At 60.6% G+C, this 55132-nt stretch carries 61 protein-coding genes and 2 tRNA genes (2 of these 63 cut by a window edge); 44 read left to right on the top strand and 19 right to left on the bottom strand.

Annotated features, from left to right (window positions below):
* From QZH45_RS07165 to recX, 31 genes are all read left to right on the top strand, one after another.
* Positions 1 to 371, top strand: partial view of a phage tail protein I gene (locus QZH45_RS07165; RefSeq protein ID WP_024779053.1) — the 3' portion only. It extends 274 nt beyond the left edge of the window; 371 of the gene's 645 nt are visible here — the last part of the coding sequence; its start codon lies beyond the left edge, outside the window; its stop codon occupies positions 369 to 371.
* Positions 368 to 898, top strand: coding sequence for a tail fiber protein (locus QZH45_RS07170; protein WP_024779054.1), 531 nt, complete (start codon positions 368 to 370; stop codon positions 896 to 898). The genes QZH45_RS07165 and QZH45_RS07170 overlap by 4 nt, the downstream gene beginning before the upstream one ends.
* Before the next feature lie 25 nt (positions 899 to 923).
* Complete coding sequence (locus tag QZH45_RS07175; protein WP_053192741.1) at positions 924 to 1550, top strand: hypothetical protein; 627 nt, start codon at positions 924 to 926, stop codon at positions 1548 to 1550.
* A 2-nt stretch (positions 1551 to 1552) separates the two neighbouring features.
* Positions 1553 to 1810: a tail fiber assembly protein gene (locus QZH45_RS07180; RefSeq protein WP_024779056.1), complete on the top strand. Its 258-nt coding sequence runs from the start codon at positions 1553 to 1555 to the stop codon at positions 1808 to 1810.
* A gap of 87 nt (positions 1811 to 1897) precedes the next feature.
* Positions 1898 to 2125, top strand: a complete 228-nt coding sequence (locus tag QZH45_RS07185; RefSeq protein WP_024779057.1) for a hypothetical protein — start codon at positions 1898 to 1900, stop codon at positions 2123 to 2125.
* Between the two features lie 2 nt (positions 2126 to 2127).
* Complete coding sequence (locus QZH45_RS07190) at positions 2128 to 3294, top strand: hypothetical protein (RefSeq protein WP_053192743.1); 1167 nt, start codon at positions 2128 to 2130, stop codon at positions 3292 to 3294.
* Positions 3294 to 3800, top strand: coding sequence for a phage major tail tube protein (locus QZH45_RS07195; protein WP_024779059.1), 507 nt, complete (start codon positions 3294 to 3296; stop codon positions 3798 to 3800). Before QZH45_RS07190 ends, QZH45_RS07195 begins: the two co-directional genes overlap by 1 nt.
* Positions 3801 to 3941: 141 nt before the next feature.
* Positions 3942 to 4526: a phage tail assembly protein gene (locus QZH45_RS07200; protein WP_053192744.1), complete on the top strand. Its 585-nt coding sequence runs from the start codon at positions 3942 to 3944 to the stop codon at positions 4524 to 4526.
* A 128-nt stretch (positions 4527 to 4654) separates the two neighbouring features.
* Positions 4655 to 6733, top strand: a complete 2079-nt coding sequence (locus QZH45_RS07205) for a phage tail tape measure protein (RefSeq protein WP_053192747.1) — start codon at positions 4655 to 4657, stop codon at positions 6731 to 6733.
* The gene (locus tag QZH45_RS07210) at positions 6733 to 7116 is read left to right on the top strand and encodes a phage tail protein (protein WP_024779062.1); all 384 of its coding nucleotides are present in this window, start codon (positions 6733 to 6735) and stop codon (positions 7114 to 7116) included. The genes QZH45_RS07205 and QZH45_RS07210 overlap by 1 nt, the downstream gene beginning before the upstream one ends.
* Positions 7109 to 7321 carry a tail protein X gene (locus QZH45_RS07215; RefSeq protein ID WP_024779063.1) on the top strand — a complete coding sequence of 71 codons (213 nt, stop codon included), beginning with the start codon at positions 7109 to 7111 and terminating at the stop codon, positions 7319 to 7321. Before QZH45_RS07210 ends, QZH45_RS07215 begins: the two co-directional genes overlap by 8 nt.
* Positions 7322 to 7330: 9 nt before the next feature.
* A complete protein-coding gene (locus tag QZH45_RS07220; protein ID WP_024779064.1) occupies positions 7331 to 8347 on the top strand; it encodes a contractile injection system protein, VgrG/Pvc8 family in 1017 nt (338 codons plus the stop codon).
* Between the two features lie 451 nt (positions 8348 to 8798).
* Positions 8799 to 9383, top strand: a complete 585-nt coding sequence (locus QZH45_RS07225; RefSeq protein ID WP_024780164.1) for a phage tail terminator protein — start codon at positions 8799 to 8801, stop codon at positions 9381 to 9383.
* A complete protein-coding gene (locus QZH45_RS07230; protein ID WP_007907211.1) occupies positions 9380 to 9562 on the top strand; it encodes a DUF2635 domain-containing protein in 183 nt (60 codons plus the stop codon). The genes QZH45_RS07225 and QZH45_RS07230 overlap by 4 nt, the downstream gene beginning before the upstream one ends.
* Positions 9562 to 11058, top strand: a complete 1497-nt coding sequence (locus QZH45_RS07235; protein ID WP_024780163.1) for a phage tail sheath subtilisin-like domain-containing protein — start codon at positions 9562 to 9564, stop codon at positions 11056 to 11058. The genes QZH45_RS07230 and QZH45_RS07235 overlap by 1 nt, the downstream gene beginning before the upstream one ends.
* 66 nt (positions 11059 to 11124) lie before the next feature.
* Positions 11125 to 11472: a phage tail tube protein gene (locus QZH45_RS07240; RefSeq protein WP_024780162.1), complete on the top strand. Its 348-nt coding sequence runs from the start codon at positions 11125 to 11127 to the stop codon at positions 11470 to 11472.
* Positions 11469 to 11765: a phage tail assembly protein gene (locus QZH45_RS07245; RefSeq protein WP_024780161.1), complete on the top strand. Its 297-nt coding sequence runs from the start codon at positions 11469 to 11471 to the stop codon at positions 11763 to 11765. The genes QZH45_RS07240 and QZH45_RS07245 overlap by 4 nt, the downstream gene beginning before the upstream one ends.
* Before the next feature lie 130 nt (positions 11766 to 11895).
* Positions 11896 to 13392 carry a hypothetical protein gene (locus QZH45_RS07250; protein WP_055134891.1) on the top strand — a complete coding sequence of 499 codons (1497 nt, stop codon included), beginning with the start codon at positions 11896 to 11898 and terminating at the stop codon, positions 13390 to 13392.
* The gene (locus QZH45_RS07255; protein WP_024780159.1) at positions 13379 to 14617 is read left to right on the top strand and encodes a DNA circularization protein; all 1239 of its coding nucleotides are present in this window, start codon (positions 13379 to 13381) and stop codon (positions 14615 to 14617) included. Before QZH45_RS07250 ends, QZH45_RS07255 begins: the two co-directional genes overlap by 14 nt.
* Positions 14618 to 14620: 3 nt before the next feature.
* A complete protein-coding gene (locus QZH45_RS07260; RefSeq protein WP_069018479.1) occupies positions 14621 to 15661 on the top strand; it encodes a phage baseplate assembly protein in 1041 nt (346 codons plus the stop codon).
* A 178-nt stretch (positions 15662 to 15839) separates the two neighbouring features.
* The gene (locus tag QZH45_RS07265; protein ID WP_024780157.1) at positions 15840 to 16349 is read left to right on the top strand and encodes a phage baseplate assembly protein V; all 510 of its coding nucleotides are present in this window, start codon (positions 15840 to 15842) and stop codon (positions 16347 to 16349) included.
* Entirely contained in the window at positions 16349 to 16747 is a 399-nt protein-coding gene (locus QZH45_RS07270) for a phage GP46 family protein (protein WP_053192755.1), read from the top strand. Before QZH45_RS07265 ends, QZH45_RS07270 begins: the two co-directional genes overlap by 1 nt.
* A complete protein-coding gene (locus QZH45_RS07275) occupies positions 16737 to 17777 on the top strand; it encodes a baseplate J/gp47 family protein (protein ID WP_055134889.1) in 1041 nt (346 codons plus the stop codon). Before QZH45_RS07270 ends, QZH45_RS07275 begins: the two co-directional genes overlap by 11 nt.
* The gene (locus tag QZH45_RS07280) at positions 17765 to 18364 is read left to right on the top strand and encodes a YmfQ family protein (protein ID WP_055134888.1); all 600 of its coding nucleotides are present in this window, start codon (positions 17765 to 17767) and stop codon (positions 18362 to 18364) included. The genes QZH45_RS07275 and QZH45_RS07280 overlap by 13 nt, the downstream gene beginning before the upstream one ends.
* Before the next feature lie 10 nt (positions 18365 to 18374).
* The gene (locus QZH45_RS07285) at positions 18375 to 19352 is read left to right on the top strand and encodes a gp53-like domain-containing protein (protein ID WP_122319407.1); all 978 of its coding nucleotides are present in this window, start codon (positions 18375 to 18377) and stop codon (positions 19350 to 19352) included.
* 12 nt (positions 19353 to 19364) lie between these two features.
* The gene (locus QZH45_RS07290; RefSeq protein WP_024780153.1) at positions 19365 to 19886 is read left to right on the top strand and encodes a DUF4376 domain-containing protein; all 522 of its coding nucleotides are present in this window, start codon (positions 19365 to 19367) and stop codon (positions 19884 to 19886) included.
* Positions 19887 to 20177: 291 nt separating this feature from the next.
* A complete protein-coding gene (locus QZH45_RS07295; protein ID WP_024780152.1) occupies positions 20178 to 20603 on the top strand; it encodes a cell wall hydrolase in 426 nt (141 codons plus the stop codon).
* Positions 20600 to 21115 carry a lysis system i-spanin subunit Rz gene (locus tag QZH45_RS07300; protein ID WP_053192759.1) on the top strand — a complete coding sequence of 172 codons (516 nt, stop codon included), beginning with the start codon at positions 20600 to 20602 and terminating at the stop codon, positions 21113 to 21115. The genes QZH45_RS07295 and QZH45_RS07300 overlap by 4 nt, the downstream gene beginning before the upstream one ends.
* Positions 21116 to 21186: 71 nt before the next feature.
* A complete protein-coding gene (locus QZH45_RS07305; RefSeq protein ID WP_055134887.1) occupies positions 21187 to 21687 on the top strand; it encodes a CinA family protein in 501 nt (166 codons plus the stop codon).
* Between the two features lie 83 nt (positions 21688 to 21770).
* Positions 21771 to 22823: a recombinase RecA gene (gene recA, locus QZH45_RS07310; protein ID WP_024780149.1), complete on the top strand. Its 1053-nt coding sequence runs from the start codon at positions 21771 to 21773 to the stop codon at positions 22821 to 22823.
* Positions 22824 to 22831: 8 nt separating this feature from the next.
* On the top strand, positions 22832 to 23299 hold the full coding sequence (gene recX / locus QZH45_RS07315) for a recombination regulator RecX (protein WP_024780148.1): 468 nt from the start codon (positions 22832 to 22834) through the stop codon (positions 23297 to 23299).
* A 45-nt stretch (positions 23300 to 23344) separates the two neighbouring features.
* On the opposite strand, the gene QZH45_RS07320 is transcribed toward recX, so the two are convergent.
* Positions 23345 to 24463, bottom strand: a complete 1119-nt coding sequence (locus QZH45_RS07320; protein ID WP_024780147.1) for a TIGR00730 family Rossman fold protein — start codon at positions 24461 to 24463, stop codon at positions 23345 to 23347.
* Positions 24464 to 24698: 235 nt separating this feature from the next.
* On the opposite strand from QZH45_RS07320, the gene QZH45_RS07325 reads away from it, so the two are divergent.
* The gene (locus QZH45_RS07325; protein WP_024780146.1) at positions 24699 to 24899 is read left to right on the top strand and encodes a hypothetical protein; all 201 of its coding nucleotides are present in this window, start codon (positions 24699 to 24701) and stop codon (positions 24897 to 24899) included.
* Between the two features lie 43 nt (positions 24900 to 24942).
* Here QZH45_RS07325 and QZH45_RS07330 read toward each other — a convergent pair whose 3' ends face one another.
* Entirely contained in the window at positions 24943 to 25365 is a 423-nt protein-coding gene (locus QZH45_RS07330; protein ID WP_024780145.1) for a quorum-sensing-regulated virulence factor family protein, read from the bottom strand.
* A 185-nt stretch (positions 25366 to 25550) separates the two neighbouring features.
* On the opposite strand from QZH45_RS07330, the gene QZH45_RS07335 reads away from it, so the two are divergent.
* The 3 genes from QZH45_RS07335 to QZH45_RS07345 all read left to right on the top strand — a co-directional run bounded on the left by QZH45_RS07335 (position 25551) and on the right by QZH45_RS07345 (position 27558).
* Positions 25551 to 26297, top strand: a complete 747-nt coding sequence (locus tag QZH45_RS07335; protein WP_055134886.1) for a tRNA-uridine aminocarboxypropyltransferase — start codon at positions 25551 to 25553, stop codon at positions 26295 to 26297.
* A gap of 173 nt (positions 26298 to 26470) precedes the next feature.
* A complete protein-coding gene (gene erdR / locus QZH45_RS07340) occupies positions 26471 to 27124 on the top strand; it encodes a response regulator transcription factor ErdR (RefSeq protein ID WP_024780143.1) in 654 nt (217 codons plus the stop codon).
* Positions 27125 to 27195: 71 nt separating this feature from the next.
* The gene (locus QZH45_RS07345) at positions 27196 to 27558 is read left to right on the top strand and encodes a diacylglycerol kinase (RefSeq protein ID WP_024780142.1); all 363 of its coding nucleotides are present in this window, start codon (positions 27196 to 27198) and stop codon (positions 27556 to 27558) included.
* A 1-nt stretch (position 27559) separates the two neighbouring features.
* Here QZH45_RS07345 and QZH45_RS07350 read toward each other — a convergent pair whose 3' ends face one another.
* Positions 27560 to 28486, bottom strand: coding sequence for a LysR family transcriptional regulator (locus QZH45_RS07350; RefSeq protein ID WP_024780141.1), 927 nt, complete (start codon positions 28484 to 28486; stop codon positions 27560 to 27562).
* Between the two features lie 121 nt (positions 28487 to 28607).
* Here QZH45_RS07350 and fpr point away from each other — a divergent pair, with 121 nt between their 5' ends.
* Entirely contained in the window at positions 28608 to 29387 is a 780-nt protein-coding gene (fpr, locus tag QZH45_RS07355; protein WP_003198368.1) for a ferredoxin-NADP reductase, read from the top strand.
* 191 nt (positions 29388 to 29578) lie between these two features.
* Here the strand turns inward: fpr and tsaA are convergent, their stop codons facing one another.
* From tsaA to rimO, 5 genes are all read right to left on the bottom strand, one after another.
* Entirely contained in the window at positions 29579 to 30277 is a 699-nt protein-coding gene (gene tsaA / locus QZH45_RS07360) for a tRNA (N6-threonylcarbamoyladenosine(37)-N6)-methyltransferase TrmO (RefSeq protein ID WP_024780140.1), read from the bottom strand.
* A gap of 9 nt (positions 30278 to 30286) precedes the next feature.
* Positions 30287 to 30748 (bottom strand): DUF1456 family protein, encoded by a 462-nt coding sequence (locus tag QZH45_RS07365; protein ID WP_024780139.1) that lies wholly within the window; start codon positions 30746 to 30748, stop codon positions 30287 to 30289.
* 58 nt (positions 30749 to 30806) lie between these two features.
* Positions 30807 to 31517, bottom strand: a complete 711-nt coding sequence (locus QZH45_RS07370; protein WP_024780138.1) for an rRNA pseudouridine synthase — start codon at positions 31515 to 31517, stop codon at positions 30807 to 30809.
* A gap of 75 nt (positions 31518 to 31592) precedes the next feature.
* Positions 31593 to 32066, bottom strand: a complete 474-nt coding sequence (locus tag QZH45_RS07375) for a GNAT family N-acetyltransferase (RefSeq protein ID WP_055134885.1) — start codon at positions 32064 to 32066, stop codon at positions 31593 to 31595.
* A 260-nt stretch (positions 32067 to 32326) separates the two neighbouring features.
* The gene (gene rimO / locus QZH45_RS07380; protein ID WP_055134884.1) at positions 32327 to 33667 is read right to left on the bottom strand and encodes a 30S ribosomal protein S12 methylthiotransferase RimO; all 1341 of its coding nucleotides are present in this window, start codon (positions 33665 to 33667) and stop codon (positions 32327 to 32329) included.
* A gap of 336 nt (positions 33668 to 34003) precedes the next feature.
* Between rimO and QZH45_RS07385 the strand changes: the two genes are divergently transcribed.
* The 4 genes from QZH45_RS07385 (at position 34004) to QZH45_RS07400 (ending at position 39607) form a co-directional block, all read left to right on the top strand.
* Positions 34004 to 35845 (top strand): potassium transporter Kup, encoded by a 1842-nt coding sequence (locus tag QZH45_RS07385; protein ID WP_392396962.1) that lies wholly within the window; start codon positions 34004 to 34006, stop codon positions 35843 to 35845.
* Positions 35846 to 36107: 262 nt separating this feature from the next.
* Positions 36108 to 37103, top strand: coding sequence for an isocyanide synthase family protein (locus tag QZH45_RS07390; RefSeq protein ID WP_053192771.1), 996 nt, complete (start codon positions 36108 to 36110; stop codon positions 37101 to 37103).
* Positions 37100 to 37819, top strand: coding sequence for an HAD family hydrolase (locus tag QZH45_RS07395; RefSeq protein WP_055134883.1), 720 nt, complete (start codon positions 37100 to 37102; stop codon positions 37817 to 37819). Before QZH45_RS07390 ends, QZH45_RS07395 begins: the two co-directional genes overlap by 4 nt.
* Before the next feature lie 27 nt (positions 37820 to 37846).
* Entirely contained in the window at positions 37847 to 39607 is a 1761-nt protein-coding gene (locus QZH45_RS07400; protein ID WP_055134882.1) for an isocyanide synthase family protein, read from the top strand.
* A gap of 111 nt (positions 39608 to 39718) precedes the next feature.
* Here the strand turns inward: QZH45_RS07400 and QZH45_RS07405 are convergent, their stop codons facing one another.
* The 4 genes from QZH45_RS07405 to QZH45_RS07420 all read right to left on the bottom strand — a co-directional run bounded on the left by QZH45_RS07405 (position 39719) and on the right by QZH45_RS07420 (position 44220).
* On the bottom strand, positions 39719 to 41008 hold the full coding sequence (locus tag QZH45_RS07405; RefSeq protein ID WP_055134881.1) for a virulence factor family protein: 1290 nt from the start codon (positions 41006 to 41008) through the stop codon (positions 39719 to 39721).
* The gene (mprF, locus tag QZH45_RS07410; RefSeq protein WP_024780130.1) at positions 41008 to 43647 is read right to left on the bottom strand and encodes a bifunctional lysylphosphatidylglycerol flippase/synthetase MprF; all 2640 of its coding nucleotides are present in this window, start codon (positions 43645 to 43647) and stop codon (positions 41008 to 41010) included. Before mprF ends, QZH45_RS07405 begins: the two co-directional genes overlap by 1 nt.
* A gap of 166 nt (positions 43648 to 43813) precedes the next feature.
* A tRNA-Met gene (locus tag QZH45_RS07415) sits at positions 43814 to 43890 on the bottom strand.
* 253 nt (positions 43891 to 44143) lie between these two features.
* Positions 44144 to 44220: transfer RNA gene (locus tag QZH45_RS07420), tRNA-Met, on the bottom strand.
* Between the two features lie 282 nt (positions 44221 to 44502).
* Here QZH45_RS07420 and dinB point away from each other — a divergent pair.
* The gene (gene dinB, locus QZH45_RS07425) at positions 44503 to 45564 is read left to right on the top strand and encodes a DNA polymerase IV (RefSeq protein ID WP_024780129.1); all 1062 of its coding nucleotides are present in this window, start codon (positions 44503 to 44505) and stop codon (positions 45562 to 45564) included.
* A gap of 108 nt (positions 45565 to 45672) precedes the next feature.
* Here dinB and QZH45_RS07430 read toward each other — a convergent pair whose 3' ends face one another.
* From QZH45_RS07430 to QZH45_RS07445, 4 genes are all read right to left on the bottom strand, one after another.
* On the bottom strand, positions 45673 to 46626 hold the full coding sequence (locus QZH45_RS07430) for a hypothetical protein (RefSeq protein WP_024780128.1): 954 nt from the start codon (positions 46624 to 46626) through the stop codon (positions 45673 to 45675).
* 17 nt (positions 46627 to 46643) lie between these two features.
* Positions 46644 to 48359, bottom strand: a complete 1716-nt coding sequence (locus QZH45_RS07435; protein ID WP_024780127.1) for a proline--tRNA ligase — start codon at positions 48357 to 48359, stop codon at positions 46644 to 46646.
* 129 nt (positions 48360 to 48488) lie between these two features.
* Complete coding sequence (locus tag QZH45_RS07440) at positions 48489 to 50048, bottom strand: AmpG family muropeptide MFS transporter (protein ID WP_024780126.1); 1560 nt, start codon at positions 50046 to 50048, stop codon at positions 48489 to 48491.
* A gap of 44 nt (positions 50049 to 50092) precedes the next feature.
* The gene (locus QZH45_RS07445) at positions 50093 to 50446 is read right to left on the bottom strand and encodes an MGMT family protein (RefSeq protein WP_024780125.1); all 354 of its coding nucleotides are present in this window, start codon (positions 50444 to 50446) and stop codon (positions 50093 to 50095) included.
* A gap of 162 nt (positions 50447 to 50608) precedes the next feature.
* Here QZH45_RS07445 and QZH45_RS07450 point away from each other — a divergent pair, with 162 nt between their 5' ends.
* On the top strand, positions 50609 to 51616 hold the full coding sequence (locus QZH45_RS07450; protein WP_024780124.1) for a DUF481 domain-containing protein: 1008 nt from the start codon (positions 50609 to 50611) through the stop codon (positions 51614 to 51616).
* A gap of 194 nt (positions 51617 to 51810) precedes the next feature.
* Here QZH45_RS07450 and QZH45_RS07455 read toward each other — a convergent pair whose 3' ends face one another.
* On the bottom strand, positions 51811 to 52020 hold the full coding sequence (locus QZH45_RS07455; protein WP_024780123.1) for a cold-shock protein: 210 nt from the start codon (positions 52018 to 52020) through the stop codon (positions 51811 to 51813).
* A 341-nt stretch (positions 52021 to 52361) separates the two neighbouring features.
* On the opposite strand from QZH45_RS07455, the gene dcd reads away from it, so the two are divergent.
* Positions 52362 to 52928, top strand: coding sequence for a dCTP deaminase (gene dcd, locus QZH45_RS07460; RefSeq protein ID WP_017126297.1), 567 nt, complete (start codon positions 52362 to 52364; stop codon positions 52926 to 52928).
* Positions 52929 to 53027: 99 nt separating this feature from the next.
* Complete coding sequence (locus QZH45_RS07465; protein WP_003184748.1) at positions 53028 to 53234, top strand: hypothetical protein; 207 nt, start codon at positions 53028 to 53030, stop codon at positions 53232 to 53234.
* 63 nt (positions 53235 to 53297) lie between these two features.
* Here the strand turns inward: QZH45_RS07465 and pdeM are convergent, their stop codons facing one another.
* Both pdeM and QZH45_RS07475 read right to left on the bottom strand, forming a co-directional pair.
* Positions 53298 to 53951, bottom strand: a complete 654-nt coding sequence (pdeM, locus tag QZH45_RS07470) for a ligase-associated DNA damage response endonuclease PdeM (protein ID WP_055135970.1) — start codon at positions 53949 to 53951, stop codon at positions 53298 to 53300.
* On the bottom strand, positions 53951 to 55132 hold the 3' end of the coding sequence (locus tag QZH45_RS07475) for a ligase-associated DNA damage response DEXH box helicase (protein ID WP_069018481.1). Its footprint extends 1305 nt past the window's final position; 1182 of the gene's 2487 nt are visible here — the last part of the coding sequence; its start codon lies off the right edge, out of view — the gene reads right to left on this strand; it ends in the stop codon at positions 53951 to 53953. Before QZH45_RS07475 ends, pdeM begins: the two co-directional genes overlap by 1 nt.

The following is a 55132-nucleotide window of genomic DNA, read 5'->3' on the forward strand; positions in this document are numbered from 1 at the left end:
TGAACCGTGCCGTCGAATCCCTGGGGTTCACGCCCCACGTCACCGCCTGGTACGAACAGCAACCCAATGCCCATCCCTACACCTTTGATGTGCAAGCCATCATCGGCCAAGGCTGGGCCAGCGGTGATCACAGTCGCTTGATACAGCGAATCAATGCCGCCAAGAGCGAGCGCGACCAAGCCACCATCACCGTCGTGCATCAAACGCGCGGCGGCCTGGGCGCGGCGGCAGCTTTGCACGGGCCGCTGAGCGACGGTGAACTGGTTTTATGCGGAGCACTGCCGGTACTTGAGTTCGGTGCGCGGCTTATCAGCATTGGAATTTCCCAACGCTACACCATTAACGATTACGACCTCAGGGCGCAGCCATGACAGAAGACATTACGCGCTTGGTTCGCTTCACTTCCGCCGGCTTGGCGGAAGTGTTGCAGGCAAAGAACCAAGGCTTGAAAGGTGAGATCACTCACATCGGTGCCGGCACTGCCCGCTACGATCCAACTGGAGCGGAAACTGCGCTTCGCAATGAGCGACAGCGCGTGGCAATCGTGGATTACGAAGACCTTGATCCAGGGCAACTGAGAATGGCTGCATTATTCGACGGGCCTGATGAATACGAGATCGGGGAGTTCGGCTTCTACCTCTCTACCGGCACGTTACTGGCGGTTTATTCAGTGGCCGGAAAGTTGCTGACTTACAAAGCGGCGGCGGCGCGAGTACTGCAAAAATTCACGCTGGATATCTCACCATTACCGGCGCAAAGCGTCACGGTGGTCGTCGGCTCCGAGAGCCTGAATATCTTGCTCAGCGAGGAGATCGCTGCGCTGGCGACGGCCAACATCGACAACATGGCGCGGCACGTCGGCCTGATCTTTCGGGTCATGGCGCTTGAAGCCAAATAAATCAACTGCACAAGGAATTTGAAACGTGAGTCTGGAAACCACTATCGCGTCGCTGGTGACAGCGGCCAATAACTTGACCACGGCGGTCAATGGAAAGATTGGCAGCATCAATACGACCATGGCCACGGCATTGGCACAGTTCAATGAGTGGCGCAGCCTTAAGGATGTAGAAGGGGATCCGGCTGCGCTGGGTACGATTCGTCGCAATGTGCTGCAGGGGCATGTTTATGGGACTGGAGGCCCCTACCCCAGCCTCGCACAGGGGGAGTTTACGACTACCGACCTGGGCTCCAGCACGAATGTATATATGCATTTCAAGGTGCCGTTGAACATCAACGTCAACTCTGAAATGTTCTGGTTCAACATCAAGGGGTATAGCTACGGTACTGCAAAAATTATCGACGAAACCCTGGTGGGATACTGCTATCAACCGACTCGGGTACTGCAAAACGCCTCGACCTTCGGAAACATGACGCCTGCCGTTTATGTCGATACGAACGGCAACATTGTCATGCGAATTTTGATTCCCAATATTTACTACACCACTGTACGGATTGACACGATGCGCGTGGGCAATGGCCGGCTGTTCAATCAGGGCGACTTGAAAACCAAGTTGTCATTGGCCGACACCGTCGTTTTCAGCAAGGAATGAATATGTCTGACCTATCCACCGGTAACACCCCTGAGCTTCCACTGGCCGTTCCCACGCGAGAAATTGAATGGGCCGCCATTCGTACACGCCGCGATCAACTTTTGCGGCAGACGGATTTCACCCAGTTGCCCGACTACCCGGCGACAGACGCACAGCGAGCCCAGGTCAAGGCCTACCGCCAAGCCTTGCGTGATATCCCCGAGCAGATCGAAGACCCATCCAAACTGGTCTGGCCCGTGCTGCCGGCCTTCGTCAAGTAAACCCAACCGCGACAGCGGTTTTTTTTCGTCCGCAAAAAGCCCCCGTGATCGGGGCTTTTGTGTTTTCGCGTCTGGAGGAACCCATAGATGCCCATTTGTAAGCCTTACACCGTGCTGGTGCCATTTCCTACCGGCGGCGGCCACTGGTCGAGCATCGGTCAGGAGCTCGAACTACTGGATGTCGAGGCCAATGCCTTGCGTAGTGCCGGTCGCCTAGAGCTGACCAGCGTCCTGGAGGCGCACAAACAGGCTGTCGACACGCAAGCCACCCCAACCCAACCGGCCAAAAAGGCCACTACCAAAAAGGCTGAATAACCATGGCTGAGGTTTTGAACTTCGAGCACAACGGCATTACCGTCAATGCCACCGAATCTCCCGAGGCCATGGGTGGCCTGGGGGACAACGTCATCGGGCTGGTCGGCACTGCGCCGAAGGCCGATCCGCTGATTCCGCGCAACGCACCGTTCCGCATCAACAGCTTCACCACCCAGGCATTGCTCGATCCGACCGGCACCGAAGCCGGTACGCTGTATCACGCGGTGTTCCAGATCCTCAAAGTGGTCAAGGTGCCAGTCTACGTGGTGATCGTCGAAGAGGGCGCCACCCCCGCCGATACGCAGAACAACGTCATCGGCGGCATCGAAGCGCAGACCGGTCGCAAGCTGGGCCTGGCGGCCTTGAGTGGCGTGGCCGAGGACTTGACCATCATTGGCGCGCCGGGCTTCACCGGCACCAAGGCGGTGGCTAGTGAGTTCGCCTCGTTCGGAAAGCGCATCAAGGCTCGCGTGGTACTCGACGGCAAGGATGCCGCGGTCGCCGATCAAGTGACCTACAGCCAGGAACTGGGCGGCGCCGACCTCGGTTTCGACCGTTGCCTGGTGGTGCACAACATGCCGGCGGTCTACTCCAAGGCCGCGAAGAAAAACGTCTTCCTGGCCCCGTCGAGCCTGGCCATCGCCGCGCTCGCCAAGGTCAAGCAATGGGAGAGCCCGGGCAACCAGGTGACCTACGCCGAGGACGTTTCGCGCACCGTGGAATACAACATCCTCGACACCTCCACCGAAGGCGACCTGCTCAACCGCTACGGCGTCAGCTACTACGCCCGGACCATCCTCGGTGGCTTCTCGCTGCTGGGCAACCGCTCCATCACCGGCAAGTTCATCAGCTACGTCGGCCTGGAAGATGCCATCAGCCGCAAGCTGGTCAAGGCTGGCCAAAAAGCCATGGCGAAGAACCTGACCAAGTCGTTCATGGACCAGGAGGTCAAGCGCATCAACGACTGGCTGCAAACCCTGGTGGCCGACGAAACCATCCCGGGCGGCAGCGTGTACCTGCATCCGGAACTCAACAGTGTAGAGAAGTACAAGAACGGCACCTGGTACGTGGTGATCGACTACGGCCGCTACGCGCCGAACGAACACATGATTTATCAACTCAACGCCCGCGATGAAATCATCGAGCAGTTCCTGGAGGACGTTCTCTAATGTTTACCAACCGCGTAAGACAGGCCATCGCGGCCACCCTGCAAGGCCTGCCGTTGTCGGCGACCGTGGAAGAGTTTACCCCGCCGAAGATCGAGTTCGACATGGAAGAGATGCGCGGCGGGCGTTTCATCACCGAGGAAATGGCCAAGGGCGGTAAGGCACTCAACGCCAAGCTCAGCCTGCAAGGTGTCGGTCCGGAAATCATGCTGGCGCTGGGCGTCAGTGTCGGTGACGACATTCTGCTGAACGTGCGTGAGGCCGGTCAGGATCAGGATGGCAACACCTGGTTCACCTACCACACCGTCGGCGGCAAGCTGAAATCCCTGGAAGAAACCGCGCTGAAGATGGGTGAGAAGCCCAAGACCAATCTTGAGCTGTCGTGCCGCACCTACAATCGCCTGGAAAACGGCGTTCCAGTGATCGACATCGACGTGCGTACCCAGAAGTTCGTGCTCAACGGCGTCGACATTCTCGGCGATGCGCGCCGTGCGGTGCTGTTGCCTTGAAGCTCAGTTGAACACAGTCCCTGTGGGAGCGAGCCTGCTCGCGATGGCGGCGGTACAGCCAGCATTGTCGCCAACTGAACCACCGCTATCGCGAGCAGGCTCGCTCCTACAAGGGGCACACATTCACCAAGGAATTGATTCATGTCCTGGACGCCTCCCCAACACATTCTGCTGTCACCCATCACTGGTGACGACGGATCGCAGATCGACCAGCTGCAACTCAAACCCCTGTTCTACGCCGCGCAGAAAGACGCCCTGGCCCGTGCCGGCGACGATGAGGACGACCAGTTCTTCGAGCTGGCCAAGTTAGCCACCGGCCTGTCGGTCAAGGAACTGGATCAGCTCAAGCGCCCGGACTACGTGAGCATCGCCCAGTACGTGCACGACATGTCGACCCGTCCGGCGGCGTATTTCCTCGCACAGGTCGCCGAGACGGACCACGCGGCGGCCGATCCCGACCAAGTGCAACTGCTGCAACCGCTCAACGTGGCGGGCCGCAGCGTGACCTCGTTGGCCCTGGAAATGCCGGTATTGCGAGCCACCAAGGCGATGAAGAAGCTGAAGACGGCCAAGGAGCGTGCGGAGTTCATCACCGCCCACTGCACCGGCCTGATGCTGCCCGACCTGGACCTGCTGACCGTGCCCGACTGGACACAACTGCAGGTGCGCATCGACGATTTTTTAAACAAACCGGCGGACTTCTTTCGGAGCGCGACATCGAAGTGATCCTCGATGTGGTGCCGCTCATTTATCCGATAAGTGAAGCGGAAATTCTGGAGTGGGACGCCGGCAAGGCATTGCGCCGTTACGACATCGCGATCACTCGCCTTGGCGTGAAACAGGAGTAGAGCGGGATGGCAGACAGTAAATATTCGCTGTCCTTTGCGGCGAGCACCGATATGCCGACACTCGGCGGTGTGTCTGAAGCGTCGGGGCTGAATCTGGCATTGAGCACGGCCAGTCTCGACATCCGGCTGCTGGTGTCGGAGCAAATGAAACTGCGGGAGACGCTGGCATCGCTGAACACCACGCTCTTGGCGCAACAGTCATTGCTCAAGGCGAATGCAGTGGTGCCAGCGACGAGTGCGGTGCCTAAGTCGAAGCTCAGGGCAGAGGTCGATCAACTGGCGCCTCCTGGTGTCCTCAAGCCTGCAATGGCGATGCAGACGGCCATGGTCGACCTGAACCAGAAGCTGCAGCTGTCACCGGAACAACTGCAGGTGATGTCCAACGAAAACCAGAAGATCGCCGCTGAAAAGCAAGCCGCATCCAGCGGGGCGACCGCTGTGCAACTGGCGCAGATCCAGCTGGCGGCGATCAACGCGGGGCTGCTCAAAGACGTCAAACCCGAAGACCGCCAGCAAGTGCTGACGGATTTCGCCCGCGACAGTGTGGTGATGGCGTCGGCCTACAGGATTGAGGTGCTGAACGCCGGCGCGCTCATGGCTGGCTTGCGCACTGGCTTGAACCTGGATCGAGGGAAAAGTCTCGAATTGGCTAACGCGGCCAACCGCCTTGGCGCCAGCGCCAGTTTGAAAGCCTCGGCGGCGGACATCGGTTCGGTTGCCCAGCGCGGTGGCGAGACCGCCATCGCGGCGGGCATGACACCTGAGCAGGTCGCCGCCATTGCGGCCGCGCTGTTGAGCGCCTCTGTCGGCAAGGACGAAGCGGGCGCCTCCCTGAAGACCCTGGGCGCCGCGTTGGGCAAGGGCGACAAGGTCACGCCGGAGCAGCGAACGGCCTGGACTCAACTGGACATCGAGCCGGGGGCGCTGGCCAGCAGGCTGCGCACGGATGCATCGGGCGCGATCAAGGATCTGCTGGCGGCGTTGCAGAGCAAACCTGCCGAGCAGCAGAGCTCATTGCTCAAGACGCTGTTCGACGGCGACGAGGGCATCGGCAAGTTGCTGAAGTCGCCCCAGGACCTGAAGACCGCGCTCACCGTGGCATCCGATAAGGGCGATGGAGACAAGGGATCGATGGCCCAAACCGCCGACGCGCTGGGAAACACCTCGCAAGCGCGCTGGAATGCACTGGATGCCAGCGTGACCCGTCTCGATACAGCGATTGGCAGCGCCATCACGCCCATTACCGATCTGGCGATGCTTGGCGTGGACGCGCTGGCGACGGGGTTGAGCGCTGCGGCCGAGTCGCTGCCGAAAGTCACCGCGGCGTTGGCCTTGTTTGGCGCGGCGCTCGCGTCACCGTTTCGCAGCGCCATTCTGGACAAAGTGACGTCGGGCGTTGCCTCCACCCGTGAGGCACTGCTGAAACCGGACGCAGCCATCCAGCCACCGGCAAGCGATGCGCCTGGAACTCAAGCCAAGGACGGCGGGCAGAAGCAACCGGACGCAGGAAAAGCCCGAACTTCCCGCCCTGATATGCGCAGCCGACTGGCAATCTCCGCAGCTCGAGCGAGAACCTTCACCGGCAGGCTGGGCGCGCCCCTGGCGCTGGCCAGTGCCGGCTACGACGGTATCAAAGCTCTTGAGGCCGGTGATTACAAGGCCGCTTCAGGCGCGGCTGGAGCCGGCCTTGGTGGGCTGGCAGGCGGTTATGCCGGTGCCGCCGCCGGCGCGATGCTGGGCAGTTTCGTTCCGGTGATCGGCACCGCGATCGGTGCATTGGTCGGCGGTGCGCTGGGTTCCTATTTCGGTAGCGAGGGCGGTGAATCCCTGGGCGAGGCTATCTACACCGGGGGTGATCGCCTCAAGTCGCCGGAACAGGTCAGCAAAGACCTCACCAGCAGCCAGACCAGTACCCAACAAAACACCATGACCGCCAACATCTACATCAATGGTCAGGACCAGGCCAGCGCCAGTCAGTTGGCCAATCTGGTGGTGCAGCAGATTACCGGCCAGTTCGGCCTGACAACCATGCCCAACTCACTGGCCATGCGCAGTGACGCGGCCCTGACCGACGGAGGTACGTGATGCGTCAGCAAATGGCACTCGGCAGTTTCATTTTCGGGCTGTCGAGAAACTTCGCGTACCACTCGCTGGTACGCACCTCGGATGGCGGCTGGAAGAGCATCGACATCCTTACCAGCAAACCCAAGTCCAGCCAGGTCGGCCAAGGCCTGCAAGGGCTGACGATCACGGGCAAGTCGATGTACGCGACCGCCATGGATCGGCTCGATGAGCTGCGTGCATTGCAGGCCTTGCGCGTGCCTGTGCCGTTGGTGGATGGCATCGGGCGCAACTGGGGGTTGTGGCAGATCAACAAGGTGTCGGAAACCCAGACTGAGGTCATCGATGACGGTACGGCGATGGTGGTCGGCTGGGTGATTGAATTGACGGAGTTCGCCAATGCGTAGGGTTCGAAGTATCGCCGGTGATTCGGTGAATCTGTTGCTGTACCGCGAGCTTGAGTGTTGTGACGATGCCTCCGAGCAAGCGCTCTGGCTGCTCAATCCCGGACTGGCCGAATGGGGCCCGGTACTGCCGGCGGGGGTGTGGGTTGCCTTGCCGGAGGTGGATCTGAAACCCGTTGCACCCGCACCGGTATCGGCTTGGGATTAAGGAGGCAACATGTCACTGGGTTTCACGCCAGCAGTAGAAATCTATGGTGCGAATGCGGCACTGCTCAATGAGCGATTGCTCAGTTGGACCCACGTCGACGCGGCGGGAATCGAGTCCGATCAGTTGACCCTCGTCATCAGCCTGGAAGGGCTTGAGGGGTTACCCAGCCTCGGCGGAAAAATCGGTCTGCGGGTGGGTTATCTGGAGTCCGGGCTGGTGGACAAGGGCGAGTTCGTCATTACCCGGCGCACGCCGACGCTGTTTCCCCTGCGCTTGACGTTGGTGGCCATGGCCGCGCCGTTCAGTGCGGCGGACCAGACCGGATTCAAACAGCGTCGGTCCGTCAGCCATGGCCCGACGACCCTGGGCGCACTGTTCCGTGAACTGACCGCCAGGCATGGTTTTTCGCCGCGTGTGGCGCCGGAGCTGTCGCTGATAAAAATTGGGCACATCGACCAGTCCAACGAAACCGATATGGGCTTCCTGACGCGCTTGGCCCATCGGCATGACGCCGTCGCCAAACCGATCAACGAATGGTATGTGCTGGCTCGGCGTGGTCAGGCGAAGTCGCTGTCGGGCAAGGTTTTGCCGCAGATCAAGCTGTCGGTGACGACGAACAATCGTCCTGGAGATCAGGCTTTTATCTCCGCCGTCCTCGATGAAACCGCCCGGGCGAAATACCAGGGCTGCAAGACCCGTTGGTGGGATGCGGCGGCTGGCAAAGTGCAGGTGGAGGAAAGTGGCATCGCGCCGTTCAAGATCCTTCGACAGCATTTCCAGAGCGCAGAAGACGCCCGCGCCGCCGGTGAAGGCGAAGTGCGCAGGCTGATGCGCGAAGCCCTCAAGGTTGCCATCGAATGCCCCGGCAACCCGGGGTTGTCCGCCGAAGGCATCGTCCTGCTGGACCCGACCTGGCCGGATTTCATGCGCGGCCGCTGGTCGATCGACAAGGTCACCGCCACGGGTGACCGGGAAAAAAGCTATCGCTGCAAGATCGACGCAACCTGCCTCGACGCCAAGGCCTGATTCTCACCCAGGATCGCCCTCAATCACGACATCCGGGAATGACGCGGGGTCTGTGGGAGCGAGCCTGCTCGCGATGAGGTCGGCACATCCAACATCCATTTCGACTGACCCACCGCCATCGCGAGCAGGCTCGCTCCCACCCTGGATCGTTGGCGATCACAGCATTCGGGAACACCACCGGACCTTTGTGGGAGCGGGCTTGCTCGCGATGAGGTCGGCACATCCAACATCTATCTCGACTGATCCACCGCTTTCGCGAGCAAGCCCGCTCCCACCCTGGATTGCTGGCGATCCCAGCATTCGGGAACACCACCGGACCTTTGTGGGAGCGAGCCTGCTCGCGAAGACGTCGGCACATCCAACATCTATCTCGACTGACCCGCCGCTTTCGCGGGCAAGCCCGCTCCCACAGGGCTTCTGACTTCATCTGCCTATCACCGGAGCACTCTCCATGAAGATCACGCCGATCCTCACGCAGTTGCGTGAGCAATGCCCAACGCTCGCCAGTCGAGTGGTCGCGGGCCTGGACCTCGTTGCGTTGCAAGCCGGCACGCCCCTGCAAACCCCATGTGCCTATGTTCTGTCGAGCACCGATGTGGCGAGCCGGAACACGGCACAGAACGTCACGCTGCAAACGGTGCGTGACCGTTTCGACGTTGTGCTGGTGCTCGATGCCAGTGACCCGACAAATGCGCTGGATCTGCTTCACGACCTGCGAGCCGAATTGTGGCGCGGATTGGTGGGGTTCAAGCCCGGCGCCACTTACTCCGGCATCGAATACGACGGCAGCGAACCGGTCTCGATCAACAGCGGCCGCGGGTTGTTCCGGCTGCGCTTTTTCACCGAGTTCCAGCTGGGCCGCAATCTGGCGAGCCAGCCTGCCGAAAGCTGGCACGAACGTGAACTGGACGGCTTGTCGTCCTTTACCGGGGCCACCGTGCGGGTCGATGCCATCGATCCGGCGGACCCCAATCTGAAACGTCCCGGCCCCGATGGGCGCCTGGAGCTGACTTTCTCTGGAGACGTAACCCCATGAGCAAACGCATCACCGTGCTGCCGGCCCCGGGCCGTGTGGTACCGGACCCGGAAGCGGGCGATCTGTTGCCCCTCGAAGGCCGTGAAGTGCCAGACAACGCCTGGTGGCGTCGGCGTCTGGCCGATGGCGATATCACAACCAAAGCCGTGAAAGCGGCCAAACCACAGGGAGCCAAATAATGGCGATCGGATTCAGCAACATCCCCGCGGACATTCGTGTTCCGCTGTTCTACGCCGAGATGGACAACTCGGCCGCCAATAGCGCGTCGTCGGCCATGCGCCGGTTGATCGTCGCTCAGGTCAACGACAACATTGTCCCGGCAGACGTTGGAAAACTGGTGCTGGTCTCCAGCGTGGCCTTGGCAAAAAGCATCGGCGGTCAGGGCTCGATGCTCGCCTCGATGTACGAAACCTGGCGCAAGACCGACCCGCTCGGCGAAATCTGGTGCCTGCCGCTGCACAACGTCGAAGGTGCCATCGCCAACGGCGTGCTGACCTTCACCGGTACCGCCACCGAAAGCGGTGCGCTCAATCTGTACGTCGGCGGCGTACGTGTCCAGGCAGCCATCGTCAACGGTGCCACCGCGGCCCAGGCCGCCACGGCACTGGCGCTGAAAATCAACGCGACAGCCGATCTGCCAGTGACCGCCGCGGCCGTCGACGGCGTCGTGACCCTCAGCGCCAAATGGACCGGCGACAGCGGCAACGACATCAGCCTGCAGTTCAATCGCCTGGGCAAGAGCAATGGCGAAGACACCCCTGCGGGCTTGACCACTGCGATCACCGCCATGACCGGCGGCGCTGGCGTACCGGACCAGACCGCCGCCGTCGCGGCCCTGGGTGACGAGCCATTCGAATTCATCGCCATGCCGTGGTCCGACCTGTCGAGCCTGAATACCTGGCAAGCGGTGATGGATGACAGCACCGGTCGCTGGTCCTGGGCCAAGCAGTTGTTCGGCCATGTCTACAGTGCCAAGCGCGGCACCATCGGCACTTTGGTGGCGGCCGGCCAGGCGCGCAACGACCAGCACATGACCATCCAGGCCCTGGAGCCGGGCGTGCCGCAACCGTCGTGGGTCCAGGCTGCCGCACTGGCAGCCCGCACTGCCGTGTTCATCTCGGCCGACGCCAGCCGTCCGACCCAGAGCGGCAGCCTGCCGGGCCTGGATCCGGCACCGGCCAGCGAACGCTTCACCCTGACCGAGCGCCAGTCGCTGCTCAACTACGGTATCGCGACCGCCTACTACGAAGGCGGCTACGTGCGTATTCAGCGTTCCATCACCACGTATCAGAAAAATGCCTTCGGCCAGGCTGACAATTCCTACCTGGACAGCGAAACCATGCATCAGTCGGCGTTCATCGTGCGTCGTTTGCAAAGCGTGATCACCAGCAAATACGGTCGCCACAAACTGGCCTCCGACGGTACCCGTTTCGGCGCCGGCCAACCCATCGTGACCCCGAGCACGATTCGCGGCGAGCTGATCGCCCAGTACGCCAAGCTCGAGCTGGAAGGCCATGTGGAAAACGCCGAGTTGTTCGCCGAACACCTGATCGTCGAGCGCGACAGCCAGGACCCGAGTCGGGTCAATGTGCTGTTCCCACCGGATTACATCAACGGCCTGCGGGTGTTCGCGCTGCTCAACCAGTTCCGTCTGCAGTATGACGCTGCTGCCTGAGTGTCGTGTTTGAACGCATGAATTCAGCCCACCCCGCGTGGGCTTTTTATTTGAAGGAGAAACACCATGGGTCAACTGATCGCGGGCACCTGCTACGTCAAAGTGGACGGCGCTCAACTGACCATCAACGGTGGCTGCGAAGCGCCGTTGATGTTCACCAAACGTGAAACCGTCGTACCGGGTTTCTACAAGGAAACCGACATCGCTCCGTCCTTCAAGGTGACGGCGTTGCACACCGCGGACTTCCCGCTCAAGCAACTGGTGGCCGGCACCGACATGACCGTCACCTGCGAGTTCAGCAACGGCAAGGTCTACGTGCTGGCCGGCGCCTACCTGGTGGAAGAACCAGTGTCCAAGGGCGACGACGCCACCATCGAGCTGAAATTCGAAGGCATCAAGGGGACCTGGCAATGAGCGATATGGTGACCTTGCGCGTGGCCATCGAGGCCCACGGCGAGCCATTGAACGAACTGACCCTGCGCCGTCCGACGGTGCAGGAGGTCCGGGCGATCAAGGCGCTGCCGTACAAGATCGACAAGAGCGAGGAGGTGAGCCTGGACATGGACGTCGCGGCCAAATACATCGCGGTCTGCGCCGGCATCCCACCATCGTCGGTCAACCAGCTGGACCTGGCCGACCTCAACGCGCTGAGCTGGGCCGTTGCGAGTTTTTTCATGAGTGCGGCGTCGCAGCCATCGGCGACCTGATCGCAGCCGCCTATGACCTGGCCTGGTTCTGGAAGGTTGACCCCGAACAGATGATGGCCAGGCCACTGGATGTGCTCCGTGAATCCCTGGAGCACGCGCAACGGATCAATGCGATGCAGCAGGTGCAGTGATGGCAGACACACAAAAGGTAGAGAAAAAAGCGGTGTTGCTGACCGGCATCGACGAGCTGTCGCCCAAGCTCGCCGGCCTTCGGGCGAAGGTCCAGGGCTTCAAACAGAACCTCGATGCGACCGGTCTTGGCAGCCTGGATATTTCCGGGCTGCTGCCGGACGGGGGGATCGCCAAACCGTTCATGGACGGGCTCAAGTCGGCGCTGGCGTTCAAGGGTGAAGTCGTGGACGTGAACGCGGCAGCCAGCGCAGTCCAGGCACCGGCAGCGCCGTTGGTGGCGGCGCAAGGGCTGGATGGATTGAAGACGTCCATCAGCAATGTGTCGTTGCAGTTCGGCTCGGCGTTGGTACCCGCGGTCAATGCGTTGACGGTTGGTCTACAGCCGATGATCGGCGGTGTGGTCCAGGTGCTGCAGGACAATCCGCAACTGGTGCAGGGCCTGGCAACGGGCGCCGTGGCGTTCAGTGCGATGCAGACGGCGGTCAGCGGTGCGAGCCAGGCCCTCGAAGTGGTCAGCCTCGCCCTGAAAATGAACCCTATTGGCCTAGCTGCCATGGGCATCGCCTTGGCGGCTGGGATGATCATCGCTTACTGGGAACCGATCTCGGCGTTCTTCGCCGGGCTCTGGCAAAGGCTTGCGCCCATCGTTCTGCCAATGGCTGAGTTCTTCAAGACGCTGTTCGCCTTTACCCCGATGGGGCAGGTGATCAGCAACTGGGGGCCGATCAGCAGTTTCTTCGGCGCGCTGTGGAATGTGCTCGTGGCGGCGGCGACGCCCATCATCGGCTTTATGCAGACGTTGTTCGCTTGGTCGCCCCTGGGTTTGATCATCAATAACTGGGGCCCCCTGACCGGGTTGTTCTCGGCCATCTGGGATCTGCTCAAGGCCTTGACCGTGCCGGTGATGGACGCGCTCCAGGGCCTTTTCAACTGGACGCCGTTGGGCCTGATCATGGCCAACTGGGGCACCCTTGTGGACGTCTTCGCCGGAATCTGGGAAGGCCTGCGCAATCAGGTGTCGATCATGTTGGCAGTGTTCGGCGGGCTATTCGACTGGTCGCCCATCGAGGGCCTCACGAAGCAGTGGGGGCCAGTGAGTGAGTGGTTCAGCCAGTGGTGGGACGAGCTGCAGAGTGTGATCGCGCCGATCAAGGCGTTCTTCAACGGTGGTTTTGGCGAGGTCATCACCACGTTTACCGGCAAGGTCCAAGGGCTGACCGACGCGCAACAGAAGACCAATGCCGAGGGCAAAGGTGAACTCGCGCCGGCGCTTTTTGGTAGCGCCGGTGCGCTGCCGCAGACCTCCAGTGCACTGGTGCAACAAAGCGCCGCGAACAGTCGCACCCAGCTTGAAGGCGGCCTGACCGTACGCTTCGAAAACGCGCCGGCCGGTTTGCGCGCCGAGCCACCCCAGACCAACCAACCTGGCCTGGCGGTGAGTTCGCGTATCGGTTATCGCTCTCTGTCCGCAGGAGGTTCCAATGAGCTGGCGTGATCGTTTGTTGCCGGCGTCGTTCCGTGGCGTCGGGTTCTGGGTCGACCAGGCGAAAACCCCGGTAGGGCACAAGGGCCAGTTGCATGAATACCCGCAGCGCGACCAACCGTTTTTCGAAGGGCTGGGCCAGCAGGCGAAGATCCATGAACTGACCGCGTTTATCGTCGGCCCCGACTGCCTGGAGCAGCGTGACAAACTGCTCAAGGCGTTGGAGCAGGGCAGCGGCGAGCTGGTGCATCCTTGGCTGGGACGGATGCAGGTCAAGGTCGGCGAGTGCGACATGACCCAGACCCGCCAGGACGGCGGGCTGGTCACGTTTGCCCTGAAGTTCTACCCCGACCAGCCACTGCAATTTCCTTCGGCGGCGATCAACAGCCAGAAACTGCTGCTGGTGTCGGCTGACAGCTTCCTGGGTTCGGCGGTGCGGCGTTTCGAAGACGCGATGAGCTTGATCAAGGCCGCGCGGATCGGCATCGCCGACCTGCGCAACAGCCTCAAGGAGGTCTACGGGGTTATCGAGCAGGAGCTGAAGCCGTTGATCGAGGTCTATGGGCAGCTCAGCGATCTGGTCAAGGCGGTAAAGGAGCTGCCCAAGGAAGTGGCGGCCGAGTTCAAGGGATTGTTGGGGGACATCCGGGAGCTGAAGGACTTTGCCCGTGACGGCTATCGCGGCGTGATTGCCAGCGTGTCGCAACAGGTCGAAGCCATCCGTCAGGCGGACGCGCCCAAACTCACCACCGGCAAGGACACCACGGCGGCGGCCCAGGCGTTGGCCGACCTGGTCCAGGACACGCTGCTGGTCCAGGCCGCGCAATGGATTGCGGCGATGCCCGTGGCGGCGCCGGTGGTCAAGCTCGGTGCCACGCCTTCGGTGGCGCAGCAGGCCGTGCAGCCGATCCAACGCCGGGATGTACCGGTGGCCGACGATGTCCTGGCCCTGCGTGATGCCCTCAACGAAGCTATCTGGCAGGCCTCCCTCAAGGCGGATCCAGATCACTATCAGGCGTTGAACCACCTGCGCCAGCAAATGGCCGCGCACCTGACGGCGGTGGCCTCATCGGGTGTTCGGTTGATCAACCTGTCGTTCAAGCAAAGCCTGCCGGCGCTGGTGGTGGCCTATCAGCAATTTGCCGATGCCACCCGGGTGACCGAAGTGATCCAGCGTAACGGTGTGGCCCACCCAGGTTTCCTGCCGCCCAACGACCTGAAAGTCTCGGGGGAGTAAGCCATGAGCGAGTTCGATAACGTCGTCACGCTCACCGTCGGTGGGCTGGACTACGGCGGCTGGAAAAGCGTGGAAATCAGTGCGGACCTGGAGCGTCAGTTCCGCACCTTCAAACTCGACGTCACCTGGCAATGGCCGGGGCAGATCCAGGCGGTGCCGATCCGTCCCGGTGATGAATGCCAGGTGCGCATCGGTGCCGACCTGGTGCTCAGCGGCTACGTGTTCAAGGCTCCGGTCAGCTATGACGGGCGCCAGATCACGCTGAGCATCGAAGGGGGGTCCAGAACCCAGGACCTGGTGGATTGCGCGGCGATCAATCGTCCGAGCCAATGGCGGGGGCAGACGGTGCTGAGCATTGTTCAGGCCCTGGCCTCGCAATATGGCGTGGGGGTGGTCAGTGAAATCCCGGAAACGACGCGTTTGAGCGAGCACAGCATCGTGCCGGGAGAAACCGTCTTTCAATCCATCGACCGTTTGCTGACGTTGTTCCGGGTGTTTTCCACCGACGACGCCGAAGGCCGCGTGCTGCTGGCCAAGCCCGGCAGCGCAGGGCGGGCCAGTGATGTGCTGGAGCTGGGCAAGAACATTCTTTCGGGCAACGCGCCGATGGACTTCAGCCAAGTGTTTTCCGAATACCGAGTCATTGGCCAGCACAAGGGTAATGACCAGCAGAGCGGGACGGCAGTCAGCGAGGTGTCGGGCACCGCCACCGACTTGGGTTTCAAACGCAAGCGGGTGACGGTGATCAGCGAAAGCGCCCAACTGACCTTCGAGCTGGCCCAGCAACGAGCGGACTGGGAAAGCGCCATCCGCTCCGGCCGCGCCCTGACCACCACCTACCGCGTGCAGGGCTGGCGCCAGGCCAATGGCGACTTATGGCGCCACAACAGCCTGGTGCGGGTGATCGACCCGGTGCTCGGGTTCGACGGCGACATGTTGATTTCCAAGGTGACCTATTCACTGTCTGCCCAAGGCTCGGTGACCACCTTGCAAGTCGCCCCGCCCCATACCTTCGACGCGAACCCGGCCAAGCCCAAGTCCTGAGCCCGGCAGCGCCCACCTGTGAGAGCAGGCTTGCTCCCACCCTGTACCGAGGGCGGCCACAAAATCCCCGTCCACCACAAATCCCCTGTGGGAGCGAGCCTGCTCGCGATGGCGGCGGCCCAGCCACCGATCACTTCGACTGACAGCCCGCCCCAACCCGATTTCCGAAGGAACCCCAATGAGCCTACTGACCCGCCTACTGGCGCGCGGCACTGTCGTGCTCGCCAATTCGGCTTCCAAACTGCAGTCGCTGCAGATGCGCCTCACCGCGGGCGAAGTGAACGACGACATGGAACACTTCGAACCCTACGGCTTCACCAGCAACCCGCTGGCCGGCGCCGAGGGCATCGCCACCTTCCTGGGCGGCGACCGTTCCCATGCCGTGGTACTGGTAGTCGCCGACCGCCGCTTTCGCCTCAAGGCCCTGGCCCCCGGCGAAGTGGCGATCTACACCGACGAGGGCGACAGGATTCACTTCAAGCGCGGCCGTGTCATCGACATTGACACCGCCACACTGAACATCCGCGCCAGCAGCGCGGTGAACATCGACAGTCCTGTCATCAACCACACCGGCAAGATCATTTCCCAAGGCGACCAGATCGCCGGCGGCATCAGCCAGATCAAGCATGTGCATGTCGGCGTACAGCCCGGCACCGGCCAGACCGGCACGCCGGCGGGAGGTCAGTGATGTTCATCAGCCAGAACCTGCACGCCGCGTTGACCCGATCGGTACTGATCAGCCTGTTCACCTGGAGCCGCGCCGCTGACGACGATGCCGTCGATGACGAGGAACGTTTCGGCTGGTGGGGCGACACTTTTCCTACGGTCGCCGATGACCGCATCGGCTCGCGGCTGTGGCTGCTGCGCCGGGTCAAGCTGACCCGCCAGACCCAGCTCGACGCCGAGTTCTACGCCCGCGAAGCCCTGCAATGGCTGATCGACGACGGCCATTGCAGCGCCATCGACATCATCAGCGAACGCCTCGACGCCCAGCGCTTGAACCTGCGCACCATCCTGACCCTGGCCGATGGCCGGCGCCTGGACATCAATCCCGATAACAGTTGGCAGGTGACCTATGCCGTTTGAAACCCCTTCGCTGCCGGTGCTGATCAAACGCACCCAAAGCGACCTGGCCAGCGATTCGCTGCGCCAGTCCGATGCCCAAGTGTTGGCCCGTACCCTGGGCGGCGCAGCCTATGGCCTGTACGGCTACCTCGATTGGATCGCCGAGCAGATCCTGCCGGACAAGGCCGACGAATCCACCCTGGAGCGCATCGCCGCCCTACGGCTGAACCAGGCGCGCAAAGCCGCTCAGGCAGCCAGCGGCACCGTCAGTTTCACCGCAACCGCCGGGGCGGTGCTGGATGTCGACACGCTGCTGCAATCGGCCGATGGTCGCGCCTACAAAGTGACCACCGCCCGCACCACCAGCAACGGCCTCAACACCACCACCATCGCCGCGCTGGAGGCCGGCAGCCTGGGCAATGCCGATGCCGGCCTGGCGCTGACGCCGGTGCAACCGATCCTCGGCATCTCCGGCAGCTTCACCGTGCTGGCGCCGGGGCTGACCGGTGGCGTCGCCCGGGAAAGCCTCGAATCCCTGCGGGCGCGGGTGATTCGCTCCTACCGCATCATCCCCCATGGTGGCTCGGCCCAGGACTATGAAACCTGGGCCCTGGAATGTGCTGGCATCACCCGTGCGTGGTGTCGTGGCAGCTACCTGGGGCCCGGCACTGTCGGCCTGTTCGTCATGCGTGACGACGATCCGCAGCCGATTCCCACTGCCGAGCAACTGGAGGAGGTCCGGGCCTACATCGAGCCCCTGCGTCCGGTGACCGCCGAGGTGCATGTGCTGGCGCCGGTGCAGGTCCCGGTGACCTACAGGCTGCGTATCACCCCTGACACCAGCGCCGTACGCGCCGCCATCGAGGCCCAGTTGCGCGACCTGCACAACCGTGAAGCCGGCCTCGGCGAAACCCTGCTGTTGACTCACATCGCCGAAGCCATCAGCAGCGCCACTGGTGAAACCGACCACACGCTTACTGCGCCCGCCGCCGATGTGATTGCGGCGAGCAATCAGTTACTGACCTTCGGAGGCTGCGTATGGCTGGAATAAGAACCGCCGGGGAATACCAGGCCCAACTGCGCAGCCTGCTGCCCAGCGGGCCGGCGTGGGATCCGGAGCGCGTACCGGAACTGGACGAAGTGCTGCAAGGCATCGCCCAGGAATTGGCGCGCCTCGATGCGCGTGCGGGTGATTTGCTGCATGAAATGGATCCGGCGGGTGTGAGTGAGCTGGTGCCGGATTGGGAGCGGGTGATGAACCTGCCGGATCCGTGTCTGGGGGCCACGCCGCTGTATGACGACCGGAGGTTGGCGGTGCGTCGGCGGTTGTTGGCGGTCGGCAGCCAGGCTGCGGCTTACTTCGTCACCATCGCGCGCAGCCAGGGTTACCCCAACGCGAATGTGACCGAGCACCGGGCACCGCGCATGGGGCTTTCGCGGTTTGGTCAGACGCATTTCGGAACATGGCAAGTGCAATTCATGTGGACCCTCAATACTGGCGGACGCCTTTCGCTCGGGCGCTGTTTCGGCGCTAGCTACTGGGGCGAACGATTCGGCATGAATCCAGGGTCTGCGCTGGAGTGCCTGATTCATCGCAGTACGCCGGCACATACGAAAATTCATATTAATTATGACTAAGGAGTAGAGAATGGATTATCCAAAAAGTGTTCCCAGCGCTGGGTTGGCAAATGGGAAATTCGTAGACGAAGACCAAATAGCCGGAGCCCCCGGATCGCTGATCCCTGCTCAGTGGGGTAATGCCGTAACCGAAGAGTTTTTGAATGTCATTTCGTCCGCCGGCTTCTCCCCAGACGAGGACAATAATGCTCAGCTCCTAGCTGCGATCAACGCAAAAATCGCCGCTGCGGTCCCTTCTTCTCCACCGGACGCTTCGGCGACAGAGAAAGGGCTCGTAGAGCTCGCTAATGTTGCTGAAACTCAGGCCGGCAAAGATACCCAGCGCGCGATTACTCCTGCCGTTTTAAGAGTGGCGTATGGGCTCGGCGACTCGATCTTGGTGTCAGATTTAAATGATGCTACTACTGGCTATTTTTATGCTTCTCCAAACGCATCTAATAATCCAGGTAGCACTATTGTTTTTGGGGAGACTCGAGGAAGTAGTGGGTCGGTCACCAAAATACAGATTTGCATGGATGTTACAACTCGGATTGTCTATAAGCGGGCATACAGTGGCAGCTCATGGACTCCTTGGAGTTTCATTGTTGATTCAGGTGCTTTCGCCTCAGAAACAACCGTCGGTGTTGCCAAAGTTGCCACTCAATCATTAACAAATGCTGGAGTAGATGATGCAACCATCGTGACTCCAAAGAAGCTGCGCGCAGGGTTCAGTTCTCTTTTTGCTGCCAATGGTTATGTCGCGTTTCCGTCTTGGTTGGGGGGGCTAATCATCCAATGGGGTAGTGTAACTAGGACCGGAGTAGGGAGTATTTCTTACAACTTTCCGTTGACCTTTCCTAATGCAGTATTTCAAGCCGTGGTTAGCAACTTGGATGCTAACGGCGTAGCTGATACAGGCGTGCCTTCCTTGTCAACGACACAGATAACGATTAGCTACGACACTTCTTCTGCGGTCGCGGGTGTTCGTTACATTGCAATAGGTAATTGATCGGAGAATAAAATGGCTGGAAAATACGTAGTGGTAGATTCAAAAGGTCTGGTAGTCAAGCAACTAATCGATAATGTCCACCAGATACCCGATGGGGCTTTTAGGGTAACAGACGAACAATGGTTGGAAATCACCCAGCAGACAGGAGGGGGCTGGTTTCTTCAAACAGACGGGAGCTTCTCGCACGTCATAACCCCCCTGACAGGCGATGATATTGCCGCGTTAATCGCAAGCACTAGGTACGCCCATGAAACCGCGGGTACCAATGTCGAGGGTGTATCAATTGATACGAAGCGGGGCAGCCAAGCGCTTATAACTGGAGCAACGCTGTCGGCAATGATGGATAGCGAATATGTATGTGCTTGGAAGACAGCTGATGGAATGGTCAATTTGACTGCTTCAGAGTTAATCGGCATTGCGAATGCGGTACGCGCTCACGTGCAGGCATGCTTCGATCGCGAGGGTGAGTTACTTGTCGCACTGGCTGATAAAAGCTTTACGCACAGCATGCTTGAGGAGGGATGGCCCGTTTAGCGGGGCGCCAGCTCGACAGTTATCACGATTTCGCAGATAACGGTGGTGAAGAGGCATTGTTTTTTGTTCTTTGGCGCGCCGTTATTGATCTTTTAATATTTTATTAGGTGGGAATACTGATGTTGGCTGGCATAAGATGTAGGCATTATTAGTGGGTGTCAGTTATTGGATGGTGGTAGATAGTGATGAGTGTGGAGCTTGTCGGTGGCTGGATTACTCACTATCGAAGTTATTGGCTGAATTCAAAGATGCTCAGCTGACGAGCGTGCTTTGTTTCGTCTGGAGAAAGTTATGGCTGTTTTCGAGAGTGATCGCGACATCCTCGCCGGTACTTTGTGGGCAGAAGCAAGGGGGGAAGGCCAGGTCGGACAGATTGCCGTGGCCTGGGCTATTCGCAATAGGGTGGAAGATGAAAAAGCTAAGTCTTGGTGGGGAGAAGGCTATGCTGGCGTTTGCCTGAAGCCATACCAATTCAGTTGTTGGAACAAAAACGACCCGAACTATCCGTTCCTGATTGGTGTCAAGCCGATCCCTCCGAGGCAATTTGCCCAAGCTCTGCGGGTGGCTGAGCTGGTGATCGTTGGCAGGGAGCCTGACCTCACGAGAGGCGCGACCCACTATTACGCAACAACTATGGCGAAGCCTCCAGTATGGGCAGCCAAGGCAACGCGGACTCTACGCCTGGGTAGTCACATATTCTTCAAGGATGTGCCATGAGTTTCTTGAACCTTAAGGTTTGGCCTATAGGTGGGCTTATTATCGTGTTACTAGTTGTGGGCGCGACATGGACAGTTCAGGGTTGGCGTTACGAGAAACGCCTGGCTGAGCAAATCGGCCTTCATCAGTCTGACCTGAATAAGATCAGCAGCGTGGCCGTGACCCAGTTACAGGCGGAGCAGAGCAAACGCCTCGTCCTGGAACAACAACTCTCCACCAGCGAACAAACCCACTACCGAGCCCTGATCGATGCCCAACATGACCAGGATCGCCTGCGCGATCGCCTTGCTACTGCCGATGTCCGGCTGTCAGTCCTCCTCGATGCCAGCGACGCCCCCGCCGGTTGTGCGGTGCCTGCCGCCGCCAGCACCAGCGGCATGGATCATGGTCCCCTACGCGCCCGACTTGACCCGGCGCATGCTCAACGAATTATCGCCATCACCGACGAAGGCGACCGCGGATTGATCGCCTTGCAGGCCTGCCAGGCCTACGTCAAGGCGTTGGGTCAGTAGTCCGGTGAGCCTTGCAAGCTGCGAATGCTCGTGTACGGTAGGCCCCAATTGCGTCGAATCAGGAGAGCATCATGGATGACATCACCGAACTGGCGGCTGAGCTGGGCAGGCGCCTGCAATTGCTCAATGCCCATGTGACCACGGCCGAATCCTGTACCGGTGGCGGGATTGCCGAGGCGATCACCCGGATTCCGGGGAGTTCGGCTTGGTTCGAGGCGGGTTATGTGACCTATTCCAATCGCCAGAAAACCCAGCAACTGAATGTGCCGGACGAGCTGTTCGAAAAGGACGGGGCGGTCAGTCGTGAGGTGGTCGAGGCCATGGCGCGGGGTGCCCAGCGGAAAAGCCTGGCGCGGTTTGCCGTGGCGGTCAGCGGCGTGGCCGGGCCGGACGGTGGCTCGCCGAGCAAGCCGGTGGGCACCGTGTGGCTGGCCTGGGGCGTCGGTGACAGGGTCGTCAGTGAGCAGCGATTCTTTCCGGGCAGCCGTGACGAGGTCCGCCGACAGACGGTGAAGGCCGCGCTAGAGGGGCTGCTGCAACATGCCGCCGTAGAAATCTCAAATCAGGGGTAGGCGATCCTGAATCGCTGTGGAATAATACTGGCTACTTATACAGGTGTTGGCCGCTAGGCCTTATTGATTACGTGAGGACTTTAATGGACGACAACAAGAAGAAAGCCTTGGCTGCGGCCTTGGGTCAGATCGAACGTCAATTCGGCAAGGGTGCCGTAATGCGTATGGGCGATCAGGACCGTCAGGCTATTCCTTCCATCTCCACCGGCTCCCTGGGCCTGGACATTGCGCTCGGCATCGGCGGCTTGCCAAAAGGTCGTATCGTTGAAATCTACGGTCCTGAATCCTCCGGTAAAACCACACTGACCCTGTCCGTGATCGCCCAGGCCCAGAAAGCCGGTGCGACCTGCGCCTTCGTCGACGCCGAACACGCCCTGGACCCTGAGTACGCCGGCAAGCTGGGCGTCAACGTCGACGACCTGCTGGTGTCCCAGCCGGACACCGGCGAGCAGGCCCTGGAAATCACCGACATGCTGGTGCGTTCCAACGCGGTTGACGTGATCATCGTCGACTCCGTGGCGGCATTGGTACCCAAGGCTGAAATCGAAGGTGAAATGGGCGACATGCACGTGGGTCTCCAGGCTCGCCTGATGTCCCAGGCCCTGCGCAAGATCACCGGTAACATCAAGAACGCCAACTGCCTGGTGATCTTCATCAACCAGATCCGCATGAAGATCGGCGTGATGTTCGGCAGCCCGGAAACCACCACCGGTGGTAACGCGCTGAAGTTCTACGCCTCGGTTCGCCTGGACATCCGCCGTACCGGCGCGGTGAAGGAAGGCGACGAGGTGGTCGGCAGCGAAACCCGCGTCAAGGTCGTGAAGAACAAGGTCGCTTCGCCGTTCCGTCAGGCCGAGTTCCAGATTCTCTACGGCAAGGGCATCTACCTCAATGGCGAGATGATCGACCTGGGTGTGTTGCACGGTTTCGTCGAGAAGTCCGGCGCCTGGTATGCCTACAACGGTACCAAGATCGGTCAGGGCAAAGCCAACTCGGCCAAGTTCCTGGCGGATAACCCGGAGGTTGCCGCAGCGCTCGAGAAGCAACTGCGTGACAAGCTGCTGAGCCCGGTTGCCGACGTCAAGGCAGTGGCCAGCCGCGAAACCGCTGACGACATGGCCGACGCTGATATCTGATCGATTCGATGACCGTGGTACTCGATACTCTCGTCGCGGTGCGGCGAACCGCGATGGACCTGCTTGCCAGACGCGAGCACGGTCGAGTCGAGCTGACGCGAAAACTGCGTCAGCGCGGCGCTCCTGATGACTTGATCGAAACGGCCCTCGACCGCTTGACGGAAGAGGGCCTGTTATCGGAAAGCCGATATCTCGAAAGTTTTGTCTCTTATCGCGCCCGCTCCGGCTACGGTCCGTTACGAATTCGTGAGGAGCTCGGCCAGCGCGGTTTGCAACGTACGGATATCGAACAGGCCTTGCGTGAGAGCGGGATCGATTGGCAGGATCAGTTAACGGATACCTGGCGTCGAAAGTTCTCCGGGCATTTGCCCATTGATGCGCGAGAACGGGCCAAGCAAGGGCGTTTCCTGGCGTATAGAGGCTATTCCATGGAAATGATCAACCGCTTGTTCAGCGGTCGTGGACTGGATGATTGAGTAAAACGGCCCGCTATTTCGATAGCGGGCCGTTTTATTATGGGTTCAGGTTACCTTGATGGGTTCCCATGTCAGAGGGTGCGCCTTGGAGGAGGGTTCCGCCCAGTTTTCTGGCAGGTTGATATAGTCCACCAATTCTCTTAATCGGCCTTGGTTGCGCGCATTGAAGTTGAACGCCAGTCGCGTCAAATGGCTGAACGAGGCCTCGTCCTGTTCTTCGCCACTGTAGCCTTGTTGATAAAAACAGTCGTTCAGGCACAGGTCGGCGAACTCAATCTGTATTTGGGCCATGGCCTGTTCGCTGAGTTTATGGTTCATGCGGATCACGAACTGATGCTTGAGCCAGCGGCTGGAGTGGAAGTTGCGGTAGAACTGGTTGATTTCTTCCACTGCGTCTTCAGCGCTGTGCACCAGCCGCATCAGTTTCATGTCGGTGGGCAGGATGTAGCGGTTTTCTTCCAGTTGCTCGTGGATGAAGTCCAGGGCGCTCTGCCAGAACCTGCCCCCTTGTGCGTCCAGCAGCACTACCGGCACCAGGGGGCTTTTACCCGTCTGCACCAGCGTCAGGACCTCCAGGGCTTCATCCAGGGTGCCGAAGCCGCCCGGACAGAGCACCAGGGCGTCTGCCTCCTTGACGAAGAACAGTTTGCGCGTGAAGAAAAAGTGGAACGGCAGCAGGTTCGGCGTGCCTTCGACCGTCGGGTTTGCGTGCTGCTCGAAAGGCAGGATGATGTTGAATCCCAGGCTGTGTTCCCGGCCAGCGCCTTCATGAGCAGCGGCCATGATGCCGCCGCCGGCTCCGGTGATGACCATCATGTCCGAGCGGGCCAGCGCCGCCCCCAGTTCCCGGGCCAAGCCGTACAGTGGATGTTCGATGGGTGTTCGGGCCGAGCCGAAGACGGTGACTTTGCGTCGGCCCTTGAATTGTTCAAGCGTGCGAAATGCATGTTCCAGCTCTCGCAGTGCCTGCAGGGTGATCTTGGCATTCCAGCGGTTGTGATCTTCCTGGGCCATGCGCAGCACGATCAGGATCATGTCGCGGTAGATGGGAAGGTTCGGGCTGTCGGGTGATACAAGGTTGAGTTGCTCTTCGACCTTGCGGGTGAGGTCGTGGCCGTGGTTCTCAAAATGACGACTGAGCTGGTCATTCGGTTTATAAGGCATTCAGCTACTCCTTCTTACTTCTGAATCCTAGACCCTCGCGTTGATCTTCGCTGCCTTGATCATGGCCCTCAAAAGTGACAGTTGGCAACAAGCAACGAATGACCACACCGCTCGTCAGAATACTGGCCGGGTATGTGCCGCTCTGATTTACTGATAACAGGCGTGCCATGCAATTCGATGCCCACGGTTGGGCCACGAGATGGATTGAGATAGATCGGGCAAGGAGGCGGGAAAGATGACCAGGGTAACTCTGGAACTCGACAGGCAGCTGTATCTGGCGCTGTTGGAAGCGGCTCAGGCCAATCGGGTCAGTCTTGAGGAAGAATGTTGCCGCCGTCTGGAAGGCCGGGCTTGGCGCTCGCGCTATTTACAGGCACTGGTGGCGGAGCTGCGCGCCGATGATGAGCAGCGGCGCGACAGTGGCCTGTGTGGCTGATCCATGAGTCAGATTGATCGGACAGGCCGCTGGCTTGGGTTGATTATTTCCTGGTCTTGGCCGGTTTCGGGCAATCCGATTCCTTGAAGCGTTCGGTGGCGACCGGGCGATTGGTCTTAACCTCGGTGAACTCGTAGCGCATGGTTGCGCCCTTGGCCATCAATTTGCGGAAACCCGGGTTGGTACAGACTCTGGCACCCAACTGGAAATACACAGCCTTGGGATCAGCGCGCATTTGCTGGGCATGGCTGCTCTGCACGCTGAGGTGGTTGATCAACTCGGTGCCTTCGACGGTATAGCCTTGGTCGAGAATGTCTTCGTTGATTGCCCGCGGAGTGCCAACGCTGCTTTGTGCGGCGACGTTCTGCAGCATCTTGTTCAGTTCGAGTTCTTTCAACGAAGCAGCCTGAGCGCTGAAGGACGTAGCCAGCAGAACGGCAACGGTAGGGACGATAAGGCGCAGCATGAAACTCTCCTGGTTCAGTGACGGCTATTTCGACCGGTCACGTGACTGTGCGTTCAGTGGCGGCGAATTATAGGGGAGGCCGGGTGGGACGGTACAGGTTTGCGCGCTCTGGTAGACTGCCGGCCATTATTGCCCTGCCGAGTGTTGTTTGTGTCGAGTTCTTTTGTTCGTCGGCGTTGCCCACGATGAATCATGCCCCTAACGCCGTAGCCCGCCTGCGCGACCAGCGCATCGATGAAGGCATCAAACCGCTGCAGGCCCGTGGCTGGCGCGCTCCTCGATGCAGCGCCTGCCGGGTGATCGAGAGCCACTGCCTGTGCGCCTGGCGTCCGAGCGTCGAAACCCGTTCCGGGGTCTGCCTGATCATGACCAACAAGGAAGTGTTCAAACCGAGCAACACCGGCTGGCTGATCGCCGATGTGGTGCGTGACAATCATGCCTTCATCTGGTCGCGCACCGAAGTCGACAAGCAACTGCTGGCGCTGCTCGACGACCCGCAATGGCAACCCTACCTGGTATTTCCCGGCGAATACGTCGAGCCATCGCGCGTCACCCAGACGGTGGATCTCGATCACTCCAGACGCCCACTGTTTATTCTGCTGGATGCAACCTGGACGGAGGCACGCAAGATCTTCCGCAAGAGTCCGTATTTCGACCGCTTGCCGATCCTCAGCCTGCAGCCCGACAAGCTGTCGCGTTACCGTTTGCGTCGTTCGACCCGCAGCGAGCATCTGTGTACCGCCGAAGTGGCTGCGCTGTGTCTTGAACTGGCCGGGGACAACGACGCCGCGTCTGCCCTGGATGCTTATTTCGATGTGTTCAGCCAGCATTACCTGGGTGCAAAACGGCAGCAGGAGATGGATGTGTCGACGCCGGCTCACGCTGAGCTGCAACCCTTCATCCGCGCGTGCAAAGCAGTATCGGCCCAATAGTGGCGCATACTCAGGACAGTGATGGCCGTGCTGCTTGACCACCCCGGCTTCGCTGGGCATGCTTGGCGCCGACCAGGGAGCGGCCGAAGTTCGAAACGCTGCGCGGTGTCTTGAGTTGTTTTGGCGAGGCGCGATTGCATCGGGTCTCCCATAAAAACAGGATCATTTGAAAAATGGCCACATACGAAATCCTGATCGCCGATGACCATCCGCTCTTTCGCAGCGCGTTGCATCAGGCAGTGACCTTGGGCCTCGGCCCGGCTGTCCGGCTGACGGAGGTGGCCAGTATTGCGGAACTGGAGGCCCGGTTGACCGAAAAGGCCGACTGGGACCTGGTCCTGCTGGATCTGAATATGCCTGGCGCGTACGGTTTTTCCGGGCTGGTGCTGTTGCGGGGGCAGTATCCGCAGATACCCGTGGTGATGGTGTCCGCCCAGGAAGAGGCTTCGGTGATGGTCAAGGCCCGGGAGTTCGGTGCCAGTGGGTTCATACCCAAGTCGAGTTCCCTGGAGATGATCCAGCAGGCCGTGAAGAAAGTCCTGGACGGCGATGCCGCCTGGCCACCCCAGGCGTTCGAAGTGGTGAGCGTGTCCGAGGAGGCCAAGGCGGCCAGCGAAGGCCTTGCCAGTCTCACGCCACAGCAGTTCCGAGTGCTGACCATGGTCTGCGAAGGTCTGTTGAACAAGCAGATTGCCTATGAACTTAACGTGTCGGAGGCCACCATCAAGGCCCATGTGACGGCGATTTTCCGTAAGTTGAATGTGCGTACCCGGACCCAGGCGGCCTTGTTGCTGCAACAACTTGAGTCAATTTCACCGCAGTCATAGCGTATTTATTCACGCTTTTTTGACTAGTGTTGAATTAGCTTCCCCACTTCTTTCAATCAGTTGCCCATCCTATGTCTCCTTTTAAAGGCCAAACCGGCCTGAAACGCATCCTGAATGCTTCCGGCTACTCTCTGGACGGCCTGCGCGCTGCCTTCACCGGTGAAGCTGCATTCCGTCAACTGGTGCTGCTCAACGTCATCCTCATTCCGCTGTCGTTTTTCCTGAACGTCAGCCGTGTCGAGCAGGCGATGCTGATTGCGGTCTGCCTGCTGGCATTGATCGTGGAGTTGTTGAACTCGGCAGTGGAGGCGGCCATCGACCGCATTTCCCTGGAACTGCACCCCTTGTCGAAAAACGCCAAGGACATGGGCAGCGCCGCCCAGCTTGTCGCCTTGACCATGATTGCCCTGGTGTGGGGGCTGGTGCTTCTTTAAATCAGGCAATGGCCGGCAGCACGATTTCGTCGCTGCGCTGCGCCCCGGCGGTGAATGCCCGACACAGCTCGAGGAATTCGCGCATCGCCGAGGTCTGGTACTTCTGCTTGTGCCAGATGAAATAGAATTGCCGCGCCAGATCCATGTCCGGTGTCTCCACCGGCACCAGGCTGCCGCGCCGGAATGCATCGCGCAACGCAAGGCGTGAGATGCAGCCAATCCCCAAACCGGACTCCACGGCGCGCTTGATGGCTTCGGTGTGTTCCAGCTCCAGGCGGATGTTCAGGGCGCTACGATGGTGGCGCATGGCTTGGTCGAACGTCAGGCGGGTGCCGGAACCCTGTTCCCGCAGGATCCATGCCTCATGGGTCAGCTCCTCCATGGTCGCCTGGCCGCGCTTGGCCAGCGGATGCTGGGGGGCGCAGAACACCACCAGTTCGTCCTCGACCCAGCTCTGTACTTCGATGTCCGGGTGGCTGCAATCGCCCTCGATTAGACCCAGATCAATTTCATAGTGGGCAACCTGGTGCACGATATTGGCAGTGTTCTGCACGTGCAGCTTCACCTGGCTTTCCGGATGGCGCTGCATGAAACCGCCGATCAGCAGGGTCGCCAGGTAATTGCCGATGGTCAGGGTCGCACCGACCGCCAGTGAGCCGAAGCCGGACTTGCCGTTGAGCAGGTCTTCGATCTCCTTGGCCTGGTCCAACAGCGCCACGGCCTGGGGCAGCAGCTGTTTACCCAAGGCATTGAGGCTCAGGCGCTTGCCGGCGCGGTCGAACAACTGGCAGCTGGATTGTCGTTCCAGTTCGGTAATGGAGGTGCTGGCGGCCGATTGCGACAGATTGAGCTGGCCCGCAGCACGGGAGACGCTCTCTTGCTGGGCGACGGCGACGAAGACCTGGAGTTGACGTAGAGTAAATCGCATATCGATATAACCGATAACCCTTATCTTAATAATTCAGTTAACAGATATTGTCGTCGCCATTAGAATGCGATGCAAATGCGCATATAACGACGCAGGCAATATTCCCAGGAGTCCCACGTACATGAGCAACATGAACCACGAGCGTGTCCTCAGTGTTCATCACTGGAACGACACTCTGTTCAGCTTCAAGTGCACCCGCGATCCGGGCCTGCGCTTCGAGAACGGTCAGTTCGTGATGATCGGCCTGCAACAGCCCAATGGCCGCCCGCTCATGCGCGCTTACTCGATTGCCAGCCCGAACTGGGAAGAGCATCTGGAGTTCTTCAGCATCAAGGTGCCTGATGGCCCGCTGACTTCCCAGCTGCAGCATCTGAAGGAAGGCGACGAGATCATCATCAGCAAGAAACCCACCGGCACCCTGGTGCTGGATGATCTCAAGCCCGGCAAGCATTTGTACCTGCTCAGCACCGGTACTGGCCTGGCGCCGTTCATGAGCGTCATCCAGGATCCGGAAACCTACGAGCGTTTCGAAAAAGTGATCCTGTGCCACGGCGTGCGTTACGTCAATGAAGTCGCCTATCGCGAATTCATCACCGAGCACCTGCCGCAGAACGAATTCTTCGGCGAAGCGCTGCGTGAGAAGCTGATCTACTACCCGACCGTGACCCGCGAGCCGTTCGAGAACGAAGGCCGCCTGACTGACCTGATGCGCAGCGGCAAGCTGTTCCGCGATATCGGTCTGCCACCGATCAACCCGCAGGACGATCGCGCCATGTTGTGCGGCAGCCCGAGCATGCTGGATGAAACCAGCGAAGTGCTCAACAGCTTCGGCCTGACCGTTTCTCCGCGTATGCGCGAGCCGGGTGACTACCTGATCGAGCGGGCGTTTGTAGAGAAGTAACCTGTAGGATTTGGTGGCTGACAGGCCGTCATCGCGAGCAGGGTTCTGTGTTGATTCATATCTCAAGAACAACCCTGGACCCTCTGTGGGAGCGAGCCTGCTCGCGATGAAAGCGACTCGGTACAACTGAAAGCGCCAAAAAAGCCCGCGTTGCCTGATGAAGGCAACGCGGGCTTTTTCGTTTCTGGTGGTCATGGCCGGGCTGGAACGACCTCCAGCACCCGGATCGACCCCGGTTGTGGGTAATGCCAACGGACATCCACATCCCAGAACTGCGCGCCATACTCCCGTTCTGCTGCAGGAGTCTGGTACGCCGGGCGTGGATCTTGAGCCAGGCATTGTTCGATCAGCTCCACCAAGGGCTCCTCCAGGCGCATGGCGTGGTCTCGCGCCTGAAGCAGCGCTGAGTCTGTCCATTGCACTGCAATCAACTCAGGCGCCGTGCTGGCGATGTCGTTGGTCGCCGAGCCGACGATGTCGGCGTAGGGCACGTAGGGCTTGATGTCCAGTACCGGTGTGCCGTCCAGTAGGTCGATGCCCGAGATCCACAGCCGACCGGCTTCGACCCGCTCCAGTTTCACCACGGACTGGCCGATGCCATTGGGGCGATGGGTGGCGCGGGTGGCAAACACCCCCATGGACTTGTTGCCGCCCAGGCGCGGTGGGCGCACCTTCAAGCGCGGCTTGTCTTCCAGGGCCTGGTGGAACAGGAACAACAGCCAGACGTGACTGACTTGTTCCAGACCCTGCACCGCATCACCCTGGTCGAACGGCGCCACCAGCTCCAGAACGCCCCGTGCGGCCGGGGCCAGTTGGGGTTGGCGGGGGATGGCGAACTTCTCCTTGAAGCAGGAGCGGACGAAGCCGATGGGGGACACAGTGTAGGTCATGGGTCGGAATCAGCCGCGAACGCGCAGCGTCAGCCCCTTGAGGAAATTGCGCAGCAACTGGTCGCCACACGGACGGTAGTTGGTGTGGCCGAACTTGCGAAACAGGGCGCTCAGCTCCGGCTTGGATACCGGGAACTCGGCGGCCTTGAGGATCGCGTGCAGGTCGTCCTCCTTCAACTCGAAAGCCACCCTCAGCTTCTTGAGGATGATGTTGTTGGTCACCGGTACCTCGATGGGCTGTGGCGGGCGACTTTCGTCCTTGCCACGCTTGAAGATCACCAGGCCATCGAGAAAGTGCGCCATGACCTCGTCGGGACAGAATACAAAGCCTTCTTCTTCGTCTTTCTTGAGGTAGCCCACCAGGTCCGCGAGGGACACATCCAGACCGCCCAGCTTGATGATCTCGATGACTTTCTTGTCGCTGATGTCGAGCATGTAGCGAACGCTGCGCAGTACGTCGTTGTGAATCATGTATGCAATCCTGATCGATCGGCAGTGGGCGCCCCAGCCGGCTGTGGCGCCGAAAAAATTAGAATTTCTCTTTGGCGGACAGGTAGCGCCACTGGCCCAGCGGTACCTTGCCAATGGACACGCCGCCGATGCGGATACGGCGAATGGCGACCACCTTGAGGCCGACGGCCTGGCAGAGCAGGGCCAGGATGCCCGGTTGCGGGTTCTTCATGGCGAAGCGCAGGCGGTTCTCGTTCTGCCAACTGGCCTTTACCGCCGGCAATTCCTTGCCTTTGTAGGTCAGGCCATGGTTCAGGCGATTCAGCCCATGGGCGACCATCTCGCCTTCGACTTCCACCACATATTCCTGCTCGATCTTGGCGGCGTCGGCGGTGAGCTTGCGCAGGATCTTCCAGTCCTGGGTGAACACCAGCAGTCCGCTGGCGTTGGCCTGCAGGTCGGCGCTGGCGGTCAGGCGCAGGAAATGCCCCTTGAGCGGGCGTTTACCGAAACGGTGTTCTTCGCTCAGCGTCTCTGGCCGAAGGGTTGCCATTGCCGCGTCGGTTTCCATGCCGGCCGGGACGTTCAACAGGATCGTCACCGGCTCCGGTGCGGTGGCCTTGGCCTCGGGGTCAAGCTCGACGCGTTGGGCGTCGACTTTGAATTGCGGCTCGTCGACGACTTCACCGTCCACGGTGACCCAGCCACCCTCGATGAACAGTTCAGCCTCCCGACGGGAACAGCCGATAAGTTCGATGAGACGTTTGGAGAGGCGAATCGGGTCAGTCATGACAGGGCCGTAACAAAAAGAGGGGGGACATTGTACCTGCCTGGCGCCGGTTAATCGCGTGTCCATTTGTCTCGTCTACCCGCGTCGGGCCTTCAGGTCGGGCTGCCTGTAGCGCATGTGCAGCAACGGGTAAGGCTGGTTCATGCCGTCCCGTGCCGAACGGCCGACCACTTCGAAGCCCTGCTTGAGATAGAAGCCCAGGGCTTGCGGGTTCTGCTCGTTGACATCCAGTTGATCGGCATTCAAGTGGTCCATGGCATAGCGCAGCAATTGCTTGCCCAGGCCCTGGCCGCGGTATTGCGGGTCAATGAACAGCATTTCGACCTTGCCGGCCGCGACACCGGCGAAACCGGTGATGCGCTGGCGGGCGTCCCGGGTGCAGATCAACATCACGGCATCCAGGTAACGGGTGAGCACCAGGTTTTTCAGCAGCTCGATGTAGCTGTCCGGCAGAAAGTCATGGGTAGCCCGTACCGACGCCTCCCAGACCTGGGTCAGTTCCTGGTAATCGCTGGATTTCGGTGTGTGGATGACCGAATGCTGGCGCATGCCCGCCTGTTCCTTGTGCTGGATGTCCTGGGTTTATCCATACGATAGCCGTAAAAAAGCCCCGCATCTTGTCGCAAGGGCGGGGCTTGTTAATTTTTGCCTGAATATGAGAACCCTGTGGGAGCCGAGCTTGCTCGCGATAGCGTCGGATCAGCTGGTCTCTCATTCGGCTGACACACCGCTATCGCGAGCAAGCTCGGCTCCCACAGGTTCCTCATAGGCTCCCACAGGTAAAGCGGTGGTCCGTTAAACCAGTCAGATCAGTTGATCTGTTCAGCCCACAAATCATACTCATCGGCATCGGTCACCGTGCACCAGACCTTGTCGCCCGGCTTGAGGTTGCTGCCGTTGTCGATGAAGACGTTGCCATCGATTTCCGGAGCATCGAAGAAGCAACGACCGACGGCGCCTTGCTCGTCCACCTCATCCACCAGCACTTCGATTTCACGGCCGATGCGCATTTGCAGGCGCGCCGAGCTGATGGCCTGCTGGTGAGCCATGAAACGCTCCCAACGGTCCTGCTTGATGTCGTCCGGTACCACGTCCAGGTCCAGGTCGTTGGCGGGTGCGCCGTCGACCGGCGAATACTGGAAGCAGCCGACGCGGTCGAGCTGGGCTTCGGTCAGCCAGTCCAGCAGGTACTGGAAGTCTTCTTCGGTTTCGCCGGGGAAACCGACGATGAAGGTCGAGCGGATGATCAGGTCCGGGCAGATTTCGCGCCAGTTCTTGATGCGCGCCAGGGTCTTGTCTTCGAACGCCGGGCGTTTCATGGCCTTGAGGACTTTCGGGCTGGCGTGCTGGAACGGGATGTCCAGGTACGGCAGGATCTTGCCGGCGGCCATCAGTGGGATCAGTTCATCCACATGCGGGTATGGGTAGACGTAATGCAGGCGGACCCAGACGCCGAGGGTGCCGAGGGCTTCGCACAGTTCGGTCATGCGGGTCTTCACCGGCGCGCCATTCCAGAAACCGGTGCGATATTTCACGTCGACGCCGTAGGCGCTGGTGTCCTGGGAGATCACCAGCAGCTCCTTGACACCGGCCTTGACCAGGCGCTGGGCTTCGTCGAGCACATCGCCCACCGGGCGGCTCACCAGCTTGCCGCGCATCGACGGGATGATGCAGAAGCTGCAGCTGTGGTTGCAGCCTTCGGAAATCTTCAGGTAGGCGTAGTGGCGCGGGGTCAGCTTGATGCCTTGTGGCGGCACCAGGTCGATCAGCGGGTTGTGGTCCTGTTTCGGTGGCACCACCTCGTGCACGGCGTTGACCACTTGCTCGTACTGCTGCGGACCGGTCACGGCCAGCACGCTTGGGTGCACGTCGCGGATGTTGCCTTCTTCCACGCCCATGCAGCCGGTGACGATGACCTTGCCGTTTTCCTTGATGGCTTCACCGATCACTTCCAGGGATTCGGCCTTGGCCGAGTCGATGAAGCCACAGGTATTGACCACTACCACGTCGGCGTCCTGGTACGTGGACACGACGTCATAACCTTCCATGCGCAACTGGGTCAGGATGCGCTCGGAGTCGACCAGAGCCTTCGGGCAACCCAGGGATACGAAGCCGACCTTGGGATTGGCTGGCGTAGTAGTGGTGGACATGTCTAACCTCGGTGTAGGGGGATCGTCTCTTGCGGAGACAGGGCGCCTGGCGCGCCTCTGATCAAAAAGTGCGCAATTCTAGCGATGGGCGAGGCACTTGACCAGCTTTATACGGGGAAAAGCGACGAGTGCTGCGCTATGCTTCGCCCCTTTGCGCTTTACCGGCCATTACAGTCAACTAAACACCTGTAACGGCATGTAAAACAGCGCATGCTGCGTAACGAGGCATAAGACTTCGTTGAACAAGAAGACAGATCTGGGAATCAGGAGTGCTGGATGGGTCATGCAAGTAGTCAGGCGGCAGGTGCCGAGCATTCGGCATCGAAGTCGCTGAGCATGCTGGTGGCGGCGGTCGGGGTGGTTTACGGCGACATCGGCACCAGCCCGCTGTATACCCTTAAAGAAGTGTTCACCGGTGGCTACGGCGTGGCGGTCAACCATGACGGGGTGCTGGGCATCCTGTCCTTGATCTTCTGGTCGTTGATCTGGGTGGTGTCGATCAAGTACATGATGTTCGTCCTGCGCGCCGATAACCAGGGCGAGGGCGGGATCATGGCGCTCACCGCCCTGGCGCGAAGGGCGGCGGGTGACCGGGCGCGGCTGCGCACGTTCCTGGTAACCTGCGGCTTGATCGGCGCGGCGCTGTTCTATGGCGACAGCATGATCACCCCGGCGATCTCCGTACTGTCGGCGATCGAAGGTCTGAATCTGGCGTTCGAAGGCATTGATCACTGGGTGGTGCCGTTGTCGCTGGTGGTGCTGGTGGGGCTGTTTCTGATCCAGCGGCACGGCACGGCACGGATCGGCATCCTGTTCGGCCCGATCATGGTGACCTGGTTCTTGGTGCTCGGTGCGCTCGGTATCTATGGCATCAGCCGGCAACCAGAGGTATTGCTGGCCGTTAACCCCGCCTGGACCGTGCGTTTCTTCGTGGTCCATCCGGGCATGGGCGTGGCGATCCTCGGCGCGGTGGTGCTGGCGCTGACCGGTGCCGAAGCGCTGTACGCCGACATGGGCCACTTCGGGCGCAAACCGATGGCCCGTGCCTGGTTCCTCCTGGTGCTGCCGGGGCTGATGCTCAACTATTTTGGCCAGGGTGCTCTGATGCTGGGGGACCCGGAAGCGGCACGCAACCCGTTCTATCTGTTGGCGCCAAGCTGGGCGCTGCTGCCATTGGTGGGCCTGGCGACCGTGGCCACGGTGATCGCTTCGCAAGCGGTGATTTCCGGCGCGTTTTCCCTGACCCGCCAGGCGATCCAGCTGGGCTATATCCCGCGTATGTACATCCAGCACACCTCCAGCGCCGAACAGGGCCAGATCTACATCGGCGCGGTGAACTGGTCGTTGATGGTCGGCGTGGTGCTGCTGGTGCTGGGGTTCGAATCCTCCGGTGCGTTGGCTTCGGCCTACGGCGTGGCGGTGACCGGTACCATGCTGCTGACCACCGTCCTGGTGTCGGCCGTGATGCTGCTGTTGTGGAAATGGCCGCCGCTGCTGGCGGTACCGGTGCTGCTCGGTTTCCTGCTGGTGGATGGCTTGTACTTCGCCGCCAACGTGCCGAAGATCATCCAGGGCGGCGCATTTCCAGTCATCGCCGGTATCGCTTTGTTCGTGTTGATGACCACCTGGAAACGTGGCAAGCAGTTGCTGATGGAGCGTCTCGACGAAGGCGCCTTGCCGCTGCCGATCTTCATCAGCAGCATCCGCGTGCAGCCACCCCATCGGGTGCAAGGCACCGCCGTGTTCCTGACCGCGCGTTCCGACGCCGTGCCTCACGCGCTGTTGCATAACCTGTTGCACAATCAGGTGCTGCACGAGCAAGTGGTCCTGTTGACGGTGGTGTACGAAGACATCCCGCGGGTTCCGCCGCAGCGGCGCTTCGAGGTCGATTCCTATGGCGAAGGCTTCTTCCGGGTGATCCTGCATTTCGGCTTCACCGACGAGCCGGACGTGCCCCAGGCCCTCAAGCTTTGTCATCTGGATGACCTGGATTTCAGCCCGATGCGCACGACCTACTTCCTCAGCCGCGAAACGGTCATTGCGTCCAAGCTCGAGGGCATGGCCCGCTGGCGCGAGTTGCTGTTTGCCTTCCTGCTGAAGAATGCCAACGGCAACCTGCGCTTTTTCAACCTGCCGGTGAACCGGGTGATCGAGTTGGGGACGCAGGTCGAGATATAGCGTCCACACAACCTGTTCAGCGCCCAGGAGCGCAGTGCGTCCCTGGCCGAGTGTGGGAACCAGGAGCCCCGTTGCCTTGCGGCAGCGGGGCTTTTTTAGCGGCATCTTCTGCCCCGGTATTCCGTGACAACACGCCGTGCGCGGCTTTGGAAGGTTTGACAGCTGCTCGCTTACTGTAGGAGGTTTACCCGCCCGCAGATCAAGAGGTATCTGCCGGCGGCCAAGGATTTGGCTGCCGTCACCATCAAACAAGGGATTGTCTATGCAGGGTTCAACTACCGTTGCTCAACAGGTGGGCGGTCAGGGCGTGCATGAGCATCAGCCCGTCTCGCCCCGGAACATTGCCCAACAGATTCTCGAATGCCTGTTTCGCCGTCGTAGCCTCGCCCCTGGGGAAAGCGACGAACTTTCTTTGCAGGTGCTGGAGCCCCATCTGGCGAAAGTCATGCGGGCGGTCGAGAGCGGTCGCAAAGTTGAAATGGTCTTGCCGGCCTTTCCCGGAAAATCCCCCAGCCGCAAGAAGACCCTGAGTCACTTGCCTGACCTGGCTGAATACCATGCCATCGACGAGCTCCATCGCTTGTGTGCAGAAATCCAGGCGATCTATGCGCCGGGCGCACTGATCCACATCTGCTCCGATGGCTATGTGTTTGCCGATCTGGTGCGTGTTCCCGATGCGGACGTCAAGGCTTACACCGACTCGATCCAGGACTACGCCGAGCAGCACTACGGCGGTATGTTCGCCCATTTCGATCTCAGAAATGCCTACCCTCAGCTCGACTGCCTGGACGCCATGCGCGAAGAAATGATGATCGAGCACGGACAGTCGTTGATTCTGTTGCAACGGCGCTTCAAGGATGACCCGCACATGATGTTGATGTACTGCGGCATCCATCGCTTCCTGTCCGAGGATTATTCAGGGCTTGAAGCATTCGCTGGCGTGAGCCTCAACGCGGTGAAGAAGATCGCCAAGCCGGCCTCGCAGCGGGTGATTCAACGCAGTGAGGCCTGGAGCGCGTTGCTTCAGGCACGCTATCCGGATTGCCTGCGCCTGTCGATCCATCCGCAATTGGCGGTATCGACGAAAATCGGTATCCGCCTCGTGCCGACCAGTGACCTGTGGCGTACGCCCTGGCACTCGGTGGCAATCAAGCGACGGGGCGTGGTCACGCTCGAAAAACGCAGCAATGTCGACGAGCGTTTCCATCGACTGGTCTTTCGCAAGGGGCGTCCTTGTCACTACGCCAGCGCCCAATGAGGACGTCTCGGTTGCGGATCGATGCGGTGCTCTTCGATCTGGACGGTACCCTGGTGGACACCTTGCCGGACATCACCTGGAGCCTGAACCAGGTATTGCTGGAGCACGGATGTCCGGCGCTGACCGCGGAAGCGGTGCGGGACTATATCGGCGGCGGCACCACGGCGATGATCGAGGCGGTAGCGACGCAGTTTGGCATCGCCGATGCGGCCATGCTGCATCAGCGTTATGTAGCGATGTACCAAGATCATCTGGTGCAGTTTTCCAAACCTTTCAACGGTGTATTGGCAATGCTCGAAGGCTGCCGAGCGCTACAGCTGCCGCTGGCGATCGTGACCAACAAAGCCGAGGTCATGGCCTGCCAGGTCGCTGATGCGCTGCTCGCGCACACGCCCTTCAAGGCGATCCTGGGGCATCGCGCCGGCCGGCCACTCAAACCCCAGCCGGAGGTGGCGTGGGAAGCCGCTCGGCGGTTGTCGGTCGAGCCCCGCCATTGCCTGTTCGTTGGTGACACCGAGATCGACCTGCAAACCGCCCGCGCTGCGGGTATGCCCTCGGCAATGGTCGCCTGGGGCTATGGCGCGGTGTGCACCTGGCAGGCCCAGGCCCCGGACTTCTACTGTGAACAGCCGGCCGGGCTGTTACACATCCTCAAGCAACACTGTGGCGCCGCGCAGGCATTCACCGAGCGTGGCGATACCGTCAAATCCTGTTGATATACCCACTCTCAAGGAAGCTGTTCCATGGAACATAGAGAAGCCTGGATCACGGCCGTCAGCGATTTGCTGGGCGGTTACCTGTTCAAGGGCACGGATGATCGTTTCGAAACACAGGGTCGGGACCATCTGGCGCACCGGCTGGGGCAATGCTTCGATCAGCGCCGTCCGGTACGCCTGATCCTGCCGGGCTTTCCCTGCAAATCCCCCAATGCCATCGACCAGACCTTCGGCGTGCTGCCGGACTATGGCGAGTTCATGGCCATCGAGCGCCTCGATCAGATGGGCCAGGCGATTGCCGCGTTGCATGAGCCGGGGTGTGTGGTGTCGATTCTCAGCGATGGAACGACTTTCAACGACATCGTCGGGGTGACCGACGAGGTTCGTGCTACCTATAACCGGGCGCTGCGTGAACTGTGTACGACCCACACGATTGAGTGGGTCAGCATGGAAGACTTGTTCCCGCAGGCACAAAGTGCCGAGTCGGTGCGCGCCAGCCTGGTCAAGCAGGCCCGGTTGCCCTGGAAAAACCTGGGAGACCTGATCGAGCAGAGCCGGCACGATGAAGCCCTCGGTAGGACCCATGACAATCTCTGCAGTCATCTCTACAACGACCTGCGCCTGTGCCGCGAGGGCGGGCAGAGCGAGGACGAGTACCTGCAGCAGATCAACTACAAGGCTTACCAGATGATGCTGCGCGGGCAGGCCTTGAATGCGGCGGTGGATCGCTTCTTCCCCGATGACATTCGACTGTCGGTCCACCAATACAACAATGCCGGGCCCAAGTTTACCGTCGGGCTGGCCGAAGGGCTGAGCCGCGCCGACAGCCCCTGGCACGCCGTGCCGGTGTGCAACCTCGATGGGAGCCAGCACCTGCGGGCGCGGGCCCAGGTCGATCTTGACCAGCATGTGCTGGTCACTTGGCAGGGGCGGCCGTGGCTTTACCACCAGACAGAAGGTCCCCAGGCACAAGGCTTTGAGTTCGAGCTGCAAAAGCTCCCGCTCTTTGGCCTGGTGGTCCGGGATCCGTTGGGGTTGGGTTTCGAGCGACTGTCCACGGGGTTGCTGGAGTCACTGGTGGAAACCTTCGGCTTTGTTTGCCTCAAGGGTTGTCATTTTGAGGACCAGGACAGTTTCGCCCGCAGTTGCGAACGCTTTGGCACGTTGTACGAATGGGCCTTTGGCGCGGTGCACGTGGTCAAGCCGGCGGACAAACCGCAGGGGGTGGTGCACTCGCTGGAAAAAACGCCTTTGCACTGGGACTTGAACATGCTGCCCGACAGCGATGCCCAGGTGCAGCGCAACCCGAAATTCTGCGCCAGCAAGTTCATGTTGTATTGCAAGACGGCGCCGCTACCGGGCGAAGGCCAGACCACCGTCGTCGACAGCCGGAACGTGCTGCGCAAGGTCGGCTTGCAGGTCGCTCGGCAATGGCAGGCGGTGAACATCACCTACTACACCAAGATGACCTACTTCGGCGGTTCGCCGCGCATGTACAGCCTGGTGGATCGTCACCCCCGCAGCGGCGAACTCATCCTGCGTTACCAGGAAGGTACCGATTCGACACTGCAGACCCTCAGCCAGTCTGTGCAGGATCATGACGAGGAGACTCAACAGGCCTTACTGGATCAGATCAACGGTCTGGTCTACGACCCTGAGTGCCTGATTGCCCATCAATGGAGCGAAGGCGATCTGGTACTGATCGACAACTATCGAACGCTGCACGGGCGGCGGGCGATGTCGGCGGGTTCTGCTTCGCGGGAGCTGTGGCGGGTGCAGGTCTACTAGGATCAACCCTTTGCGGCAGCGAGTCTGCTCGCAAAGGCAGCAGCGTCGTTACAGCAAAAAGCCCCTGCATGCTGCAAAGCTGCAGGGGCTTCTCGTTAAGGCTGCATCAGATTACTGATCGGCAGGCTTGGGTTGACGTTTGTTGATCTCATCGATCAGGCGCTTGGCCAGGGCCGGGTAGTTTTCGTCGAAGTGATGGCCGCCTGGCAGTTTGATAGCTTCACCCACGGCGGTCTTGTCGGTGCAGCCGCTTTCACCGGCTTCTTCTACGCCGTAAATGCACACCACTTTTTCGGGAGGCAACTTGGCCATTTCCGGCCCGGTAGCCGCTTCGGTACCGGCGTTGCCGAGCCAGCCTTCGACTTCGATCTCGAAGCTGCCGGTGCGGGCGAAGGCCAGCAGGATGATTGCGTCGACCCTTTGCTGTTCAGTGGCCGGCAGGCGATTGTAGATCGCCGGCAGTACGTCGGCGCCGAAAGAATAGCCGGTCAGGATGAAGCGTTTGGTACCCCAGACCTGGCGGTAGTGCTGCATCAGTTCGGCGAGGTCCAGCGCGCTCTGTTCCGGACTCTTGTGCTGCCAGTAGTAGCGCAGGGTGTCGATGCCGACCACCGGGTAGCCGAGCTTGGCCATTTCATCGGCTACGTCGCGGTCCAGGTCACGCCAGCCGCCATCGCCGGAGAGGAACAGGGTCACGGTATCCCGGGCCTGGCTCGCAGGCACCTCGACCATCGGAATGGCCAGGCCACCCTTGGCCTTGTCGGTGCCGACGAGGATCTTGCGCAATTCGTTGTTCAGCACTTGCGGCAGATTGATGTCGTAGTCGCTGATGCTGGTTTCGGCATTCTTCTGATCCCGTACAAAAGCGGCGCTGGTGTCGTCGGGGTTGTCGTTCCAGGCGACCAGCCAGTGACCGTGGGCGGCGGTTTTGGGCAGCAGGTGCGTGCAGCCGGGTTTCTCCAGGGCCAGGTCCACCGAAACGGCCCTGGCCTTGTCATCCTTCTGCTCGGCCAGCCAACGCCAGGCGAGCACGGCGCCCGGGCCTATGCCGCTGACCAGCGTCGCCGGTCCTTGAAGCTCTCTCAGGCCTGCTTGCAAGGCGCGGCCTTGCAGCATGCAGTCCTTGGGCAGAATCACTTGGACGATCTGCGCCGAGCCGCTGCGGCTGAGGGTCGTCAACTGAGTGTCGCTGAGCTTCTGATCGTCATTGACCGCTACCAGCACCTGGGCGCGAGGCTGGGTGCCGGGGATGACGCGGGTTATCGGCACGCCGTCGGTGGGGAGCAGTTGTTCAAGGGTGGGTTGCGGGGCCGGGCGGTTCCAATACCAATAACCGCCACCGAGAATTACCGCCAGCACCAGCAGGGCGGCCACTATGTATCGCCAGGAGCGTTGCATCATCAGCGTTTCACCAGTCCAGTCAGGCCGCCAGCAATCAAGGCGGCAGTATCGGCCAGCGCCACCAGCGGATCGAGTCCGGCGGGCACGGCCATGTAACGAGGCTCCCAGTCAGGCTGGAATTTGTCTTTGAAACGGCGCAGCCCCTGAAAGTTGTAGAGCTGCTCGCCACGGCGAAACACCATCGAACCCAGGCGCTGGGTCAATGGCGCACCGCGGCGCGGTTGCAGGCCCGACAAGGGGACCATGCCGAGGCTGAAGCGGGCGTAGTCATGGTTCTTATAATGCTGGATCAAGCCGACCATCATGAATTCCATGGTCAGCTTCGGCGCTTCGGGGTGGGCACGCATCAGGTCGAGGCTGGCCAGCTCATGGCTATGGGTTTCCAGCAGGTTGGCGAATGCCACCGGACGGCCCTCGAAGCGAATCACGGCGATGCGGAAATGCTTGAGGTAGTCATCGCTGAAGCGGCCCAGGGAAAAGCCTTTCTCGCGTACGTTCTTGCCGGTCAGCCAGGCATCGGAGATGACCTTGAGCTCATCCATCGGCGCATGCCCCGGTTCATGGATCTCCAGCGACAGGCCGTCCCGGGTGCCACGGTTCCAGGTATAGCGCAAGTCCTTCATTTCCTTGCCCTTGGCCTCAAGGTCGAAACGCTTGAGGTCGACCCGGGCTTCTTCACCCAGCTTGATCGCGGTCAGGCCGATGTCCATGTAGTACGGCAGGTTCTCGGCGCGTACCTGGTAGAACACCGGGCGTGCGTGGTGGATGTCGCACAGGTCGCGGAACTGCCAGATCATCTCGGCCCGTTGCTGGGCGGGTCCTATCGGGTCATACAGGGCTACCAGGCTGCGACCACGGCGGGCGTACATCAGGAACGCCTCGTCATGGGGGTGGAACAGCAACGCCTTGTCACCGGTCAGGGCCAGGCCCCCGTCGGGCTGCGAAGAGGCCAAGAGGATCGTCCTGGCCCGCTCCAGTTCTTCTGCCGTGGGCAGATGGATCACCGGCCGCGCGGTGCGCAGCAGCCACGTCAGCGACACCACCACCAGCAGCACGGCGGCTCCCAGTAGTGAGCGCAGGCCACGGGGAGCGTCGGCGTCGAGGGTGAACTGCCACCATAGCTGATGGCTGTAGGGCACGTCCTGGTAGGCAAACAGCAGAAGCCAGATCGAGGCGCCGAGCACGCAGAGACTGGCGATCAGGAACAGCGGAGAAAACGGCAGTTCGGTCAGGCGGCTCGGACGATAGAAGGAGCGCCGGAATATCGCCAGCAGGGCGGCTGTAGAGGTCAGCAGAGTGGCCTCTTCCCAGTCGAAACCCTTGAGCAGGGAGAGCAGGGCGCCCACTAGCAGCAGAACAGTGGTCAGCATCCAGGCCGCCGACAGGCGACGGCGAAGGCCCTGGGCGAGCAACAGGCACAACACTCCCACCAGGCTGGCGCCGAAGTGCGAAGCGTCCACCAGTCGGTGGGGAATCAGGAAGCCGATGTGCTCCAGACGTGTATCGATCTCCGGGGTCACGCCGGAAAACAGTAGTACCACGCCGGACAGGAACACCAGTACTGCGAGGATCGGTGCCGCAAATCCTGAGGCCGCCCGCAGAGTCTGACGCGTCTGGAACAGTCGCTGGGCCTCATTGATCAACAGCAACACGCAGGCCACCAGCATCGGCAACAGTACATAGATCAAGCGATACAGCAGCAGGGCGGCGGCCAGTGGTGCGGCGCCCAGTTTGTCGGCAAATGCCGCCAGCAGGATCGCTTCGAACACTCCGACCCCACCGGGAACATGACTGAGCACGCCAGCGGCCAGTGCCAACAGGTAGACCAGCAGGAATGCGCCGAATGGCGGCGTCTCGGGCAGCAACAGATACAGCACCGTGGCAGCAGCCGCGACATCCAGCGCCGTAATGATCAGTTGCAGGAAGGTCAGGCGTCGGCTCGGCAGGCGCAGGGTACGACGTCCGGCCTTGATCAGGAGGGCATCCCGATGAGGTTGCTCCGGCAGGCGCCGACGATAGATGCCGATGACCAGTACGCCCATGAGCAGCAACACCGCCAGGGAGACACCCGCCAGCAAGGTAACAGGCAGATGCAGCGCGGCGGACGCGGCAGGCAGGTTGCTGAGGGTGGCCAGGGCGGCCAGTGGCGGCAGCGCACAACCCAGGGACAGGCTGGCGAACAATGTCATGTGGGCAACGTCCGATGCCCCGAGGCCATGACGAGCATACAGGCGGTAGCGAACCGAGCCACCCGACAGTAGCGACAGCCCAATGGCGTTGCCGATGGCAAACGCGGTGAACCCACCCAGGACCAGGGTCTGTGGCGGCAATGTCGCCCCGGCATAGCGGCTCGCCGACCATTCGTAGCCCAGCAGAATGATGAAGCCTGCGACCGTCGCGGCGACAGCACCGAACAGGGCCTGTCGAGGCACATCGAGAATCGAGTCGTGCAGCGCGTAAAGATCGAGTTCACTCAGGAGATGGCGACAGGCAATCAGCGCAATCGCAAACAGCAACAGCGTGACGGCGAGGCCGATGGGCTGGCGGTACTGGCTGACTCGGTCCAGCCAGCGCAAGCGTTCGGCCTTGATTGGTTGTGTAGCGGAAACAGAGTCTTGCGGGTCAGAATTTGCGCGCATCAATCACCTCTTGAGCTATGCGCGACAGGATGGGGGTATCCAGCCAAGTTACCAATCCCTTCGGCAGAAAATAATTACAAAACTTTTGTAATGAGGCCGATTTTAGACAAGCAAAAAACAACAGGCACAAAAAAGGCCACTCTTTCGAGTAGCCTTTCCTGATGTTTGGTTGCGGGAGCCGGATTTGAACCGACGACCTTCGGGTTATGAGCCCGACGAGCTACCAGGCTGCTCCATCCCGCGTCTGTGAGGCGGCATTCTACAGGCGAACGCTTGAGTGTCAACTGTTAAAAGGGCATCGAGGCAAATTAATGGTCGGCGTGCCCCTTTTTCCCTAAATGCCAGAAAACAAAAGGGAAATTGTCCTACAACTCCTGGCTCGTTGGCGCTGAGCGGCGCTACGGGTGATCATTTCCACACGCAGCAAAAGAACCTGGTGGCAGGAAAGACACGCACACAAAAAAGGCCACTCTTTCGAGTGGCCCTTCTTGACGTTTGGTTGCGGGAGCCGGATTTGAACCGACGACCTTCGGGTTATGAGCCCGACGAGCTACCAGGCTGCTCCATCCCGCGTCTGTGTGTCGGCATTCTACAGAGAATCGCCAGGCTGTCAACCCTTGCCCCGGAAAAAACTGTTCCGCTTCAAGTGCTTAGCCTCTCAAAAAACATTGTGACCATGCTGTGACGCAGGCGGGGCAAGGGCTGCGGCTCTATTGGATGGTTCGGTGCGATTGAAGAAATACATTTTAAGTAGTCCTTTTCCAGGCTAAGCGTCGGATCTTTCAAACTACTGGTGCTATATACAGCCCCTGGTGCGATACTGGCGGTCCGATTCATCCCTCATCCCGCTTCTTTATGACGCAACGCAAAATCATCCACGTCGACTGTGATTGCTTCTATGCCGCCATCGAGATGCGTGATGACCCGCAGCTGGCCGGTAAACCCATGGCGGTCGGCGGCTCGGCGGATCGACGGGGCGTGATCGCGACCTGCAACTACGAGGCACGGGCCTACGGTGTGCGTTCGGCCATGTCCTCCGGGCATGCCTTGAAGCTCTGTCCGGACCTGATCATCGTCAAGCCCAGGATGGACGCCTATCGCGAGGCGTCGAAGGAGATCCAGGGCATCTTCCGCGACTACACGGACCTGATCGAGCCGTTGTCCCTGGACGAGGCCTATCTGGATGTTTCCGACAGCGCCCATTTCGGTGGCAGCGCCACCCGCATCGCCCAGGACATTCGCCGACGCGTATCCAATCAGTTGCATATCACGGTGTCCGCCGGTGTCGCGCCGAACAAGTTCCTGGCCAAGATTGCCAGTGATTGGAAAAAACCCAACGGCCTGTTCGTCATTACTCCGGACCAGGTCGAGGACTTTGTCTCGGCCCTGCCGGTCAGCAAGCTTCACGGCGTCGGCAAGGTGACGGCCGACAAGCTGAGCCGGCTCGGCATTGCCGATTGCCTGCAATTGCGTCAGTGGGACAAGCTGGCATTGGTGCGCGAATTCGGTAGTTTCGGTGAGCGACTCTGGAGTCTGGCCCGTGGGATCGATGAGCGTCTAGTGCACAACGACAGTCGACGTCAGTCCATCAGTGTGGAAAACACCTACGATGTCGACCTGCCCGATCTGGCAAGCTGCCTCGATAAACTGCCGGAGTTGATGGAAACCCTGAGCGGGCGCATGGCGCGAATCGACAGTACCTATCGGCCTGGCAAGCCATTCGTCAAAGTGAAATTCCACGACTTCACCCAGACTACCCTTGAGCAGGCGGGGGCAGGGCGGGACTTGGGCAGTTACCAGTTGCTGTTGACCCAGGCGTTCAATCGCGGCGCAAAGCCGGTGCGGTTGCTGGGGATAGGAGTACGGCTGGAGGATTTGCGCGGTGGGTTCGAGCAGTTGGAGTTGTTTGAGCGGTGATGCGGGGAGGGCTGATCAGAAGGCTTTTTGTGGCGAGGGGATTTAGCGAAACGTCGCACCGCCCCGCTGGGGTGCGACGTTTCGCTAAATCCCCTCGCCACGGGAGTTTCAGTGAGCGCCCGGATCCGCCACCAACCGCCCGCCACTCTTGGTCAGTGCCTTCATGAACTCGGCCTGTAATTCCGGATCATTGCGGGTCAATTCGATCAGGCTCTGTTCCAGCTCGCTGGCTTCTTCTTCCAGACCCAGTTCCGACAGGCGCTTGACCCGATGAACCCACTGGCTCACCTCGTCGTCTTCCAGATCGTCGTAGATCAATGCGTGGGCTTCTACCAGCTTGCTGCGCAGGGTGCTGCTGACGCTAAGGGATGAGTCGGTGTGCACCTCGTCCTGGGCGTCCGTCACGCTGATTTGCAGCTTGCCGAAATGGTTCAGGTCCTGCTCAGCGAACGGACTCTCCAACAGATTGAGGCGCAGCACACCATTGCGGTCGGTGCTCAGCTCGAATGTCTGCCCGCCGGCCTTGACCTCAACCGGGCGTTCGCTCCAGGGCAGGCTCGAGTGCTCCGTGCGTTTGTCTCGCTGGACTTCATCGATGCCTGCCAGGTTCTGTTGAGCGCGGCCATGGGAGGGCGCGTTCATGAACGGGTTCAGCCCGGCGACACCATAGCTGAGCCAGTCGTGGGTCGCTGTCTCAGGCAGGTTACCGAGTGCAAACACATTGACCACGTTCGCGCCGATGCCGGCCACTACTGCCACTGCGCCCAGCGGGATTTCGTAGATTTCCCGCCAGGGTTGGTACGGTGTGTAGCGATCGTAACGACGCGTGACTTCGAACTCGGTGACTTCGAAGGTCTTCTGCTCATGGATCCGTACCCGGCGTTGCGGCAGGTCGAGCACCTTGGGTTCGCCCACATCGATCTGCAGGCTATGGTCGAGCAATTTCCGCTCGACCCGCTCTTCGTGCTCGCTGCGTTGCGACATTTGGTTGGCACAGCCGCTGACCAGCAGGGCACCGCAGAGCGCGGCGCCACCGAGGCCTAAGGTGTTTCGCTTGAACATGACGTCTCTATCTGATGTCAGCGGCGGATACGGGCCTGGAGGAAGGAGAGCACGTCGGCGACTGGCAGCGCTTGCGGCTCCGCCTCGGTTCGGCTCTTGTATTCCAGGTTGCCTTCGGCCAGGCCACGGTCACTGACGACGATCCGGTGTGGGATGCCGATCAATTCCATGTCAGCGAACTTGATGCCGGGGCTGGTTTTCTTGTCGCGATCATCCAACAGTACTTCAAAGCCGGCGGCCGTCAGTTCGGCGTAGAGCTTGTCAGTGGCTTCGCGCACCAGGTCGGTCTCGTAGCGCAACGGCACCAGGGCAATCTGGAATGGCGCCAGGGTGTCGCTCCAGATAATCCCTTTCTCGTCGTTGTTCTGTTCGATGGCAGCAGCCACCACGCGGGACACGCCAATGCCGTAGCAACCCATTTCGAGGGTGACCGGCTTGCCGTTCTCGCCCAGCACTTCGCACTTCATCGCCTTGCTGTACTTGTTGCCCAACTGGAAGATGTGCCCGACTTCGATGCCGCGCTTGATTTCGAGTACACCCTTGCCGTCCGGGCTCGGATCGCCGGCCACGACGTTGCGCAGGTCGGCGACGGCTGGAACCGGCAGGTCGCGCTCCCAGTTCACGCCGAAATAGTGCTTGTCGTCGATGTTGGCGCCGATGGCGAAGTCGCTCATCAGTGCCACCGAACGGTCGATGATGATCGGCAGCGGCAGGTTCAGCGGGCCGAGGGAGCCAGCACCGGCGCCGATGGCGTCGCGCAGTTCGGCGTCGGTGGCCATGACCAGCGGGCTGGCGACGCCAGGCTGGTTGGCGGCCTTGATTTCGTTCAGCTCATGATCGCCACGTACGATCAGTGCAATCAGCTTGCCTTCCTCTTCGGCGCGCACGATCAGGGTCTTGATCGTGCGTTCGATCGGCAGGTTGTAGCCTTCCACGAGTTGGGCAATGGTCTTGGCGTTCGGGGTGTCCACCAGCCGCATTTCTTCCGACGGCGCAGGACGGGAGGTTTCCCGTGGCACGGCTTCGGCTTTCTCGATATTGGCGGCGTAGTCGGAGCCGCTGCTGAAGACGATGTCGTCTTCGCCGGAGTCTGCCAGTACGTGGAACTCGTGGGAGCCGGCGCCGCCGATGGAGCCGTTGTCGGCTTCAACCGGGCGGAATTTCAGGCCCAGGCGGGTGAACACATTGCAGTACGCCTGGTGCATGCGGTCGTAGGTGACTTGCAGCGAAGCCAGGTCGGTGTGGAAGGAGTAGGAATCCTTCATGATGAACTCACGACCGCGCATCAGGCCGAAGCGTGGACGGATCTCGTCACGGAATTTGGTCTGGATCTGGTACAGGTTGATGGGCAGCTGCTTGTAGCTGCTCAACTCGTTGCGCATCAGGTCGGTGATCACTTCTTCGTGGGTCGGGCCAGCACAGAAGTCACGACCGTGACGGTCCTTGAGGCGCAGCAGTTCAGGGCCGTATTCTTCCCAGCGTCCGGATTCCTGCCACAACTCGGCCGGTTGGGTGCCCGGCATCAACACTTCCAGGGCGCCGGCGGCGTCCATTTCTTCACGCACGATGGCTTCCACCTTGCGCATGACCCGCAGACCCATCGGCAGCCAGGTGTACAGGCCCGAGGCGAGCTTGCGGATCATGCCGGCACGCAGCATCAACTGATGGCTGATCACGACGGCGTCGGAAGGCGTTTCTTTCTGTGTGGCGAGCAAAAATTGACTGGTGCGCATGGTTGGCCGTTGTCGGTTGCTGATGACGAGAAGTGACGGAGCATTGTACGGGCGAGATGCCCTGGCGTACAGGCGCGTAGCCGGTCGCCAGGTGCGAATGCCGGTTTCGCCGGCGTTTGCTGACGTTTCCTACGACTCTTCCGCCGGCCGGGTGGGTGTCGGTTCCGGGGCGGAGGGTGAGCCCTGGCGACGGTTCTCCTGGAACCAGTGCAGTGCGATCAGCAGCAGGGTCGGGACGCCGAGCAGGGCGGTGATCAGGAAGAAATTGTGATAACCGAATTTCTCTACCATCACCCCGGAATAGCCACCGATCAAGCGTGGCAGCAGCAGCATGATCGAGCTGAGCAGGGCGTATTGGGTGGCGGAAAACTTCAGGTTGGTCAGGCTCGACAGGTACGCCACGAACGCCGAGGTGGCAAGGCCGGAGCTGAAGTTGTCCAGGGAGATGGTGAGCACCAGCATTTTCAGGTTGGGGCCCATGTCGGCGAGCATCAGGAACAGGATGTTGGTGGCGGCCGAGGCCACGCCGCCGATGAACAGAATCGGCAGGATGCCGAAACGCACGATCAACAGACCGCCCATGCCGGCACCGACGAGGGTCATGATCAGCCCGAAAATCTTGCTGACACTGGCGATCTGGTCCTTGGTGAAGCCCTGGTCGATGTAGAACACGTTGGCCATGACACCCATGACCGTGTCGGACATCCGGTACGTGGCGATCAGTCCGAGCAGCAACAAGGCCTGCCAGCGGTAGCGCAGGATGAAGTCGTTGACCGGCGTGAGCACCGGCGCCAGGCCGCGCCGCCCCATGGCCGACAGGCACATGGCGGTCAGGAGGATATAGAGAATGGCCCGCAGGAAGGCGCGGTCCTCGAGCAGCAGATCAAGCAGGCTGACGCCTTCGAACAACACGCTGGCAAAGTCGGCGTTGTAGAGCTGGGTGAACATCGCCGGGACTGACACCAGTAGCACGATCAGCACGAACACCGATGCCAGTTGATGAGCGAACGTGTAGCGCCCGGCCTGCAATTGCGTACGCAGGGGTACCGGCGGTTCGCGCATGAACAGCGATGTGAGCAGTGCCGGGACCATCAATACGCCGAACAGCAGATAAGTACCGGCCCAGGCCGAGTGCTTGTAGCTGAAGCCGGTGGAGCCGAAGCCCTCGGCGAAGAACAGTGCGCCGGCGGTCGCCAGCAGTGCGGCGACCCGGTAGCCGGACATGTAGCTGGCGGCGAGGGCGGCCTGGCGGGTGTCATCGACGATTTCCAGGCGATAGGCATCGACCGCGATGTCCTGGGTGGCCGAAGCGAACGCCACGAGCACGGCAATGGCGATCAACCATGAGAGGTGTTTCTGCGGATCGCAGAAACCCATCCCGATCAGGCCCAGGATCACCAGGCCTTGGGAAAGCACCAGCCATGATCGACGACGGCCGAGTTTGCCCAGCACCGGAAGGCGCCATTGATCGAGCAACGGCGACCAGACCCATTTAAAGGCGTAGGCCAGGCCGATCAGGCTCGCGTAGCCGATGGTTTCACGAGCCACGCCGGCTTCGCGCAACCAGACCGAAAGCGTGGAAAACACCAGCATGTAGGGCAGGCCGGCAGCGAAGCCAAGCAGCAACAGCACGAGCGTCGAAGGACTGGCATAGGCGGCGAGGGCTGCGCGCCAGGTTTTACGGGGCATGGGCTGGAGTCTGCCTCAAAAATTGCGAAAACAAAGCGCGCACTCTAACCGCTGTGCTCTACCGGGCGCCAGCCATGGAGCCGAATATCAACACGATTATTCAGGATACTGATCCCTTCCATGCGCAGGCGTGCGCGCTGTTCATTCCCCGAGACGCTGCCTGCTGGCAGGCTGATCCGACCACCGGCGCCCAATACCCGATGCCAGGGCAGGCGGGTGTCGTTGGGCAGTTGGCTGAGGGTGCGGCCCACCCAGCGCGCTGCCCGACCCAGGCCGGCCAGCTCGGCGAGCTGGCCATAGGTGACGACTTTGCCGGGTGGCACTTGCGCAAGGGTCAGGTAGAGCGTGGTACGGCGTACCTGCGCGGCGTCTTCGGGGCCTGCTGGGATATCGGTCACGGGTAGGTTCCTGGGAAAAATACATGTCCGTTCGTAGGTTTATTCTGGCAGAGCTGATTGAGAAATGAACTCATCCCACATCCTTGGGTCAGTCCTTGCTGAGGTGTCGTCCTGGGGGATAATGCCGCCTTTTCACCGCAAACTTGAGCTCCTCATACGCTTATGTTGTCCAGAACCCTGCTATGCCTGGCTGTTGCCAGCATCTCCACGCCCTTGTTTGCCGATACCGTCTGGTTGAAGAACGGTGACAAACTCAGCGGCAAGATCACTGTTTTCGATGGCGGCAAGTTGCTGATCCAGACCGATTATGCCGGCGCCGTTCCCATCGACTGGAAACAGGTCAAGACCCTTGAAAGTGACCAGCAGTTGCTGGTCAAACAGGACGCCTACACCGGTGAGAAAGCCAAGGCCCTGCACGCTGCCGAAGACGGCAAGGTGACCCTGGCCAACGGTGACGCGCCCAAGACTGTCGAACTGGCCAGTATCCAGCAGATCCTCAAGCCCAAGCCGGTAGTCGAGGATCTGGTATGGAAAGGCAATGTCGATGCAGCGCTGGATTACCAGCGGGCGGAAAAAGATGTCGACGACTACGACATCGACTTCAAGACGACAGCGCGCCACGGCCGATGGCGGCACACCGCCGAGGGCGAGTACAACCGCGAATTCCAGGATGACGTGGTCTCGGCCGACAATTGGAAGCTGGAATACTCCCTCGACCGCTTCCTTACGGACAAATGGTTCTGGCAGGGTCGTCTGAATTACAAGCGCGACAAGGTCGAAGACCTGGCCCGCCAGCGGGTGGTAGGTACCGGTCCGGGCTACCAGTTCTGGGATGACGAACTGGGAGCGTTCTCGCTGGGTTCGCTGTTGAACCGCACCGATTACGAGTATCAGGACGGCGGCAAGGACAACTTCTATTCCGTCGCCATGAAGTGGGACTACAACCGCTACCTCGTAGGCAAGCGTGTCGAGTTCTTCACCAACGGCGAGGTGGGTAAACCGCTGTCCGGCGTTGCGGAGTACGCCTACGACGCGGAGATGGGCCTGCGCTACAAGGTCACCGACTGGGCCTCGCTCAACCTCAAGGCTGAGAAAGATGTGATTGAAGGTTCCGAGGACAGTGATTTGAGCAAGACGCGCTACACGGCCGGGTTTGGCGTGACCTGGTAAGCCCTGGGCAGAAGTGCCCCCTGTGGGAGCGAGCCTGCTCGCGATAGCGGTAGACCAGCAACAATACTGTTGACTGACACACCGCTATCGCGAGCAGGCTCGCTCCCACAGGGTTTTTTGTGTGCTGGCAAAAACTGGCGGGCACAAAAAAGCCCCGCTTTTGAGGGCGGGGCTCTTTGCTAAAGCAGGAACAGTTAGATAACTGTTACTTCTTCAGCTTGCATGCCTTTCTGACCGCGGGTAGCGACGAAAGAAACCTGTTGGCCTTCTTTCAGGCTTTTGAAGCCGTCGGATTGGATAGCTTTGAAGTGTACGAACAGATCGTCACCGGATTGTGGGGTGATGAAGCCGAAGCCTTTTTCATCGTTGAACCACTTAACGGTACCGGTTTGGCGATTAGACATGGTGTAACTCCTTGAACAAAGATAACTGCGACTCAGGAAGAACCCTGGCCGAGACTGAGTGCAAAGAGCAGGAAAAATTCTTGTAGATGGTTGGATCGAAATTCAACATATCGTGTAGAGATTCTCAGTGACACAAGCAGCACAGTGACGCCACCTTAACCCTTTTTCCCAAACGTGCCAATGGTCTTTGCGAAGGTTTCTCGATTTTGGTGACTGACGGCGCTCAGGCCCGGGAAAACAGGACGGATCGGCGAGAATTGCTTGCCACGCTTTGAACCCTGCCTCTCGCCCCGGTAAGATGCCGGACAGTTTTCTCCACCCTCGCTATTCAGGACACCGCCATGAGCATCAAATCGGACAAGTGGATTCGCCGCATGGCGCAAGAGCACGGCATGATCGAGCCCTTCGTAGAGCGCCAGATGCGCGGTGAAGGCGCCGACCGACTGATTTCCTTCGGCGTCTCCAGCTACGGCTACGACGTGCGCTGCGCCGACGAATTCAAGGTGTTCACCAACATCAACTCGGCCACCGTCGATCCGAAGAACTTCGACGAGAAGAGCTTCGTCGACATCAAGAGCGACGTTTGCATCATTCCGCCGAACTCCTTCGCCCTGGCCCGCACCGTCGAGTACTTCCGCATTCCGCGCAACGTGCTGACCATCTGCCTGGGCAAGAGCACCTATGCCCGTTGCGGCATCATCGTCAATGTCACGCCGCTGGAACCGGAGTGGGAAGGCCATGTGACCCTGGAGTTCTCGAACACCACGACCTTGCCGGCGAAAATCTACGCCAACGAAGGTGTGGCGCAGATGCTGTTCCTCGAATCCGATGAAGAATGCGAAGTTTCCTACAAGGATCGGGGCGGCAAGTACCAAGGCCAGCGTGGTGTGACACTGCCGCGCACCTGATTTTGACGAACAGTGGGAATTACTGAGCGGGCAGACACTCTACTGTGTGTACTGCCCGTTTTCATGTCAGCGCAACGGGCTTCGCTCAGGAGTTGCTCTATGAAGATCGATCCGCGAATCAGTGCCGAACTGGCAAGGCTTGAGCCCAATCAGATCGGCGTCATGGCCTGGTCCCTGCTGGCCCACCCTGTCGAAGCGGCAGGCGGTATTCCTGGCCAGCCTGATCCCGATACCCCGAATGAACAACCCACCGAGCCGGGCGAACCGACCCTGCCGGACGAGCCGCCTCCTGCGCCAGTAGCCTGAAAACCAGCTACAAGCTGCAGGCGAGCAGGACCTCACTTGTGGCTTCCATCTTAAAACTTGCAGCTATACCGGCCACATTTCGTTATCGCCAATGACAAAAATCCTGCAGTCGTTGTCCTGCTCGACCCGATAGCCGCCTGTAAAGGCGCCGAAGGCCGGTAGCAGGCTGATGGCGCTGCCCAGCCGGAAGCACGCCAGGCGCAGGCGCTGGCGGCCTTTGCCGTTCAAGTGATACACCGGGTGTACGTGACCGGCCAGCACATGGCGACTCGGATGCGGGTCGGGTTCGTGTTGCACCGCGAAGGGGCCCAGCAGCAGGGGTTCTGGTACCACGCGAATGTTCAGCGAGGGCGGTGGATCGCCGGCGTGTTTGTCATGGTTGCCGCGAATCAGCGTCATGGCCAGGTTCGGATGCCTGTCCCGCCAATCTGAAAGGGCCTTCAGGGTACCCGGCGCGCGTGAGCCAGGGCCGTGGAGAAAATCTCCGAGGAAAATCAGCTGTCGGCACGGCAGGCTCGCCAGTAATCCATCCAGGATCGCGATGTTACTGGCGGTGGTGCCGTGGGGCACCGGTTGGCCGAGCCTGCGATAGGCGGCGGCCTTGCCGAAATGCACGTCTGCCACCATCAGGGTCTCCTGGGCGGGCCAATAAATGGCTTTTTCCGGTAGCAACCAAAGCTCTTCGCCGGCCAGGCTGACGGGATAAGGCGCGGGCATCAGGCATCACCCCGCTCGGCAGTCTTTTCCAGTTCGCTGACCATTCGCCTGATGCGATCGGCAAGCTTTTCCGAACTCAGGCTTTCCCTGAACCGCTCCACCAGCAATGGAAAGCCCAGTGGAGTGGGGCGCTTGATGATGTGCAGGTCCAGCTTCAAGGTGTTGAGGCGTTCCAAGGTCTGCTCCAGACGACATATATCCAGTTCTTCACGCAGAACTTCTTCTCCGGCCTGGGCCAGCAAGAGGTTGTCGGCGTCGTATTGCTTGAATACTTGAAAGAACAACCCGCTGGAGGCCTGGACCTGCCGGGTGCTTTTCGGTGCGCCGGGGTAGCCGGCGAATACCAGACCGGCGATCCGGGCGATCTCGCGAAAGCGTCGAAGGGCCAACTCCCCGGCGTTCAGGCTGGCGAGCACATCGGCCAGCAGGTTGTCGGTGCTCAAGAGCGCGGGATTCAGGTAGTGCGACCAATCCAGTGCCGTGGCACTGAGCAGTTCGAGGCCGTAGTCGTTGACCGCAATGGAAAAGGTCAGCGGTTCCTGCTGGCTGACGCGCCAAGCCAGCAGGCTAGCCAGCCCCAGATGCACCTGGCGTCCGGCAAACGGGTACAGGAACAGGTGCCAGCCTTCCCGGGACTTCAGCGCTTCGGCCAGCAATGAAGTCTGCGTGGGCAGGCCGGACCAGCGCTGCTGAGTCAGTAACAAGGGCTGTACGGCTTGCATCTCCGGGCCCTCGAAGCGCCCCGCGGCGGCCTCGCTCAGGCGCGCCACCACGGCGGCAGCCAGTTCGTTGGAAAGCGGCATCCGCCCGCCGTTCCAGCGCGGCACGGCGGCTTTTTTCGCCTGGCTGCGACGCACGTAGGCAGTCATGTCCTCAACCCGGACCAGTTCCAGCAATCGTCCGGCGAACAGGAAGCCGTCCCCCGGTCGCAGGCGGGCAATGAAGCCTTCTTCCACGCTGCCCAGGGTTTTGCCGCCGCCGCCCTTGGTCCAGAATTTCAATTGCAAGCTGGCATCGCTGACGATGGTGCCGATGCTCATGCGATGACGCCGGGCCAGGCGCGCGTCGGGGACTCGCCAGATGCCGTGCTCGTCTGGCTCGACCCGACGGTAATCGGGGTAGGCGGTCAAGGACAGGCCGCCATGGCGCACGAAAGCCAGGGCCCAGGCCCATTGCGTTTC

It is taken from the genome of Pseudomonas corrugata, assembly GCF_050920615.1.
Lineage (GTDB): Bacteria > Pseudomonadota > Gammaproteobacteria > Pseudomonadales > Pseudomonadaceae > Aquipseudomonas > Aquipseudomonas corrugata.

Bases quoted from the DNA above. Each gene is read 5' to 3' on its own strand.
- QZH45_RS07170 (WP_024779054.1), top strand. From the start codon at position 368: ATGACAGAAGACATTACGCGCTTGGTTCGCTTCACTTCCGCCGGCTTG.
- QZH45_RS07180 (WP_024779056.1), top strand. From the start codon at position 1,553: ATGTCTGACCTATCCACCGGTAACACCCCTGAGCTTCCACTGGCCGTT.
- QZH45_RS07185 (WP_024779057.1), top strand. From the start codon at position 1,898: ATGCCCATTTGTAAGCCTTACACCGTGCTGGTGCCATTTCCTACCGGC.
- QZH45_RS07190 (WP_053192743.1), top strand. From the start codon at position 2,128: ATGGCTGAGGTTTTGAACTTCGAGCACAACGGCATTACCGTCAATGCC.
- QZH45_RS07195 (WP_024779059.1), top strand. From the start codon at position 3,294: ATGTTTACCAACCGCGTAAGACAGGCCATCGCGGCCACCCTGCAAGGC.
- QZH45_RS07200 (WP_053192744.1), top strand. From the start codon at position 3,942: ATGTCCTGGACGCCTCCCCAACACATTCTGCTGTCACCCATCACTGGT.
- QZH45_RS07205 (WP_053192747.1), top strand. From the start codon at position 4,655: ATGGCAGACAGTAAATATTCGCTGTCCTTTGCGGCGAGCACCGATATG.
- QZH45_RS07210 (WP_024779062.1), top strand. From the start codon at position 6,733: ATGCGTCAGCAAATGGCACTCGGCAGTTTCATTTTCGGGCTGTCGAGA.
- QZH45_RS07215 (WP_024779063.1), top strand. From the start codon at position 7,109: ATGCGTAGGGTTCGAAGTATCGCCGGTGATTCGGTGAATCTGTTGCTG.
- QZH45_RS07220 (WP_024779064.1), top strand. From the start codon at position 7,331: ATGTCACTGGGTTTCACGCCAGCAGTAGAAATCTATGGTGCGAATGCG.
- QZH45_RS07225 (WP_024780164.1), top strand. From the start codon at position 8,799: ATGAAGATCACGCCGATCCTCACGCAGTTGCGTGAGCAATGCCCAACG.
- QZH45_RS07230 (WP_007907211.1), top strand. From the start codon at position 9,380: ATGAGCAAACGCATCACCGTGCTGCCGGCCCCGGGCCGTGTGGTACCG.
- QZH45_RS07235 (WP_024780163.1), top strand. From the start codon at position 9,562: ATGGCGATCGGATTCAGCAACATCCCCGCGGACATTCGTGTTCCGCTG.
- QZH45_RS07240 (WP_024780162.1), top strand. From the start codon at position 11,125: ATGGGTCAACTGATCGCGGGCACCTGCTACGTCAAAGTGGACGGCGCT.
- QZH45_RS07245 (WP_024780161.1), top strand. From the start codon at position 11,469: ATGAGCGATATGGTGACCTTGCGCGTGGCCATCGAGGCCCACGGCGAG.
- QZH45_RS07250 (WP_055134891.1), top strand. From the start codon at position 11,896: ATGGCAGACACACAAAAGGTAGAGAAAAAAGCGGTGTTGCTGACCGGC.
- QZH45_RS07255 (WP_024780159.1), top strand. From the start codon at position 13,379: ATGAGCTGGCGTGATCGTTTGTTGCCGGCGTCGTTCCGTGGCGTCGGG.
- QZH45_RS07260 (WP_069018479.1), top strand. From the start codon at position 14,621: ATGAGCGAGTTCGATAACGTCGTCACGCTCACCGTCGGTGGGCTGGAC.
- QZH45_RS07265 (WP_024780157.1), top strand. From the start codon at position 15,840: ATGAGCCTACTGACCCGCCTACTGGCGCGCGGCACTGTCGTGCTCGCC.
- QZH45_RS07270 (WP_053192755.1), top strand. From the start codon at position 16,349: ATGTTCATCAGCCAGAACCTGCACGCCGCGTTGACCCGATCGGTACTG.
- QZH45_RS07275 (WP_055134889.1), top strand. From the start codon at position 16,737: ATGCCGTTTGAAACCCCTTCGCTGCCGGTGCTGATCAAACGCACCCAA.
- QZH45_RS07280 (WP_055134888.1), top strand. From the start codon at position 17,765: ATGGCTGGAATAAGAACCGCCGGGGAATACCAGGCCCAACTGCGCAGC.
- QZH45_RS07285 (WP_122319407.1), top strand. From the start codon at position 18,375: ATGGATTATCCAAAAAGTGTTCCCAGCGCTGGGTTGGCAAATGGGAAA.
- QZH45_RS07290 (WP_024780153.1), top strand. From the start codon at position 19,365: ATGGCTGGAAAATACGTAGTGGTAGATTCAAAAGGTCTGGTAGTCAAG.
- QZH45_RS07295 (WP_024780152.1), top strand. From the start codon at position 20,178: ATGGCTGTTTTCGAGAGTGATCGCGACATCCTCGCCGGTACTTTGTGG.
- QZH45_RS07300 (WP_053192759.1), top strand. From the start codon at position 20,600: ATGAGTTTCTTGAACCTTAAGGTTTGGCCTATAGGTGGGCTTATTATC.
- QZH45_RS07305 (WP_055134887.1), top strand. From the start codon at position 21,187: ATGGATGACATCACCGAACTGGCGGCTGAGCTGGGCAGGCGCCTGCAA.
- recA (WP_024780149.1), top strand. From the start codon at position 21,771: ATGGACGACAACAAGAAGAAAGCCTTGGCTGCGGCCTTGGGTCAGATC.
- recX (WP_024780148.1), top strand. From the start codon at position 22,832: ATGACCGTGGTACTCGATACTCTCGTCGCGGTGCGGCGAACCGCGATG.
- QZH45_RS07320 (WP_024780147.1), bottom strand. From the start codon at position 24,463: ATGCCTTATAAACCGAATGACCAGCTCAGTCGTCATTTTGAGAACCAC.
- QZH45_RS07325 (WP_024780146.1), top strand. From the start codon at position 24,699: ATGACCAGGGTAACTCTGGAACTCGACAGGCAGCTGTATCTGGCGCTG.
- QZH45_RS07330 (WP_024780145.1), bottom strand. From the start codon at position 25,365: ATGCTGCGCCTTATCGTCCCTACCGTTGCCGTTCTGCTGGCTACGTCC.
- QZH45_RS07335 (WP_055134886.1), top strand. From the start codon at position 25,551: ATGAATCATGCCCCTAACGCCGTAGCCCGCCTGCGCGACCAGCGCATC.
- erdR (WP_024780143.1), top strand. From the start codon at position 26,471: ATGGCCACATACGAAATCCTGATCGCCGATGACCATCCGCTCTTTCGC.
- QZH45_RS07345 (WP_024780142.1), top strand. From the start codon at position 27,196: ATGTCTCCTTTTAAAGGCCAAACCGGCCTGAAACGCATCCTGAATGCT.
- QZH45_RS07350 (WP_024780141.1), bottom strand. From the start codon at position 28,486: ATGCGATTTACTCTACGTCAACTCCAGGTCTTCGTCGCCGTCGCCCAG.
- fpr (WP_003198368.1), top strand. From the start codon at position 28,608: ATGAGCAACATGAACCACGAGCGTGTCCTCAGTGTTCATCACTGGAAC.
- tsaA (WP_024780140.1), bottom strand. From the start codon at position 30,277: ATGACCTACACTGTGTCCCCCATCGGCTTCGTCCGCTCCTGCTTCAAG.
- QZH45_RS07365 (WP_024780139.1), bottom strand. From the start codon at position 30,748: ATGATTCACAACGACGTACTGCGCAGCGTTCGCTACATGCTCGACATC.
- QZH45_RS07370 (WP_024780138.1), bottom strand. From the start codon at position 31,517: ATGACTGACCCGATTCGCCTCTCCAAACGTCTCATCGAACTTATCGGC.
- QZH45_RS07375 (WP_055134885.1), bottom strand. From the start codon at position 32,066: ATGCGCCAGCATTCGGTCATCCACACACCGAAATCCAGCGATTACCAG.
- rimO (WP_055134884.1), bottom strand. From the start codon at position 33,667: ATGTCCACCACTACTACGCCAGCCAATCCCAAGGTCGGCTTCGTATCC.
- QZH45_RS07385 (WP_392396962.1), top strand. From the start codon at position 34,004: ATGCTGGTGGCGGCGGTCGGGGTGGTTTACGGCGACATCGGCACCAGC.
- QZH45_RS07390 (WP_053192771.1), top strand. From the start codon at position 36,108: ATGCAGGGTTCAACTACCGTTGCTCAACAGGTGGGCGGTCAGGGCGTG.
- QZH45_RS07395 (WP_055134883.1), top strand. From the start codon at position 37,100: ATGAGGACGTCTCGGTTGCGGATCGATGCGGTGCTCTTCGATCTGGAC.
- QZH45_RS07400 (WP_055134882.1), top strand. From the start codon at position 37,847: ATGGAACATAGAGAAGCCTGGATCACGGCCGTCAGCGATTTGCTGGGC.
- QZH45_RS07405 (WP_055134881.1), bottom strand. From the start codon at position 41,008: ATGATGCAACGCTCCTGGCGATACATAGTGGCCGCCCTGCTGGTGCTG.
- mprF (WP_024780130.1), bottom strand. From the start codon at position 43,647: ATGCGCGCAAATTCTGACCCGCAAGACTCTGTTTCCGCTACACAACCA.
- dinB (WP_024780129.1), top strand. From the start codon at position 44,503: ATGACGCAACGCAAAATCATCCACGTCGACTGTGATTGCTTCTATGCC.
- QZH45_RS07430 (WP_024780128.1), bottom strand. From the start codon at position 46,626: ATGTTCAAGCGAAACACCTTAGGCCTCGGTGGCGCCGCGCTCTGCGGT.
- QZH45_RS07435 (WP_024780127.1), bottom strand. From the start codon at position 48,359: ATGCGCACCAGTCAATTTTTGCTCGCCACACAGAAAGAAACGCCTTCC.
- QZH45_RS07440 (WP_024780126.1), bottom strand. From the start codon at position 50,048: ATGCCCCGTAAAACCTGGCGCGCAGCCCTCGCCGCCTATGCCAGTCCT.
- QZH45_RS07450 (WP_024780124.1), top strand. From the start codon at position 50,609: ATGTTGTCCAGAACCCTGCTATGCCTGGCTGTTGCCAGCATCTCCACG.
- QZH45_RS07455 (WP_024780123.1), bottom strand. From the start codon at position 52,020: ATGTCTAATCGCCAAACCGGTACCGTTAAGTGGTTCAACGATGAAAAA.
- dcd (WP_017126297.1), top strand. From the start codon at position 52,362: ATGAGCATCAAATCGGACAAGTGGATTCGCCGCATGGCGCAAGAGCAC.
- QZH45_RS07465 (WP_003184748.1), top strand. From the start codon at position 53,028: ATGAAGATCGATCCGCGAATCAGTGCCGAACTGGCAAGGCTTGAGCCC.
- pdeM (WP_055135970.1), bottom strand. From the start codon at position 53,951: ATGCCCGCGCCTTATCCCGTCAGCCTGGCCGGCGAAGAGCTTTGGTTG.